General features: G+C 72.7%; 31 protein-coding genes. 10 read left to right on the forward strand and 21 right to left on the reverse strand.

The window, feature by feature from the left end; all coding sequences use genetic code 11:
• The 4 genes from BG452_RS31405 to BG452_RS31420 form a co-directional block, all read right to left on the reverse strand.
• Positions 1–879: serine/threonine-protein kinase (locus BG452_RS31405; protein WP_188307747.1), on the reverse strand; the 879-nt coding region annotated here is incomplete at its 3' end.
• A 12-nt stretch (positions 880–891) separates the two neighbouring features.
• Entirely contained in the window at positions 892–1,659 is a 768-nt protein-coding gene (locus tag BG452_RS31410) for a serine/threonine protein kinase (protein ID WP_188307748.1), read from the reverse strand.
• A 234-nt stretch (positions 1,660–1,893) separates the two neighbouring features.
• A complete protein-coding gene (locus BG452_RS31415; protein WP_223242995.1) occupies positions 1,894–3,279 on the reverse strand; it encodes a hypothetical protein in 1,386 nt (461 codons plus the stop codon).
• A gap of 95 nt (positions 3,280–3,374) precedes the next feature.
• Positions 3,375–4,904, reverse strand: a complete 1,530-nt coding sequence (locus BG452_RS31420) for a peptidoglycan DD-metalloendopeptidase family protein (RefSeq protein ID WP_188307749.1) — start codon at positions 4,902–4,904, stop codon at positions 3,375–3,377.
• A 647-nt stretch (positions 4,905–5,551) separates the two neighbouring features.
• Between BG452_RS31420 and BG452_RS31425 the strand changes: the two genes are divergently transcribed.
• From BG452_RS31425 to BG452_RS31435, 3 genes are read left to right on the forward strand one after another with little or no spacing between them, the layout of a single operon-like run.
• Positions 5,552–5,884 (forward strand): WXG100 family type VII secretion target, encoded by a 333-nt coding sequence (locus tag BG452_RS31425; RefSeq protein ID WP_188304594.1) that lies wholly within the window; start codon positions 5,552–5,554, stop codon positions 5,882–5,884.
• A 30-nt stretch (positions 5,885–5,914) separates the two neighbouring features.
• On the forward strand, positions 5,915–7,432 hold the full coding sequence (locus tag BG452_RS31430; protein WP_188307750.1) for an anthrax toxin lethal factor-related metalloendopeptidase: 1,518 nt from the start codon (positions 5,915–5,917) through the stop codon (positions 7,430–7,432).
• Positions 7,416–7,697, forward strand: a complete 282-nt coding sequence (locus BG452_RS31435; RefSeq protein ID WP_188307751.1) for a hypothetical protein — start codon at positions 7,416–7,418, stop codon at positions 7,695–7,697. Before BG452_RS31430 ends, BG452_RS31435 begins: the two co-directional genes overlap by 17 nt.
• A gap of 102 nt (positions 7,698–7,799) precedes the next feature.
• Here BG452_RS31435 and BG452_RS31440 read toward each other — a convergent pair whose 3' ends face one another.
• The 8 genes from BG452_RS31440 to BG452_RS31475 all read right to left on the reverse strand — a co-directional run bounded on the left by BG452_RS31440 (position 7,800) and on the right by BG452_RS31475 (position 15,109).
• Positions 7,800–8,537, reverse strand: a complete 738-nt coding sequence (locus tag BG452_RS31440; RefSeq protein ID WP_188307752.1) for a polyprenol monophosphomannose synthase — start codon at positions 8,535–8,537, stop codon at positions 7,800–7,802.
• 37 nt (positions 8,538–8,574) lie between these two features.
• Positions 8,575–9,444, reverse strand: a complete 870-nt coding sequence (locus BG452_RS31445) for an alpha/beta fold hydrolase (RefSeq protein WP_188307753.1) — start codon at positions 9,442–9,444, stop codon at positions 8,575–8,577.
• The gene (locus BG452_RS31450; RefSeq protein WP_317621313.1) at positions 9,444–9,668 is read right to left on the reverse strand and encodes an MbtH family protein; all 225 of its coding nucleotides are present in this window, start codon (positions 9,666–9,668) and stop codon (positions 9,444–9,446) included. Before BG452_RS31450 ends, BG452_RS31445 begins: the two co-directional genes overlap by 1 nt.
• A gap of 25 nt (positions 9,669–9,693) precedes the next feature.
• On the reverse strand, positions 9,694–10,491 hold the full coding sequence (gene mppR, locus BG452_RS31455; protein WP_188307755.1) for an enduracididine biosynthesis enzyme MppR: 798 nt from the start codon (positions 10,489–10,491) through the stop codon (positions 9,694–9,696).
• Positions 10,488–11,666, reverse strand: coding sequence for an aminotransferase class I/II-fold pyridoxal phosphate-dependent enzyme (locus BG452_RS31460; RefSeq protein WP_188307756.1), 1,179 nt, complete (start codon positions 11,664–11,666; stop codon positions 10,488–10,490). Before BG452_RS31460 ends, mppR begins: the two co-directional genes overlap by 4 nt.
• Positions 11,666–12,817 (reverse strand): enduracididine biosynthesis enzyme MppP, encoded by a 1,152-nt coding sequence (gene mppP / locus BG452_RS31465; RefSeq protein ID WP_317621314.1) that lies wholly within the window; start codon positions 12,815–12,817, stop codon positions 11,666–11,668. The genes BG452_RS31460 and mppP overlap by 1 nt, the downstream gene beginning before the upstream one ends.
• Positions 12,818–12,920: 103 nt before the next feature.
• The gene (locus BG452_RS47845) at positions 12,921–14,096 is read right to left on the reverse strand and encodes a tryptophan 2,3-dioxygenase family protein (RefSeq protein ID WP_188307757.1); all 1,176 of its coding nucleotides are present in this window, start codon (positions 14,094–14,096) and stop codon (positions 12,921–12,923) included.
• Positions 14,093–15,109 (reverse strand): methyltransferase, encoded by a 1,017-nt coding sequence (locus BG452_RS31475; protein WP_188307758.1) that lies wholly within the window; start codon positions 15,107–15,109, stop codon positions 14,093–14,095. Before BG452_RS31475 ends, BG452_RS47845 begins: the two co-directional genes overlap by 4 nt.
• A 591-nt stretch (positions 15,110–15,700) precedes the next feature.
• Between BG452_RS31475 and BG452_RS31480 the strand changes: the two genes are divergently transcribed.
• The 5 genes from BG452_RS31480 (at position 15,701) to BG452_RS31500 (ending at position 34,483) form a co-directional block, all read left to right on the forward strand.
• Positions 15,701–16,360, forward strand: a complete 660-nt coding sequence (locus BG452_RS31480; RefSeq protein WP_411293052.1) for an ABC transporter ATP-binding protein — start codon at positions 15,701–15,703, stop codon at positions 16,358–16,360.
• Entirely contained in the window at positions 16,354–18,945 is a 2,592-nt protein-coding gene (locus tag BG452_RS31485) for an ABC transporter permease (protein ID WP_317621315.1), read from the forward strand. Before BG452_RS31480 ends, BG452_RS31485 begins: the two co-directional genes overlap by 7 nt.
• A gap of 216 nt (positions 18,946–19,161) precedes the next feature.
• Complete coding sequence (locus BG452_RS31490) at positions 19,162–24,081, forward strand: non-ribosomal peptide synthetase (RefSeq protein WP_188307760.1); 4,920 nt, start codon at positions 19,162–19,164, stop codon at positions 24,079–24,081.
• A gap of 17 nt (positions 24,082–24,098) precedes the next feature.
• A complete protein-coding gene (locus BG452_RS31495) occupies positions 24,099–33,224 on the forward strand; it encodes a non-ribosomal peptide synthetase (protein ID WP_188307761.1) in 9,126 nt (3,041 codons plus the stop codon).
• Positions 33,221–34,483, forward strand: coding sequence for a serine hydrolase domain-containing protein (locus tag BG452_RS31500; RefSeq protein ID WP_188307762.1), 1,263 nt, complete (start codon positions 33,221–33,223; stop codon positions 34,481–34,483). The genes BG452_RS31495 and BG452_RS31500 overlap by 4 nt, the downstream gene beginning before the upstream one ends.
• A gap of 134 nt (positions 34,484–34,617) precedes the next feature.
• On the opposite strand, the gene BG452_RS31505 is transcribed toward BG452_RS31500, so the two are convergent.
• Positions 34,618–35,259, reverse strand: a complete 642-nt coding sequence (locus BG452_RS31505; RefSeq protein WP_188307763.1) for a response regulator — start codon at positions 35,257–35,259, stop codon at positions 34,618–34,620.
• Positions 35,250–36,404 (reverse strand): sensor histidine kinase, encoded by a 1,155-nt coding sequence (locus BG452_RS31510; RefSeq protein WP_188307764.1) that lies wholly within the window; start codon positions 36,402–36,404, stop codon positions 35,250–35,252. The genes BG452_RS31505 and BG452_RS31510 overlap by 10 nt, the downstream gene beginning before the upstream one ends.
• A gap of 189 nt (positions 36,405–36,593) precedes the next feature.
• On the opposite strand from BG452_RS31510, the gene BG452_RS31515 reads away from it, so the two are divergent.
• Positions 36,594–37,235, forward strand: coding sequence for an ATP-binding cassette domain-containing protein (locus BG452_RS31515; RefSeq protein ID WP_188307765.1), 642 nt, complete (start codon positions 36,594–36,596; stop codon positions 37,233–37,235).
• On the opposite strand, the gene BG452_RS31520 is transcribed toward BG452_RS31515, so the two are convergent.
• The 3 genes from BG452_RS31520 to BG452_RS31530 form a co-directional block, all read right to left on the reverse strand.
• Positions 37,225–38,067: an ArsR family transcriptional regulator gene (locus BG452_RS31520; protein ID WP_188307766.1), complete on the reverse strand. Its 843-nt coding sequence runs from the start codon at positions 38,065–38,067 to the stop codon at positions 37,225–37,227. The genes BG452_RS31515 and BG452_RS31520 overlap by 11 nt on opposite strands.
• Before the next feature lie 506 nt (positions 38,068–38,573).
• Positions 38,574–39,602 carry a guanitoxin biosynthesis L-enduracididine beta-hydroxylase GntD gene (gene gntD / locus BG452_RS31525; RefSeq protein ID WP_188307767.1) on the reverse strand — a complete coding sequence of 343 codons (1,029 nt, stop codon included), beginning with the start codon at positions 39,600–39,602 and terminating at the stop codon, positions 38,574–38,576.
• Between the two features lie 22 nt (positions 39,603–39,624).
• Entirely contained in the window at positions 39,625–40,878 is a 1,254-nt protein-coding gene (locus tag BG452_RS31530; protein WP_188307768.1) for an MFS transporter, read from the reverse strand.
• Positions 40,879–41,174: 296 nt separating this feature from the next.
• Between BG452_RS31530 and BG452_RS31535 the strand changes: the two genes are divergently transcribed.
• Positions 41,175–42,716 carry a glycosyltransferase family 39 protein gene (locus BG452_RS31535; protein WP_188307769.1) on the forward strand — a complete coding sequence of 514 codons (1,542 nt, stop codon included), beginning with the start codon at positions 41,175–41,177 and terminating at the stop codon, positions 42,714–42,716.
• Positions 42,717–42,729: 13 nt separating this feature from the next.
• On the opposite strand, the gene BG452_RS31540 is transcribed toward BG452_RS31535, so the two are convergent.
• The 4 genes from BG452_RS31540 to BG452_RS31555 form a co-directional block, all read right to left on the reverse strand.
• Positions 42,730–43,407, reverse strand: a complete 678-nt coding sequence (locus tag BG452_RS31540) for an FHA domain-containing protein (protein ID WP_188307770.1) — start codon at positions 43,405–43,407, stop codon at positions 42,730–42,732.
• The gene (locus tag BG452_RS31545) at positions 43,395–44,069 is read right to left on the reverse strand and encodes a 4Fe-4S single cluster domain-containing protein (protein WP_188307771.1); all 675 of its coding nucleotides are present in this window, start codon (positions 44,067–44,069) and stop codon (positions 43,395–43,397) included. The genes BG452_RS31540 and BG452_RS31545 overlap by 13 nt, the downstream gene beginning before the upstream one ends.
• Positions 44,066–45,859 carry an AAA family ATPase gene (locus BG452_RS31550; RefSeq protein WP_317621316.1) on the reverse strand — a complete coding sequence of 598 codons (1,794 nt, stop codon included), beginning with the start codon at positions 45,857–45,859 and terminating at the stop codon, positions 44,066–44,068. The genes BG452_RS31545 and BG452_RS31550 overlap by 4 nt, the downstream gene beginning before the upstream one ends.
• Positions 45,860–46,020: 161 nt before the next feature.
• Positions 46,021–47,217: hypothetical protein (locus tag BG452_RS31555; RefSeq protein WP_188307772.1), on the reverse strand; the 1,197-nt coding region annotated here is incomplete at its 5' end.

A 47,217-nucleotide genomic window follows, 5' to 3' on the forward strand; every position in this document is an offset into this window, starting at 1 on the left:
GTCGGCGGCGAGGGCGCGCCAGAACGGTGGGACGACCGGGGCCAGCCGCAGGGCCGCGCGGCCCTCGGCGTACTGCTGGGCGGCGGCGCTGCGGGCGGTGGGGGTCGCGCCGGGGAAGGGCGGGACGCCGGCAGCGAACACCTCGTGGATCACGATGCCGAGCGCCCAGATGTCGGCGGTGGTCCGGATCTTGACGCCGTCCGCGCCGAGCGGCGCGTTCCAGCGTTCCGGCGGGAGGTAATCGGGGGTGCCCATGGGGGCGGAGTGGCCGTGGGTGCCGGTGAGTTCGATGGCGAGGCCGAAGTCGGAGAGGCGGACCTCGCCGTTCCGGCCGATCAGGACGTTCTCGGGCTTGAGGTCGGTGTGGACCCAGCCGGAGCGGTGCAGATGGGCCAGTCCCTCGCAGATGCCGGCGATGATCCGGGCGCCCTGGGCCTCGTCGACGCCGGTGGCGAGCAGGTCGCGCAGGGTGCACCGGGCTCGTTCCATCACCAGGACGATGGCGCCGTCGAGCGCGGGGTGGTCGGGGGCGGCCAGGACGAGGGTGTCGAGCAGGCGGACCAGCCGGGGGTGCGGCGCGGTGCGGCCCAACTCGGCCTCACGGCGGGCGGCTTCGGTGACCTGACGGGCCTGGCGGGGGGCGAGTCCGGCGGTCGGCAGCACCTTGAGGGCGACCGTGCCGTCCTCGCCGTCCGGGCCGTCCGGGCCGTCCGGGCCGTCCGGGCCGTCCGTGCCGGTCGTCCCGTCGCCTCGGCGGGCGGCGTAGACCGTCGCCCAGCCGCCTTCGCCGATCGGCTCGGTGACGGTCCAGTCGCCGACCCGGTGGCCGGGTGGCAGCAGGTCCTCACCGTCCCCGTGGCAGGACGGGTCGTGCACCATCGAAGCCCCCTCCTACCGTCCGGGTTCGGCGGCTTCGGGGCGCGGCAGCAGCGCGAGGTGCTCCTCGCGGACGATGCCGAACTTCAGCGCGAGCCCGACGACGGCCTCGCGCTTGCCGTTGCGCCGGTCCGCGCGGCCCGCGCCGTCGGGCAGGTCGATGCGGAGCTTCTCGTCGGCGAGGTAGTCGAGGTGCGAGCTGACCGCGCGGGCGGTGAGCCGGGTGCAGGCGGGGTGGAGGCGCAGCCGCTCGACCACCTGGGGGGTGGTGGGCACGGCGGCGGGGGAGCGGTCGCGCAGCCACGGCTCGCAGAGCGCGACCAGGACCAGGAAGTAGGTGGCGGTCTCGTCCAGCGAGTAGGCCGTCATGGTGCGGCTCTCCCAGGAGCCGCGGCCGAGCGCGTGGGCGTCCAGGTAGACGTGGTCGGGCGCGAACACCTGGAAGGACAGCGGCGTTTCCCGTCGCGAGGGCAGCACCACCCGGGAGAACTCGAACGGGATCGGCGCCCCGATCCGCCGCGGCGGCACCCGCAGGTACTCGCCGGCGCCCTCCGGGTTCTCCACCAGGTAGGCGTGGGTGTCGCTGAGGTTGCTCAACTGCCAGTGGTCGTCGGTCGCGTGGATCTCGCCGGCGAGCCGGGAGACCGTCTCGTCGCCGAGCCGGAGCTCGACCGGCGTACGGGCGGAGCCGCGGCCGAAGCGCGCCCGCTCCCCCGGACCAAGCCGCAGGGTCACCGCGTCGTCGCCGTTCCCCGCCGGCAGGTGGACGAGAATCCCGCTCACCGTTCCTCCGTCCCGCGCACTGCTCCCCCGTTGCCGCGTTCCGTCTGCCGGTGGTGGCCAGACGGACCAACGTTACCTCCTTGAGCATGACAATAAACCGTATGGTGGTGCACGCCACGTGACGGGGGAGGTCGGAGAGTCGGGGGAGGGGCGGACGGGGTGAACGGCCGGCGGGCGGGAGCACTCGCGCTCCCGCCCGCCGGCCGCGGACCCGGTCGTGCTTCGGACGGACCGTCAGGGCACGGCGGGTCCGGCGGTGGTGTTGAGCCAGGCCCAGTCGGACCAGGTGGAGAATCCGGTCTGCCACTTGTGGTAGACGCCGGCGCTGCTGGTGCCGAACACCTCGATCCGGCCGTCGGCGTTGGTCGCCGCGACCACCTCGGTGCCGGCGCCGCCGAAGGTCTCCCACTGGCCGTACGGCGCGTTGACGCCGGTCTGCCAGAGGTGCTGCGCGGTGCCGGCGTTCATGGCGAACACCTCCACCCGGCCGTCCGGCGAACGCTCACTGGTCAGTTGGGAGTCGACGGGTCCGCCGGCGGCTTCCCAGTCGGACCAGGTGGTGGGGTTGGTCTGGTACTTGTGGTAGACGCCGGTGGGGCCGGAGGCGAAGACTTCGAGGCGGCCGTCCTGGTTGTGGTCGACGGTGAGGTCGTGGCCGCCGCCGCCGAAGGTCTCCCAGGTGGACCAGGCGCCGCTGACGGCGGTCTGCCACTGGTGCTGGAAGGTGGTGGAGTTGAGGGCGAAGACTTCGAGTCGGCCGTCGGGGGCCTTGCCGAGTCCGATCTCGCTGTTGGCGGGGCCGCCGCCGGTGGACTCCCAGTCCGACCAGCCGCTGTTCGGTGCGGACTGGTACTTGTGGAAGAGGCCGGCGGGGCCGGAGGCGAAGACTTCGAGTCGGCCGTCCTGGTTGGCGCCGACGGCGACGGCGTGGCCGCCACCGCCGAAGGTGTCCCAGCCCGACCAGGCGCCGGAGGGCTGGAGTTGGTAGCGGTGCTGGAGGGTGGTGCCGTTGAGGGCGAACATCTCCAGGCGGCCGTCCTGGTCGGCGCCGATCGCCAACTCCGCGCCACCCGGACCGCCGAGGCTCTCCCAGTCGGACCAGGCGCCGTTCACCGTGGTCTGCCAGGCGTGCGAGACACCGTTCGCCCCGGCCGCGAAGGCCTCCAGCCGGCCGTCCGCCGACCGAGCCGACACCACCTTCCCGGCCTGCGCCGGATACACCAACGGCGCCGGTCCCGGGTCGTGGTGGCCGAGCCGGTCGGCGGCGGCCTGCGCCGCGCCCAGGTAGCGCTGGTGGGCGCCCTGGTTGTAGGTCGACCAGGGCTGCCAGTTGGTGCCGCCGTTGGAGATGCGGAAGGCCGCGTTGGCGTTGCACTGGGCGTCGAAGGCACAGGCGTCGCTGACCTCGGGGTGCCAGTAGTCGTTGATCTCCCACAGGCCGCGGTCGCGGGACGGCGGGGTGTTGTTCTGGACGTTGGACGCCGACGGGTCGCAGCTGGACTCGGCCATGCCGACGGCGATCGCGGTCACCAGGGCGTCGCCCCGGAAACCCGCGGTGTAGCCGACCTCGGCGCACAGGTCGATGCCGGTGGCGGCCGGCGCGGGTGTGGCGCCGGCCATCAGGCCCGCCGCCACGCCCAGCGCGGCGAGGCCGGACAACAGGACGCGGTGGGGTGCCCGGCGGGCGCGGTGGGTGCTGGTCAAGTGATCGCTCCTCAACTGACGGCGGGTCCGGCGGTGGTGTTGAGCCAGGCCCAGTCGGACCAGGTGGAGAATCCGGTCTGCCACTTGTGGTAGACGCCGGCGCTGCTGGTGCCGAACACCTCGATCCGGCCGTCGGCGTTGGTGGTGGCGGTGATCTCGGTGCCGGCGCCGCCGAAGGTGTCCCACTGGCTGTAGGGGGCGTTCAGGTTGGTCTGCCAGGTGTGCTGCGCGGTGCTGCCGTTGATGGCGAACACCTCGACGCGGCCGTCCGCGGTCGGCTGGCTGGTCAGTTGGGAGTCGGCGGGTCCGCCGGCGGCTTCCCAGTCGGACCAGGTGGTGGGGTTGGTCTGGTACTTGTGGTAGACGCCGGTGGGGCCGGAGGCGAAGACTTCGAGGCGGCCGTCCTGGTTGTGGTCGACGGTGAGGTCGTGGCCGCCGCCGCCGAAGGTCTCCCAGGTGGACCAGGCGCCGCTGACGGCGGTCTGCCACTGGTGCTGGAAGGTGGTGGAGTTGAGGGCGAAGACTTCGAGTCGGCCGTCGGGGGCCTTGCCGAGTCCGATCTCGCTGTTGGCGGGGCCGCCGCCGGTGGACTCCCAGTCCGACCAGCCGCTGTTCGGTGCGGACTGGTACTTGTGGAACAGCCCGGCGGGGCCGGAGGCGAAGACTTCGAGCCGGCCGTCCTGGTTGGCGCCGACGGCGACGGCGTGGCCGCCACCGCCGAAGGTGTCCCAGCCCGACCAGGCGCCGGAGGGCTGGAGTTGGTAGCGGTGCTGGAGGGTGGTGCCGTTGAGGGCGAACATCTCCAGGCGGCCGTCCTGGTCGGCGCCGATCGCCAACTCCGCGCCACCCGGACCGCCGAGGCTCTCCCAGTCGGACCAGGCGCCGTTCACCGTGGTCTGCCAGGCGTGCGAGACACCGTTCGCCCCGGCCGCGAAGGCCTCCAGCCGGCCGTCCGCCGACCGCGCCGACACCACCTTCCCGGCCTGCGCCGGATACACCGGCGGCGCGGGGCGAGGACCGGTGCCCGGCGTGCAGGGCATGGTGATGCCGCGGTCCGCGAGGTACCCGATCGGATCGGTCCGCACGGTCGCGTTCGCGTCGGCCCAGACCCGCAGGTGCAGGTGCGGGCCGCTGGACTCGCCCTCGCTGCCCATCAGCGCGATCTGTTGACCGGCCGTCACATGGTCGCCGGTGGCGACGTCCCGCTCCTGCATGTGCCCGTACTCGGTGATGGTCCCGTCCGGGTGCAGGACGCGGATCCACTGGCCGTAGCCCTGCGCCGGGCCGGAGGCCAGTACCTGGCCGTCGCCGACCGCGTAGATCGGGGTGCCGTAGTTGTTGGCGATGTCGATGCCGTTGTGCTCCGGGGTGTAGCCCTGGGAGATGAACCCGGCGGCCGGACAGGACGCCGTGAACCCGGCGGCCACGGCGGGGGCGGCGGGTGCGGCCGAGGCGGAGGCAGCCGGCACGGTGACCGGCAGCAGCAGGGCGACCGCGGCCAGGGCCAGCCGCGAGCCGCGGCGGGAGAACGAGGAGAACACCCGAGCGCCCCTCACGCCGTGCGCAGCCGGTCGATGACGCCGTCGAGGTCGAGCCGCATCAGGTCGGGCCGGATGATGCCCCTGGGAGTGGGGTGGTGCGCGGTCAACGTGACCTCCTGAAGACGCGTGACGGCGGCCGCTCCCGACCGCCGGGTATCGAGCGGTTGGGACGGTAGCCACGCGCCGCGCGGCACAGAACCCGGAACCATACGGACTGACAGCAGCAGTGCGGCCGACCGAGACTGGTGCCTTTCGGGCCGCGTCGGATGCGTCGACGGATGCCGGCCACGGTGGCGCCGGCGGGACGCTCCGGCAGCGGCAGCGGCAGCGGCCGCGGTCGGCGCTCGCGAGGGCGGGCCTGGCGACCGAGGGGCCGTACCCGTGGGCGGGCGTCGAGCACTCCGAGGTGTTCCCGTCGCTGCTGCTGAACGACCCGAACACCCCACCCAAGCCCGACCCCGCCAACCGCCGCCCGAACGGCCCGGCCCCGCACCCCGCCCACCCGGCGGCCGGGCGTACGCAGGAACTGCCGTGCGATCCGTCACCGAGGTGACCGATGTCACGTGTCCAAACTGACGCACTGTCGGTTGGGTAATCGGTCCGACCGCAAGAATGGTCAGTTGACGGACAGTTCGGGAGATGACGCCATGGGAGATGACGCGGCGAAGGCCGGCGGCCCGGAGTTCAAGCTCAGGCCGGGGGACCTGAAGGACGCCGCGCCGACCTTCGAGAACCAGAGCAAGGCGCTCAAGGAGGCGCTCGACAAGCTCAGGAAGAGCCTCACCGAGGCCGGCAGTCCGTGGGGCGGCGACAAGCAGGGCAACGAGTTCGCGGCTGCCTACAACGGCCCGCACGACCACGTGCTCTCCGCTCTCGACGTCCTGGTCACCGGACTCGGCAGCATCGCCACCGGCCTGCAAGCCCACGCCGACAACCACACCGGCGCCGACGACCACGCCAAGCGGAACCTGCTGCCATGACCCGCCGCAGCCCTGACGCAGGGGCGGCCCGTGGGTGAGTCCGCGGTCGCGAAGGCCGTCCAGAAGGTCACCGGCATGTGGTGGCCCGACGCCGACCCCGACAAGCTCCGCAAGGCCGCGGACGCCTGGGACGCGATGGCCACCGCGATCGACAACGTCACCGTGCCCACCAACCAGGCCGCCGCCGCCGTCGTCGCCGGCAACCACGGCCCCGCCATCGACGCCTTCGGCACGTTCTGGGGCCGGTACTACGGGGGCAAGGACAGCGCGGGCAAGGGCAAGGGCTGGCTACCCGAGACCGCCGACGCCTGCCGCAGCCTGGCCAAGGCGCTGCGCGACTTCGCCCACGAAGTCGACAAGGCGATCAAGAAGCTGGAGGAGGAGGCCGCGATCGTCGGCGGCACCCTCGTCGTCGGTACCGCCCTGGCCTTCGTCACCTTCAGCATCTCGGCGGACATCGCCGCCGCCACCGCCGCGGGCATCGTCGCCACGGCGGCATCGGTCGGCGTCGCCGTCTCCGAGGCCATCGCCACCATCGCCGCCACCGTGCTGGTCGGCGCCGCCTTCGGTGCCGTCGAGGCGATCACCGTCGACCTCGCCGTCGCCCAGCCGATCCGGGTCGAGTTCTTCGACGACGGCGGCTACAGCCTCACCGAAGCCGTCGACTCCGCCAAGACCGGCGGCATCATGGGCGGCGCCGGCGGCGGCCTCGGTGCCGGCGCCCGGGTCGTCTCCACCGCCGCCGAGAGCGCCGAGAACGCCTCCGTCGCCCTCGCTGGCCTGGCCAAGGTCACGGGCGCCGCCGACACCGTCCCCGGCCGCATGATCACCGGAGCCGGCCTCAGCTACGGCTACGACGCCGAGTTCAAGACCGGCCCGGTCATGCCCCTCGACGTCGTCGTCGGTGGAGTCGGCGGTGCGGCGGGACCACGTGGACGTTCCGGCGACAACGTTCCACGCGGCCCGAAGCATGCCAAACCCGTTGAGCTACCGATGCCCGGCAAGTTGCCGCTTGAGTATGTCGAAGATCACCCGACGATCGCGAAGGTGAAAGCGGAGCTGGCGAGCGTGCCGTCCGAGATCTTCAACAAGGTCTGGGCCCATCTGAAGGAGGTGCCGGGTGGCGGGGTCAGTATCGGCCCCCGGCCCATCACGCAGCTCCCGGGCGGCTACCATCTCGCCGGCGTCAGCCCGGTGGGAGGAACTTCACCGGCGGATCACGTACCTGGTATGTACATACCTGGCCAGCGTAGGCTCCTGGTCAATTCGGCTGCCAAGACGCCGAGTAGTGTTGCTGTCCATGAGTTCGGGCATGCGGTCGATGAAGCTTATGGCAATCTGAGTCGTCAGCCAGAGTGGCTGCATGTGCAACAGCAGGTCATGGACCGGATCGGCAACAACCCACGGCTGACTCCGTACATTCGCCAGCCGCACGAGTACTTCGCCGAGGCGTTCAATCAGTGGACTGTCAAGAGGCTGGAAAGATTTACGTTCGGCGACCGCGAGGCCGCGCGGCTCCTGGAGGAATATTTTGAGCGAGCATTCTGAGCCCTATGAAGTCACCGACTACCCGATGCTCGACGCCAATGGCGTCACCATCTGGTTGAAGTACGGCGGAAGGACCGTGGAGGGGTACTTCTACGACGGGTGGTACAAGTTCGAGCCGGGGGATCCCCGCTACGACGAACTCCTCCCGCAAGCACGGCAGAATCCGCAGGATGTCGAAGAGAGCAACGCCCCGATCTACCCCGAGACCATGGCCATGCTGGACGAGATGCAGCGCAAGACGCGGGAGCGGAACGCCGGGCATTAGCAGAACGGGGTTTGCGCGGAGCCCGGGCGACGGTCCGGGCTCCGCGCGTGCGGAGCGGCGCCGCTCCTTGGAGGTCCATCCGTTCCGGTGGGTCATGAGGGATCAGCCGCGCTTGCCGCCGAAGCGCAGCTTCCACGGGGTGAGGGCGGATTCGAGCTGCACGGCCAGGCTCATCTTCGACACGCCCTGCCCGCGTTCCTCGAAGCGAATCGGCACTTCGAGGATGGTGAGTCCGCGCGTGACCGCGCGGTGGTTCATCTCGACCTGGAAGGAATAGCCGTTGCTGTGCACGGAGTTCGGGTCGATCGCGCGCAGTGTCTCGGCGCGCCATGCCTTGAATCCGGCGGTGGCGTCCTTCAGGCGCAGCCGCAGGATCGCGTTGACGTAGCCGTTGGCCCAGACCGACAGGGCTCTGCGGGACCAGGGCCAGTCGGCGGCGGTGGAGCCACCGGCCACGTAGCGCGAGCCGATCACGGCGGCGGCGCCCTTCGTCAGCAGGGCGTCGAGCATGACCGGGATCGCCGAGACGGGGTGGGAGAGGTCGGCGTCCATCTGGACCACGATGTCGGCGCCCTGTTCCAGCGCCCGGATCATGCCGGCGATGTAGGCGCGGCCGAGTCCGTCCTTGGTGTCGCGGTGGAGCACGCTGACGTTGTCCGGCGACTCGGCCGCGAGTTTGTCGGCGATCTCGCCGGTGCCGTCGGGTGAGTTGTCGTCGACCACGAGCAGGTGCAGGTTCGGTACCGGCAGGTCCGCGAGCAGACCGGCCAGGACCGGCAGGTTGTCCCGCTCGTTGTAGGTCGGCACGACGACGACGGTCTTCGGGGATGCGACGGTCATCGGCAGCTCCTCGGGTCGGAAACGGGTCAGGGGCTGGTCATCTGGCGCCCGCGGGGCGCCGCGCGTCCTGTTCGTGTGAGGGGGCGGGCCGGAGCCGCCGGAAGAAGTCGAGGATCTGTCGGTTCACCTCCTCCGGTTGCTCCAGGTACCCGTAGTGGCCCGCGTGGGGGATCAGCCGGTGGGCGGCGCCGGGGATGGCCCGGGCCACCTCGGCGACCAGGTGCGGGGGCGTGACCAGGTCGTCGGCGAAGCCGATGACCAGACACGGAGTGGTGATCGCGGCGTAGGCCGCGAGGCGACCGGGGTCCGGTGTGAGGGCGAGCTGGTGCCGCAGGCCGGGGCCGGTGGACAGCGACTGTTCGAACACCGACAGCCAGTCGGACACCGCGAGGTCGTCGTCGAGTGTCCGCGGGGACAGGTTCTGGATCGCCTGCTGGGCCGCGTGGTACCGGCGTGGCAGTGTGATGCCGGAGTCCAGCAGCTCGATCTCGGCGCGGGCGGCGGCCGCGCGCAGCCGGTCGTCGCGGCCTCGGGTGGCCATCAGTACGGCGGCGGTGGCCAGGTCGGGCCGGGTCAGCAGCAACTCCTGGACCACGTAAGCGCCGAGCGACGTCCCCACCAGGCGGCACGGTCCGGCGTGCAGGTGCTCGATCAGCCCGGCCAGATCGGCCGCGAGGTCGCCGACCGTGAAGCCGGCCTCGCCGGGGTCGCTGGGGGGCACGCCCCGGGAGTCGTACGTGATGACTCGGTAGCCGGCCTCGGTGAGCGCCGGTGCCTGGTGCAGGTGCCAGGCCCGGCCGCGACCGCCGGCGCCCATGACCAGGACGACCGGCTCTCCGGCTTCCCGGCCGTCGGGTGCGTGGTCGTCGTAGTGCAGCTGTGTCCCGCCGACGGTCGCGACGCTCATCAGCGGTCGGCCAGGCGATCGGCCATGCGGTCGGCCAGGCTCTTCGGGCGCATGTCGGTCCAGTGCTCCTCGACGTACGCGAGGCAGGTGCCGCGGTCCGTGTCGGCCAGCGCGACCGACCACCCCGGGGGAACGGCGGCGAACGCGGGCCAGAGCGAGTGCTGACCCTCGTCGTTGGTCAGCACCTTGAACGTCGCGTCCGGGTCGTCGAACGGATTCGTCATCATCTGCTCCTTCGGGGGAGGGGTTTCAGGCGAGTGCCTGGCCGGAGACGAGCGTCTCGGCGTATCCGAAGACGTGGCCGCGCCCGACCGAGACCGGCCGCAGCGAGGCGAAGTCCGCGTCGAGCACGTCGAACATCTCCAGCGTCGCGTCGCCCGACCACACCTCGGAGAACTCGACCCCCGTGACGGTCGAGGTCACCAGCCCGACGGGCGGCTGCTCGCCGGGGAGCCAGGCCGGCTGGACCCGGCTGTGCACCAGCGGCACGGTGTGCAGCAGCGGCGGTTCGGCGGCCGGGGCGGTCACGCTCACCGAGGCCTGGGCGATCCGGCGGCCGCCGGTCGCGGCGGTGCCGTGGTAGGTGCCCGCGGCGGAGCCCAGCGGCCCCGCCCTGCCGACCCGCATCGGCCGGGTCTGGTGCACCTCGCCGAACTGCTTCGGCATCCCCTGCACCCAGCCGCGCAGCAGCGGCACGGGCTGGTCGACCCAGGCGTACGGGCAGCGGGCCAGGCGGCGGCCGCGGTACTCGCAGCCGAGCAGGATCAGGAACTCGCTGAACTGGCTGGCACCCGGATCGGCCAGCTCGGTGCCCGGCTCCGAGCACCACTGCCAGTGCGCGAAGACCGCGGCGGCCTGCCCCGGATCGGCACCGGGGTCGAGCTCGGGCGGGAGGAACCGCGCTGCCGCTACCGGGTCCACCCGGTAGTCGACCATGACGACCTCGCCGGAGAAGTGCCACGGCGGAGGGGTCAACGTGGCCGAGGTGCCGGACGGGGAGAGCGGCAGGCTGTAGCCGAGCAGGCCGCTGACGACGGAACTGGTCATCGGAGGGTTTCCTGGTTTCTCCAGGCGGTGGCGAGCCGTGCGGCCGCCTCCGCCAGTCGGTCGGGGGAGTTGAAGCTGTACGCGAGTCGCAGATGGGTGCCGGTCGCGCTGCCGAAGCGGGAGCCCGGGGCCACCGCGACGCCCGCCCGGTCGGCGGCGGCGAGCAGGGACGCCTCGCCGCGCCGCGGGTCGAAGGTCAGCCAGACGAAGAAGCCGCCGGCCGGACGGTCGATGGTCACCGACTCGCCCAGGTGGGCCCGCAGGGCGGCCACCAGCGTCTCGCGCCGCAGCCGGAGTTGCGCACGCAGCCACGACAGGCGCCGGTCGTAGCGGCCGTCCCCCATCAGCATGGCCACGGCCAGTGAGGTCAGGTGGTTGAGCGCTCCGCCGCTGACCAGCTGGCCGCGGCCGGTCAGTGTCTCGACCAGGTCCGGCCCGGCTTCCAGCCAGCCGAGCCGCAGGCCCGGTCCGAGCGTCTTGGCGAACGAGCCGAGCCGGATCACCCCCTGCCGTCCGGCCAGCGCGGCGAGCGAGGGCGGTGGTGCGGTGCGGTCCAGGCTCAGTTCGGCGTACGCGTCGTCCTCCACGATCGGTACCCCGTGCCGGGCGGCGACCGCGAGCAGCTCCCGGCGGCGCGGTTCGCCGGCGACCGTGCCGGTCGGGTTGTGGAAGGTGGGCGTCAGGTAGCCGAAGGCCACGTCGTCGCCCTGGGACAGGGCCCGGTCCAGGTCCTGCGCCCGCATGCCCTCACCGTCGGCGTCCACCTCGCGCAGTCGCAGGCCGTGGTCGGTCATGATCCTGCGGCCCAGGTCGTAGCACGTGCGCTCGACGACGACGGTCCGGCCGGGCCGGCCCAGGACGGTGCACAGCAGGGCCAGCGCCTGTGAGGTGCCGGCGGTGACCATGATCTCCTCGGCCGCGCAGCCGTGGCGGGCGGCCAGCAGGGCGCGCAGCGGCTCGGCTCCGGCGTTGGCGCCGTAACTGAGCGCCGCGGGGCCGAACTCGGTGAGGGCCTCCGCGTAGAGCGGCAGCACCTCGTCGACCGGCAGCAGGTTCGGTTCGAGGTAGCCGGGTCCGAGGTCGATGACGCCGGGTGGGGAGACGGCCTGCACCACTCCCGCACGCCACCAGCGGGTGTGCGGGAGCGGGGCGGCCGTGGTGTCCGGTGGAACCATCAGCTCTGCAGCCCCGGAGCGGCCAGCAGGGCCGAGCGCAGCACCTGCGCGCCCGTGACCAGGGTGGAGGGGTTGCGGGACAGGGCCAGGCGCAGCATCCGCTCGCCCTCGTCCGGCCTCGCCCAGTGGAACTTCTGGCAGGGCAGCACGTAGAGGTTGTGGGAGCGGACCGCGGACCAGACGTCCAGCGCCAGCCGGGAGCCGACGTGCAGGCGCTCCACGCTGGTCCGGGCGTGTTCGTCGACGAAGGCGATGTCGGGTACGCCCGCGAGCTCGGCGCGCACCAGGGCCCGGTTCTCGGCGATCGTGCGCTGCAGCTCGGTCAGGCCGCCGTCCGCCCCGTCGTCCGCGAACCGCTTCACCATGAGCAGGATCAGCGGCGAGGTGCCGAGCAGGATGTCCGAGTGGATCTTCTCGATCGGCAGGTCCACGTTGGCCGAGCGGACCAGCCAGCCGATCTTGAGCTCCAGCGTGGGCCACAGCTTTCCGGTGTCCTCGATGACCACCCAGCGGCAGCCGCTCCCGTCGAGGACGGTGTAGTGGTCGAACTGGGCGTCGGGGTCGAACCCGCGGAACGACGTGTCCAGGGCCAGCACCACGTCGTGCTCGGCGCACTGCTCGGCGAGCCTGGTCAGGCGGGCCTCCGTCATCACCCGGCCGGTGGGGTTGTTCGGCGTGGTGACGAAGACGCAGCCCACCTGCCGGAGCAGCTCGGCCGGCAGGTCGTCGTCGTGGGCCTGCTCCTCCTCGACCGGGATCAGCCGCAGGCCGACCCCGCGCAGGATGTCGGGGATGTTGTCGAACGTGGGGTGGATCAGCGCCACCGCGTCGGACGAGGTGACCAGCGAGCGGGCGAGGATCTCCATGGCCAGCGAGGAGGAGTAGCAGCTCAGCGTCCGCCCGGCGGCGAACGGGTGGCTGTGCTGGCCGAGCATGCCGAAGAACGAGTCGGCGGCCTCCTGCTCGATCTCCGCCACCGGACGGAGGACGGCCTCGGCCCACATGTCCGGCAGCTCGGCGACGATCTTGGCCTGCGCGGCCGTGAGTTGCTGGCGGGCGTGCCCGTCGGCGAGGTTCATCGAGCTGTTCAGGGCGAGGGTCTCGAATTGGGTCAGGTTCTCCGCGGAGACCGTCGGCAGAATTCTGTTCACAAGCACCTCTCAGGAGAGTGTCGGGCGAAGTGTGCTTGGAGCCACGGCGGTTGCCGGGACTCACCGGCTCGGGCGCCGGGATAGGAATCGCATTGACCTGCTGTCAGCAGTAGGCGAACCGGGTGAGCAATCGTTCGGCGTCGTCGATGCGTTCACCGGACGGCAGCCCGGCTTTTCCGACGAAGCGTTTGAGGTACCCGGCCCCCTCGGTGCCGCCGGAGCCGGTCATGTCCGGCAGGTAGCGGCGGCCGAATCCGTAGTGCCGGCCGCGCCAGACGTGCAGTGGCGCTTCGCTCGCGGCGAATGCCTCGCGAACGTCGGCGTCGCGGGCGCCGGCCGCGGCGTCCCGCAGGGACGTGAACTCGCGGAGCACCGGGTCGTTGACCGGGGCCAGGTGTGCGAACCCCTTGTAGATCTCGATCTTCCGCTCGTCGTAGCCGTACACCACCAGTTCCATCAGGTGGTAGTTGAGCGACTGGACGGCGCTGGCGCTCCCGGTCGCGTCCCGGAAGCCCTTGAAGAGCTCCGGGGTCAGCGTCCGCAGCGCGTGGAAGACCACGTTCAGCAGCTCGGCCGCCCAGGTCAGCTGGCTCATCCGCAGGACGTACTCGGCGCGGTCGTGGTCGATGGCCTCGGTCGCGCGGCGCGCGGTCCAGCGGACGAGGAAGAAGCCGATCTCGCAGGCCTGCACGGCGCGCATGAAGATGTGCTCGTCGTGCTTGTCCGACCGGCGGAATCCCGAACAGCGGTTGACCACCATCAGGTCGTGGATCAGCACGCCGTCGTGGCCGGCGAGCCGGACCAGCCCGGCGCTCGCCATGGTGCGGTCCGGGCCGATCGGGGACCGGCCCAGGTGGGCGAGCACGGCCTCCAGGCGGAGCACGCGTTCCGCGCCCTCCTCGACCGTGGTCTCGTGCAGTCCGGCCTCGCGCTCCTCCAGCCCGATCAGGTCGGTGACCAGTGCGTGCACCAGCAGCAGGCCGGCCTGGTACGGGTCCTCCCGCCGGGCGAAGTACCAGCCGGCCACGTGCAGTCCGGTGTAGCGGTAGTACTCGGGTATGTCGAGCCGCCGGCTGAACGGCCGGGTCAGCAGCCGCAGGATCTCGTTCTCGTCGGTGTCCGGCCCGGCCACGGCCGCGTCGTAGCGCCCGGACAGCCGCAGGACCTCGTGCTCGGGCAGCTCGGCGAGCGGCGTCGCGTGCAGCCGGGCGGCCAACTCGGCGCAGGCGGCGGGCAGTTCCCGCGAGCGGGGCGGGGTGACGGCTCGTGCGGTGCTCACCGCTCGGACCCGCTCGTCGCGCGCCGGCCGATGATCAGGTGCTTGTCGCCGCTGGAGCGCCGGACCGTGCCGTCCGCGAATCCGGCCTGTCGCAGCAGGTCCAGGTACTCGGCCGCGGTGCGGTGCCGGCCCTGGGTCTCGATGTGCATGGAGAGGTTCATGACGGCCGTGGCGAGCGGGCCGCCGCGGTCGTCGTCGAAGAGCCGCTCCATGATCAGGACCCGGCCGCCGGGCAGGCACGCCTCGTACGCCTTGCGCAGCAGCGTCGCGCAGGTCTGGTCGTCCCAGTCGGACAGGATGTAGCCGAAGGCGAAGCAGTCGCCGGCCGGCAGCGGGTCGTGGAAGAAGTCGCCGGCCGTGAAGGCCAGCCGGTCGTCGAGCCCGTGCTCGGCGGACCGCGCGGCCAGGTGCGGACCCACCTGGGGAAGGTCGAACACGGTCGAGCGCAGCTGGGGAAAGGCCTGCAGGGCGGCCACGGAGAAGGGCCCGCTCGCTCCGCCCACGTCGATCAGCTGACGCGCGCCGCTCAGGTCGGCCAGGGCGGCGAGTTCGTGCGAGACGTGGTGGCTGAGGCCCCACATCGCGCCCAGGAAGCGGCCCACCGACTCGTCGTCGCGGTAGATGGCCTCGAACGGAGCCGGCTCGTCCCGGTCGGTCTCGACCTTGCCCACGTGCAGGTAGCCGCTCAGTTGTCCGAACTGCCCGGCGGTGTCGTCGATCAGGTGGTCGACGAATCCCATCAGGTAGCGGGGGTCCGCGCGGTCGACGTAGGGCCTCACGTCCGCCGCGAGTGCGTAGCACCCGCCTTCGGCGTCGAGGACGCCGAAGGCGGACAGCACCAGCAGGAGTCGCTCCAGGGTGTCCTCGTCGACGGTCAGGGCGGCCGCGATCTTTCCGGCGCTTTCGCCGCTGTGTCGGGTCAGGTACTCGAAGACGCCGTGCCGGTCCGCGATGCGCAGAGCGTGGGTGGCGTACATTCCGTAGACGGCGCGTTCCAGATCCGCAGGAATCATTGTTTTCGCTGCCCATCGGTGCAAGGGAATGGTCGGGCATGGTCGGGCGGCAGGTTTTCCAGGAGGCCGCCGGGATTCCGGGCGTGGGATTGCCCGGTGCCCGGGAGTGAGGATTCGCCCGGGGTCGCTGAGAAGTATTTCGGCGCACGCGACGGATCGGCCATCTTCTTGACCGCAGAGTGAAACCCCCAGTTCAGGGGTGTTTCCGGAAAGCCGGACGAGCGGTTTCACGCCTGACCGGCAGGGCGGCGGGGCCGGCGGTGACCGTGGCTCGGGACTCGCACCGCCCGGGCCGACATGGAGGGGAGGATTCCGCTCCGGTCGGCCGCACCCCGGGCGTCGAGTTTCGGACGGGCGGTCGGCGCGGGAGCCTGGTTCGAATGGGAAAGCGCTGGTGGGAACCGTTATTCGAGGGCCGTCGGGGCGGGCTCTAAGATCATTTTTCCGCTGGGCTCGGGTTGATCGTGGAGGGCGTCAGACGGTACGGTTCCAGCAAAAAGGGGGAAAGGGTCTCCAGTGAGTAGTGGATATGCTCTCCTGTTGGAATCTGTGACAAAAACCTACGGTTCCGGCCGCAATGTGGTCACAGCCTTGAATGACGTGACGATCGGCGTGCGGCGGGGAACATTCGTCGCGATCATGGGCCCCTCCGGCTCGGGCAAGAGCACGTTCCTGCACTGCTCGGCCGGTCTCGACCAACCCACGGCGGGCGGCGTGACCCTGGGCGACACCCGCCTGGCCGGGCTGAACGAGGAGCAGCTCACCGAGATGCGACGGGAACGGGTCGGGTTCGTCTTCCAGGCGTACAACCTGCTCGACTCGCTCACCATCGCCGACAACGTGGGCCTGCCCTTCCGGCTGGCCGGCGAGCCCGTCCCCACCGACCGGGTGCGTGCCGCGCTGGCGAACGTCGGGCTCGACGACATGGGCGACCGCTACCCCGGGCAACTGTCGGGCGGTCAGCGGCAGCGGGTGGCCATCGCCCGGGCCCTCATCACGGGACCTGACGTGATCTTCGCCGACGAGCCCACGGGTGCGCTCGACACACGTACCGGCAGGCAGGTCCTGCAACTGCTGCGGGGGGTCGTGGACCGGACCGGCCAGACCGTGGTGATGGTGACCCATGACCCGGTCGCCGCCTCGCACGCGGACTCGGTGACCTTCCTGGCCGACGGCCGGCTGGCCGGCGAACTCGTCGGGCCGACGCCGGAACTGGTGGCCGACCGGATGACCAGGCTGGGTGAGTGGTGAGCCGCAGAAAGAAGGCCGAGCCGGCGGATCCGCCGGCGGCCCAGAAGGCCAAGAAGAAGATCCGCACCCTCTCGCGGCAGAACCTCTCGCTGGCCTGGAGCACGATTCGCGGCCGCAAGGGCGGCTTCGCGGCGGTGCTGGTCGCCGTCGCGGTCGGCTCCGCCGTGATCACCGCCTGCGGGGTGCTGCTGGAGACCGGGATCAGCTCGGGAGTCCCGGCCGAGCGCTACCACCAGGCAGCCGTGGTCGCCGGCGGCTACCAGGCCATGCCCGTCGACGGCGACACCGACCCGAGGCTCTCCGAACGGGTCAGGCTGCCCGCCGACACGGTCGCGAAGGTCGCCGCGGTCCAGGGCGTCCAGTCCGCGGTCGGGGACGTCAGCGTCAGTCTGACCGTCCTCAGGAAGGGCTCCGTCCTGGACGGTCCGCCCGTGTACGGGCACGGCTGGTCCGCCTCGGTGCTGGCGCCGTTCACGCTGCGCTCGGGCGCCCGGCCGCAGGCGACCGACGATGTCGTGCTCGACAGCGACCTCGCCCAGCGGGCCGGGGTCGCCCCCGGAGACACCGTCACGCTGGTGACCGGGTCGACACCGCAGTCGTACCGGGTCAGCGGCGTCGCCGCGCCCGCGGCCTCGCTCGACCGGCAGTCCGCGGTCTTCTTCACCGACGACCGGGCGGCGCAGCTCTACGGCACGTCGGACACGATCGACGCGGTCGGTGTGCTGGCCGCGAACGGAACCGACGCGGACACCCTCGCCGACCGGATCAAGAAGGCCGTGCCCGGCGTGGTCACCTCCACCGGCGACGACCGCAGCGACGTCGAGACGCTCGACGTCGGGCAGATGCGGTCGTTCGTCATCGAGGTGGCCAGTGCGTTCGGCGCCACCATGATCCTGCTGGTGATCATCGTGGTCTCCGGCACGCTGGCCCTGTCGGTGCAGCAGCGCCGCCGTGAGCTGGCCCTGCTGCGGGCCGTCGGCGCCACCCCCCGGCAGGTGCTGCGCATGATCGGCGGCGAGGCCGTGCTCGTCGGCGGGATCGGCGCCGTGCTCGGTGCCCTCCCCGGCATCCTGCTCGCCATGCTGCTGCACACCCTGTTCACGGCGGCCGGCGCGCTGCCGTCCGGGTTCTCGCTGGTGATCACGCCGTTGCCGGTGCTGTTCTCCCTGCTGATCTGCGTCCTCGCGGCCCGGATCGGCGGCTGGCTCGCCGCCCGGCGCGCCGCGAAGGTCAGCGCCGTCGAGGCACTCGGCGACGTGGCCGTGGAACCGAAGAAGCTCGGCTGGGTCCGGCTCACGATCGGCGTGCTGCTCGTGCCCGGCGGGCTGGCCGTCGCGATCGTGCTGCCGATCGCGCTGCCCGGTGAGTCGGCCATCGACGGCGCCGCCAGCTCGGCGCTGGTCCTGGTGATCGCCATCGGCCTGCTGGGACCGAAGCTGTTCGGCGGCATCGCGGCCCTGCTCGGCCGCCGCCCGGGCGGCGTCACCCGGTTCCTCGCCATCGCCAACTCCCGGGCCCGGGCCCGTCGGCTCAGCGCCGCCACGACTCCGCTGATCATGGGCGTGACCATGGCGTCCGCACAGCTCTTCAGCGGCACGACGCTCGCCGCCACCGCGCACGACCAGGTCGTCGGCGGCGTGATCGCCGACCACGTGGTGACCTCCGACAGCGCGGGCATCTCACCCGATCTGGCGGACGTGCTCCGGAGGGTCCCCGGCGTCCACACGGTCGGGCCGGTCGCCCGGACCTCGACGATCCTCACCTGGCCGGACGGCGACAGCATCCAGTACCGGGTCTCCACGGCGCAGGGCGTCGACCCCGCGGCCGTCCCGGACACCATGAACCTGGACGTGCTGCGCGGCGACCTCGGCGGCCTCACCGGGGCCACGGTCGCACTCAGCCGCCTCGTCGCCGGCACGGTCGGCGCCGACGTGGGCGGCCACGTCGACGTGCACCTCGGCGACGGCACCGTCGAGAAGGCCACGGTGGTCGCGGTCTACGAGAACGGCCTCGGCTTCGGCGACGTCACGCTGCCCCACGACGTGGTCCTCGCCCACACCACCGACCACCTCGACCAGTGGCTGATGGTGAGGTCCGACCGGGCGGCCGACCTGGGCGCGGCGCTGAAGGCGTACCCGACGACGAGCGTGCGCGACGCCGAGGCGGTCACCGTCGCACCGACCGATTCCGCCAACGACGGGATCAGCCTCGTGCTCAACGCCGTACTGCTCGGCTATCTCGCGATCGCCGTCGTCAACACGCTGGTCATGGCGACGATCTCACGGCGGCGTGAGTTCGCCCTGCTGCGCCTGGTCGGCACCCGCACCGACCAGGTCCGGTCGATGATGCGGCAGGAGGCGGCCATCATCGTGCTCTGCGCGATCGTGGTCGGCACGATCGCCGCGCTGCCGTCGCTGATCGGGATGAGCTACGCGATCCGCCACTCGGTGTTCCCGTCCATCCCGCCCCTGATCTACCTCGGCATCGTGGTCGCGGCCGCGGCGATCGCCTGGCCCGCCGTGATGCTGCCGGCCCGGCTCGCCCTGAGGCCGGCGGCCGTGGAGGCGATCGCGCGGCCCGAGTGACGTACGAGCGCCGGCGCGGGTGAGGCGTGGCTTCGGCCACGCCTCACCCGTTTTCGCGCGTCCCCCGCCGGGCCTCCACCAGGAGGGCACTTTCCGCACCGTTCAAGCGGGCAGTTTCCTCACCGCTCAAGAACGTGGAGCCGGTGCGCCTGCGCAGGCCAAGCTCGACCGTCGGAAGATCCGCGCGCCACGCGTGTCTCTAGCGGAAGGCCGAGCATGTCCCACGGTTTTGACAACGCACCCGCCGCCCCGGGGAACCGGGCCGTCCACCACGTCGTAGCCGCGCACGCCCGGCGGGACCCGGGCGCGCCCGCGGTCGTCGATGCCGAGAGGACGCTCACCTACGGCGAGTTGGACGAGCGCGCCAACCACCTGGCCCACCTCCTCGTCGCCGCCGGGGCGAGCGCCGAGTCACGGGTCGGCATGCTCATGGGCCGCTCGGGCCACTCGCCGGAGACCGTCGTCGCCATGCTCGCCGTGCTCAAGGCGGGCGCCGTCTACGTGCCGCTGCACGAGAGCCACCCCGACGACCGGATCCGCTGGACGCTCGCCGAGACCGACGCGGTCGTGCTGATCGCCGACGGGTCGACCGCCGGCCGGGCGGCGACCGCCGGGCCGCCCGTGCTCGTCGTGGACGGGGCGGACACCGGCCGACGCCCCGACGCCCCGCGGGTGGGAGTCGACGAGGAGCAACTCGCCTACCTCATCCACACCTCGGGCTCGACCGGCAGCCCCAAGGGCGTGGCCATCACCCACCGCAACATCACGGCGCTGGCCCGGGACCGCCGCATGCGCGCCGCCTTCGGCCGCAGCGCGCTGTTCAACGCGCCGCTCGCGTTCGACGCCTCCACGTACGAGGTCTGGCTGCCGCTGCTCAACGGGGGCCGGGTCGTCATCGGGCCCGCGGAGCTGACCGCGCCGGGGCTGGCCGGGCTCATCGCCGAGCACCGCCTCGACGCGGTCTTCCTGACCTCCTCGCTGTTCCGGCTCTTCGCGGAGGAGCGACCCGGCTGCTTCGCGGGGCTGCGCGAGGTGTGGGCCGGCGGCGAGGCGCCGTCGGCGGCCGCCATCGAGGGGATGCGACGTGCTTGCCCCGACACCGACTTCGTCAACGGCTACGGCCCGACCGAGTGCACGGTGTTCGCCACCACGCACCGGATCACGTCGGACGACGTGCGCGTCCGGGCCACCGTGATCGGCACCGCCCTGGACGACACCGAGGCGTACGTGCTCGACGAGCGGCTGCGGGCCGTCGCGCCGGGCGGTGCCGGCGAACTGTACCTGGCGGGCGAAGGCACCGGCCGCGGCTACTTCGGGCGCCCCGCGCTGACCGCCGAGCGCTTCGTCGCCGACCCGTTCACCCCCGGCAGCCGCCTCTACCGCACCGGCGACCGGGTGCGCCTGACCGAGGACGGGCTCATCGAGTTCCTCGGCCGTGCCGACCACCAGGTCAAGATCCGCGGGTTCCGGATCGAACCGGGCGAGATCGAGGCGGCGTTGCGGGACTGCCCCGGCGTCACCGAGGCCGTCGTGGTGGTGCGGGAGAGCGGTCCGACGCGCAGCATCGTCGGGTACCCGACGGGGCCGAGTCCGCTCGCCGAGCGCGCGCTGCTCGACCGGCTGGCCGAACGCCTGCCGGGCTACATGGTGCCCGCGCGCATCGTCTGGATGGACCGGCTGCCGGTCAACGCCAACGGCAAGGTGGACCGGCCCGCGCTCCCCGAGCCCCCGGCCGACGGCGCCGGGGCGTACCGCGCACCGCGGACGGACACCGAGCGCGAACTCGCCACGATCTGGGCCGAGGCGCTCGGCGTCGAACGGGTCGGTGTGACGGACGACTTCTTCGCCCTCGGCGGAGACTCCGTGCTCACCATGAAGATCGTCGCCCGGGCGCGGGCCAGGGGGCTCGTGCTGAGCACCGCCGACGTCTTCGCCCACCCGACGGTCGAGGCGCTGGCCGGCACGGCGGCGCCGCTCGACGAAGGCCCGGCAGCGCCGACCGGGTCACAGCCGAACGGGTCGCCGCGGGCGGGCAGTTACCCGCTGACCTCGATGCAGAGCGGCATGCTCTTCGACAGCCTGATGCTCGACGACCCGGCGCTGCACCTGGTGCGGTTCGTCGTCCGGCTCGGCGACGTCACCGACCCCGCCCGGCTCGGCCGGGCCTGGCAGGACGCCACCGAACGACACGCGGTGCTCCGGACCGAGCTGCGCTGGGCCGACGTCGAGGAGCCCGTGCAGGTCGTCCGGGACGAGGTCACCCTGCCGGTGACCCAACTCGACTGGAGCGCCCTGCCGGAGGCGGAGCACCCCCGGCGGCTGCGGGAACTGCTCGACGCCGACCGCGCCGCCGGCGTCGACCTCACCCGGGCGCCGCTGAGCCGGGTCACGATCGTGCGGCTCGGCCCGGACTCCGTCGAACTCGTCTGGACGATGCACCACGTGCTCACCGACGGCTGGAGCGCCGCGGAGCTGCTGCAGGACGTGCTCGACGGGTACCGCGGCGAGCCGGTGCGCTCGCGCCCGCCGTTCCGGGACTTCGTCCACTGGCTCGCGGGCCAGGACCTGGCCGCCGCCGACGACTACTGGCGTGGCCGGATGGCCGGCTTCACGAGTCCGGTCGCCGTGCCCGGCGACCACCTGCCGCCCGACGGCCACCGGCCCACGGCCAGGCGGTTCGTGCAGGTCACGGTGCCGGCGGAGACGGCCGCCCGGGTCTGCGCTTACGCGCGGCGCACCGGGCTGACCACCAACACGCTGGTCCAGGGGGCGTGGGCGATCCTGCTGGCGCGGCTGAGCGGCGAGCGTGACGTCTGCTTCGGCACCAGCATGTCGGTGCGGCCGGCGGACCTGCCCGGCGTCGAGTCGATGGTCGGCATGATGATCAACACCCAGCCCGTCCGGGTCCGGGTGGCCGACGACGAGGAGCCCCGGACCTGGCTGACGGAGCTCCAGCACGAGCAGGTCGCGGCACGGGAGTTCGGGTACGCCCCGCTGAACCGGGTGCAGTCCTTCGCCGACGTGGCGCCCGGCGCCGCGCTGTTCCACACGGCCGTGGTCTTCCAGAACTATCCGTTCGACCGGACCGCGGTCCGCGCGTTCGACGTCGAGTTCGCCACCAACTACCCCCTGGCACTGAGCGTGTTCCCCGACGAGTCGCTGGTGATGCGACTGCTCTACGACGAGACGATCTTCGAGTCGGCCACCGTCGAGCGGGTCGCCGCGCGGCTGATCACGGTGCTGGACGGGTTGGCCGGCGGGTCCGCGCCCAGCGTCGGCGACGTGACCGTGCTGACCGACGCCGAGCGGGAACTCGTCCTCGGCGGATGGAGCGTGGCCGCTCCCTCCGAGTACTCCATCGAGCGGCGGATGCACCGGCTCATCAGCGAGCGCGCCGCCCGCCGGCCGGACACCGTCGCGATCGAACGCGGCGAGGAGCGGCTCACCTACGCGGAGGTCGAGGAGCGCGCCAACCGGCTCGCCCACCACCTGGTCGGCCTCGGCATCGGCCCGGACGTGCTGGTCGGTGTGTCCGTCGAGCGCGGCCCGGACCTGGTCGTCGGCGTCCTCGGCACGCTCAAGGCCGGCGGCGCCTACGTGCCGATCGACCCCGACCACCCGGCCGAGCGCGCCGCCGCGATCCTGGCGGAGGCGCGCCCGGCGGTGGTGCTCACCCACGCCCGCCACCGCGACCTCTTCGCCGGCACGAGCACCCCGCTCGTCCTGCTCGACCAGGACTGGCCGGCCGTCGCCACCCGGCCGGCGACGGCGCCGCCCGACCGCGGCGGCCCGCGCGATCTGGTGTACACCGTCTACACCTCGGGCTCGACCGGAAAGCCCAAGGGCACCATGGTCGAGCACCGGTCCATGGTCAACACCGTCGAGGCGGTCATCCCGCTGCACGTGCGCCCCGGCAGCCGGATCTACCAGCTCTCCCCGATGAGCTTCGACGCCGCCTCGCTCGTCCTGCTGAGCACGCTCGCGGGCGGCGCCACCCTGGTCGCCCCGGTGACCGCCGGGACGTACAGCGGCGCCGAACTGATCGAGCGACTGCGGGAGTCCGACGTCACCGCGGTCACCGGGCCGCCGACCGTCCTGCCGGTGCTCGACCCGGCGGAGCTGCCGAACCTCGAATCCATCCTGTGCGGCGGCGAGGTCCTCACCCCGGACCTCGCCGAGGCGTGGTCACCCGGCCGCCGGCTGCTCAACGGATACGGCCCCAGCGAATGCGCGGTCGCCGCGACGCTGTTCGCCGCGGAGCCCGGCGTCCGGTACGACAACGTCCCGATCGGCAGGCCGATCCCCAACACCAGCGCCTACCTGCTCGACGACCGGCTGCGCCCCGTGCCGCCCGGCGTCACGGGGGAGCTCTACCTCGGCGGCGCCGGCGTCGGCCGCGGTTACGTCGGCCGGCCGGACCTGACCGCCGAGCGCTTCGTGGCCGATCCGTTCGGTGCGCCGGGGGCCCGGCTGTACCGCACCGGCGACCTGGCCCGCTGGAACCCGGACGGCACGCTGGAGTTCGCCGGCCGGGCGGACGACCAGGTCAAGATCCGCGGCTTCCGGGTGGAGCCGCGCGAGGTCGAGAACGTGCTGCTGCGGCACGAGGCGGTGGCCGAGGCCGCGGTCGTCGTCCAGGCCGACGGGGCCGGCAAGCGGCTCGTCGCGTACGTGGTGCCGTGCGCCGAGGTGCCCGCCGCGGACGAGCTGCGCGCACACGTCGCCCGGTACGTGCCCGCCTACATGGTTCCGGCCGCCGTGGTGTCGATGACGGCGCTGCCGATCAACCGCAACGGCAAGCTCGACCGGACGGCGCTGCCCGTGCCGAGACCCCGTTCGGACGAGGAGTCGTACGTGGCGCCGGCCAACCCGACCGAGGAGGCCGTCTGCCGGATCTGGGGCGAGGTGCTGGACCAGCCCCGGGTGGGCGCGCGCGACAGCTTCTTCGACCTCGGGGGCGACTCGATCAACGCGATCCGGCTGGCCGTCCGGATGCGCACCGCGTTCGGTGTGCCGGTCTCCCCGAGGGACCTGTTCGAGCACCGCCAGGTGAGCGACCTCGCCGGGGTCGTCCAGCAGCGGATCCTCACGAGCCTGGCCGCCCTCTCCAGCGCCGAAGCGCCCGGCCGGATCTGACCCAGGAAGGAACGCAGATGACCCAGTCCGACGAGATGCTCGCCTCCGTACCGGCCCACCTGCGGGCGGAGCTGCTGCGCCGCCTCGCCGGCGAGTCCGCGCCCGTGGACCGGCCGATCCCCGCCGCCCCCCGCGACGGCCTGCCGCCGATGTCGTCGGCACAGGAACGGCTTTGGTTCCTGGCCGAGTTGGAACCGGACAGCCCGGAGTACAACGCGCTGCGCGCGCTGCGGCTGCGCGGCGAGCTCGACGCCGCGGCGCTCGGTGCCGCGCTCGACCAGGTCGTGCGCCGGCACGAGACGCTGCGCACCACGTTCGACGCGCTCGACGGCCGCGGCGTCCAGGTCGTGCACGAGCACACCGTCCGGTCGCTGCCCACCGTCGACGTGTCAGGGCCCGACGCCGCGCTCGCGGTCGAGCGCTTCCTCACGGCGGAGATGAACACCCCGTTCGACCTGCGCCGCGGACCGCTGCTGCGGGCCACCCTGCTGCGCGTGGACGCCCACGAGCACGTGCTCGTGCTGGCCATGCACCACATCGTCTGCGACGGCTGGTCGACCGGGCGGCTGCTCGCCGAGCTGGCCGCCGGCTACGCCGCGGGCACCGGCGGCGGCGCCGCGTCCCTGCCCGCACTGCCCGTGCAGTTCGCCGACTTCGCCGTCTGGGAGCGCGAACGGTCCGGCGCGCTCGACGAACAGCTGGGGTACTGGCGCGACCGGCTCGCCGGGATGCGCACGACCGACCTGCCCACCGACCGGCCGCGGCCGCCGGTGCGGACGTCCGCCGGCGCGATGCTGGCGGTGCAGATCCCCGCCGATGTGCTGGGCCGGCTGCGGGAGTTGAGCCGTGGGCGGGACGCGACGCTGTTCATGGCCCTGGTCACGGTCACCAAGGTGCTGCTGGCCCGGTACTGCGGCGAACCCGACGCCGCGGTCGGCACGGTCACCCTGGGCCGGGCGCGGCCCGAGCTGGAGAACCTGATCGGCTTCTTCATCAACACGGTGGTGCTGCGCACCCGGGTGGAGGAGTCGCTGTCGTTCACGGAACTGCTCGGCCGGGTGCGCACCGGCCTGCTGGAGGCGTTCGCCAACGACGAGGTCCCGTTCCAGCGCCTCGTCGACGTGCTGCGGCCGGACCGGGACGCGTCCCGGCCGCCGCTGGTGCAGGTGATGGTCAATCTGCAGAACATGGCCGACACGCTGCCGGCCTTCCACGGGCTGGACGTCACCGAGATCCAGCCGCCGGTCGACGTCGCCAAGCTGGACCTCACGTTCGACTTCTACGAGGACGCTTCCTCGCTCGTCTGCTACCTGGAGTACAGCACCGACCTGTTCGACCGGGCGACCGTCGAGCGGCTCGGCGGGCACCTCGTCACCCTGCTGCGCGCGGTGACCGACGAGCCCGAGGCGCCGCTCGCCGGCCTGTCCATGGTGCCGGCCGACGAACTGCGCACGCTCACCGCGGACTGGCAGGCACCGGCCGACCCGGCGCCGGACCCGCGGACCCTGCACCAGGTCTTCGACGAGCAGGCGGCCCGGACGCCCGCCGCCGTCGCGGTGAGTGACGGCAGCCGCCGGCTCACCTTCGCCGAGCTGGCCGCCCGGGCCAACCGCCTCGCGCACCACCTGGTCGAGGCCGGCGTCCGCCCGGGCGTGCTGACCGGCGTCCGCCTCGAGCGCGGGGTGGACGCGATGGTCGCGCTGCTGGCCGTGCTCAAGGCCGGTGGCGCGTTCGTGCCGCTCGACCCCGAGCACCCCGCCGGGCGGCTGGCCATGATGCTCGACGACGCCGCCGCCCCGGTGCTGATCACCGACTCGGCGACGGCGGGCGACGGCGCCCGGACCACGATCCGCCTCGACACCGACCAGGACGCGATCGCCCGCCACCCCGCCACGGCGCCCGTCACGGCCGTCGGGCCGGACGACCTCGCGTACGTCGTCTACACCTCCGGCTCGACCGGCCGCCCCAAGGGCGTGATGGTCAGCCACCGCAACGTCGGCCACATGATGCGCGCCTGGGACGCCCGATACGACCTGACCGCACTGCGCGGCCGCTCCCTGTCGGTGTCCAGCCTCGCCGTGGACCTGTTCCTCGGCGACTTCCTGATGTCGGCGATGTACGGCGGCGAGATGGTCATCTGCCCGGCGGAGGTGATCACCGACCCGCCCGCACTGGCCGCGCTGATCGCCGAGGTCCGCCCGCAGCTGCTGGTGACCACCCCTTCGCTGGCCAAGGCCGTCACCCAGGAGCTGTCCTGGAGCGGCCGCCGGGCGGACTCGCTGCGCGTCCTCGCGGTCGGTTCGGAAGCCTGGCTGGCCGCCGACGCGGCCGCCGTCCTGGCGTCGCTCGCCCCCGACGCCGTCGTCACCAACAACTACGGCGCCACCGAGACCACCGTGGACTCCACCACGTACCGGCTGCGGGCCGGCGCGCTCGGCGACACGGCGGTCGTGCCGATCGGCCGGCCGCTGAGCGGCACCCGCACGTACGTGCTCGACTCCCGGCTGCGTCCCGTTCCCGTCGGCGTGCCCGGCGAGATCTGCATCGGCGGCGGCGGGGTGGCACAGGGGTACTGGAACCGGCCCGAGCTCACCGCGGAGCGCTTCCTCGACGATCCGTTCACCGACGGGCGGCTCTACCGCACCGGCGACATCGGACGCTGGCGGCCCGACGGCGACCTGGAGTACCTCGGCCGCGCGGACGACCAGGTCAAGGTCCGCGGCTTCCGGGTGGAGCTCGGCGAGGTCGAGGCCGCGCTGCTGCGCCACCCCGGCGTCGCGGCGGCCGCCGCCGCGGTGCGACCCGACCCGGCCGGCCGCGACCGGCTCGTCGGCTACCTGGTCGCGGACGCCGTCGCGCCCACCCTCACCGAGCTGCGCGCGTTCCTCGCCGGGATCGTGCCCGACCCGGCCGTACCCTCCGCACTCGTCGTCCTCGACGAGCTCCCGATGACACCGAGCGGCACGCTCGACCGCAAGGCGCTGCCGACGCCGGCCACCACCGACCACGCCGCCGGGAACCACGTACCGCCGCGCGACCGCACCGAGTCCGAACTCGCCGCGATCTGGGCCGAGGTGCTGGGCCTCCCGCCCGGCACGGTCGGCGTCGGCGACAACTTCTTCGAGCTCGGCGGCGACTCGATCGTCGGGCTGCAGGTCGTGTCGAAGGCGCGGCGGGCCGGCCTGCGGCTGACCGCCAAGCAGATCTTCCTGCACCAGACCGTCGCCGACCTGGCCGCGGTCGTCCGGACCGCGGACCAGCCGGCGCCGCAGGCGGCCGTCGGCGCGGTCGGGGACGTGCCGCTCACCCCGGTGCAGCGCTGGTACTTCGAGCAGTACCCCGAGGGCGCCGCCCACTTCAACCAGTCGATGTTCGTCGAGCTCGCACCCGGCACCGATCCGGCCGCCCTGCGCGCGGCGGTCACGGCGCTGCTCGACCACCACGACGCGCTGCGGCTGCGCGCCGTCCACGCGGACGGCGCCTGGCGGCAGCACTGCGCGATCGCCGAGACGGGCGAGCCGTTCCGTACGGTCGACCTGTCCGGCCTGGACGGTCCGGCCCGCGAGCGGGTGGTCCGCGAGGCGGTCACGGCGGCCCAGACCGGCTTCCGGCTCGACGCCGGGCCGCTGCTCGGCGCGGTGCTGCTCTCCGGTGCCCCCGAGCCCGACCGGCTGTTCGTCACGCTGCACCACCTCGTCGTCGACGGGGTCACCTGGCGGGTGCTGCTCTCCGACCTGGAACTCGCCTACGGGCAGGCGGTGCGGGGCCTGCCGGTCGACCTGCCGGAGAAGTCCACCGGATTCCGGGAATGGTCGACCCGGCTGACCGAGGCGGCCGGGTCCGGCCGCTTCGACGCCGAGCGACCGTACTGGCGGGCCGTCGAGGCCGCGTCCGCCGCGTGCCGGCCCCTGCCGCTCGACCGCACGGCGCCGGACACGCTCGCGGACGCCCGGACGGTCGAGGCCGGCCTCGATGCCGAGCTGACCCGCGCGCTGCTGCGGGACGTACCGGCGGCGTACCGCACCCAGGTCAACGACGTGCTGCTGACCGCGCTCGCGGCGGTGCTGGCCGGCTGGACCGGCGGCGACGCCGTCGCGGTCGAACTGGAGGGCCACGGCCGGGAGAACCTCTTCGACGACGTCGACCTGTCCCGTACGGCGGGCTGGTTCACCACGCTCTTCCCGGTCGTGCTGCCCGTCCCGGGAGCGGACTGGGGCAGTCGGCTCAAGGCCGTCAAGGAGACCCTGCGCGCGATCCCCGAGGCCGGCCTCGGCTACGGCGCCCTGCGCTACCTGACCGAGGACGCCGGGCTCGGCGGCGGCCGCTGCCAGGTCGGCTTCAACTACCACGGTCACTTCGACGTGGCCACCGGAGCGGGACTGCTGCGCGGCTGGCGGCCCAGCCCGGTCCCGGACCGCGGCGCCGACCTGACCCGCCCGAACCCGCTGGAGATCACCGGGATGGTCCGCGACGGCCGGCTGGAGTTCTCCTGGGAGTACTCGGCCGCGCTGCACGACGAGGCGACGATCGCCGGCCTCGCGGCGCGGTTCACCGCCGCGCTCGCCGACATCGTGACGCACTGCGCCGGGGCCGGCGGCTGCACCCCGTCCGACTTCCCGCTCGCCGGGCTCGACCAGGCCGGCGTCGACCGGATCGCCGGGGACGGCCGCACCGTCGAGGACGTCTACCCGCTCACGCCGATGCAGAGCGGCCTGCTGTTCCACTCGCTCGACGCGCACGAGGACGACATCTACTTCACCCACCTCGGGCTGGTCCTCGACGGCGTCACCGACCCCGCCCTGCTCGCCGAGGCGTGGCAACGGGTGGTCGACCGCACGCCCGTGCTGCGTACCGCGATCGCCGACGCCGAGGGCGGACGCCCCCTGCAGGTGGTCCACCGGGACGTCCGCGTGCCCGTCGTCGTCGAGGACTGGTCGGAGCTGACCGAGGCGCAGCAGCGGGAGCGCGTGCGCCTGCTGGCCGAGGCTCCGGTGGAACCGCTCGACCTGTCGCGGCCGCCGCTGCTGCGCCTGCACCTGGCCCGGCTCTCCGCGTCCAGCGTCCATCTGCGCTGCTCCTCGCACCACCTGCTGCTGGACGGCTGGAGCTTCGCCGACGTGCTCGGCGAGGTCTTCGCGGAGCACGCCGCGCTCAGCGGACGCGAGGTCGCGCCGCCGCGTCCGCGCCGACCGTTCCGCGAGTACGTGCGCTGGCTCGGCGAGCAGGACACCGCCGCGGCGCAGGCGTACTGGACCGGCCTGCTCGCCGGGTTCGCCGCGCCCACCGCGCTGCCGTACGACCGGGCGCCGCTGCGCTCGCACCAGTCCCGCGACACCGGCCACATCGACCTCGAACTCACGACGGCGGAGACGGGGCGGCTGGAGCGCTTCGCCCGGGAGGCCCGGGTCACCGTCAACACCCTGATCCAGGGCGCCTGGGCCCTGCTGCTGTCCCGCTACAGCGGCGAGCGGCAGGTCTGCTTCGGCACCACGGTGGGCGGCCGGCCCGCCGACCTGCCGGGCTCGGACGAGATGGTCGGCCTGTTCATCAACACCCTGCCCGCCCGGCTGACCGTCTCGCCCGACAGCGACCTGCGCGCCTGGCTGCGCGGGATCCAGGAGCAGCAGGTCGAGGGCCGCCAGTACGAGTACGTCTCGCTCGCCCAGGTGCGGCACTGGGCCGCGATCCCGGCGGGCACCGACCTGTTCGACAGCTGCGTGGTCTTCGAGAACTTCCCGTACGACGAGCACGCCGCCGAGCGCCACGGGCTGGGAGTGCGGTCGTTGGCGGGCCTCGAGACGTCGAACTTCCCGCTCACCTGCGTGGCGCACCTGGTGGACGGACTCCACCTGCGGCTCGGCTACGACCCGCGCCTGTTCGACGACGCCACCGCGGGCCGCTTCGCCGATCACCTGATCGGCATGCTCGACCGGATGGTGGCGGCGCCCGGCACCCGGCTGCGGGACCTGCCGACGGTCCGCGGCGCCGAACACGACCGGCTGATCCAGGAGTTCAACGGCACCCCGTCCGGCTACCCCGACCGGTGCCTGCACGAGCTGTTCACGGAGGTCGCGCGCGAACACCCCGACCGGCCCGCGGTCGTCGCCGGCGACACCCGCCTCACCTACGCCGAACTGGACGCCCGCTCCGACCGGCTCGCCCATGAGCTCGTCGGCCGGGGCGTCGGTCCGGAGGTGCAGGTGGGCATCTGCCTGCCGGGCGGCGCCGAGATGATCACCGCCATGCTCGGGGTGCTCAAGGCGGGCGGCGGGTACGTGCCGCTCGACCCGGGCTACCCGGTCGAGCGCCTCGCCTACCTCTTCCGCGACTCGGGTGTCCCGGTGATGCTGACCAGCGCCGAGCTCGCGCCCGGCCTGCCGCCGACCGGCGCCGAGGTCCTGCTGATCGACGACCTGCGGACCGGGCCCGCCGCCGGACCGGTGCCCTCGCGCACCGTCCCGGACAACCTCGCCGTGCTCGTCTACACCTCGGGCTCGACGGGCACGCCCAAGGCCGGCATGGTCACCCACCGCGGCCTCGTCCGCCTGGTGCGTGCCGCGGGCGAGCACACCTTCGGCGACGCCGCCACGATCGCCCAGCACCACTCGATCTCGTTCGACGCCGCGCAGAACGAGCTGTGGCAGGCGCTGCTCAGCGGCGCGTGCCTGGCCGTGCGGCCCGGCGACTTCCACTCCGTCGACGAACTCGACACCTTCCTGCGCGCCAACGAGGTGGAGGCGATGTCGTTCTCGGCGGGCTTCTTCCACGCCGTCGCCGACACCGACCCGGGAATCCTCGCCGGGCTGCGAAAGGTCGTCGTCGGCGGTGAGGCGCTGTCCGCACCGCACTGCGCCCGCGTCCTCGACCGGCTGCCGGAGCTGCGGATCGTCAACGCGTACGGGCCCACCGAGTGCTCGGTGACCGCGACCTGCTTCCCGGTCGGGCGCGGCGGGCGCCCCGGACGGACCGTTCCGGTCGGTCGGCCCAGCGCGGACGCCCGGGTCTACCTGCTCGACCGGGACCTGCAGGTGGTGCCGGTGGGCGTGGCGGGGGAGGCGTACCTCGCCGGGGACGGCGTGTGCCGCGGCTACCGGGACCGGCCCGGGATGACCGCCGAACGCTTCCTGCCGGACCCGTTCGGGCCGCCCGGCTCCCGGATGTACCGCACCGGCGACCTGATGCGCTGGCTTCCCGACGGCACGCTCGAGTTCGTCGGCCGTACCGACGACCAGGTGAAGCTGCGCGGCTACCGCATCGAGCTCGGCGAGATCGAGCAGGCGCTCGCCCGGCACCCGGACGTGGCGAGGGCGGCCGTCATCGTCCGCGAGGACCAGCCGGGCCGCCGGCGGATCGTCGGGTACGTGGTCTCCGAGCAGGAGCCGGCCGTGCTGACCTCGTACCTCGCCGACCGGCTGCCCGAGTACATGGTCCCGGCCGTGCTCGTCCGGCTGGACCGGATCCCGCTCACCGCGCACGGCAAGGTCGACCGCCGCGCCCTGCCGGAGCCGGTGACGGCCGCGGCCGGCCGGGCCTCGGCGGAACCCCGCACCGCCGACGAGCGCACGATGGCCGGGATCTGGGCGGAGGTGCTCGGCGTGGAACGGGTCGGTGTCACCGATGACTTCTTCGACCTCGGGGGCGACTCGATCCTCAGCATCCAGGTCGTGTTCAAGAGCCGCCGGGCCGGACTGCAGGTCTCCTCCAGCGACCTGTTCCGCCATCCGACCGTCGAGCGGCTCGTCGCCGCGGCCGGCCGGGACCGCCGGGTCGCCGCCACCCAGGAGGCCGAGGCCGGCCAGGTGCCGCTCACCCCGATCCAGCACGAGTTCTTCGCGCGCAACACCGTCGCCCCGCAGCACCTCGTCCAGTCGATCCACGTGGAACTCGCGGCGGACACCGACGAGGCGGCGCTGCGGGCCGCGCTCGCGGCGGTCGTCGCGCACCACGACGCGCTGCGGATGCGGTACCCGCACGACGAGCGGGACGGCTGGTCGCAGTGGAACGCCGCGGCCGAGACCGGCGAGCTGTTCGAGCGCCACGACCTCTCGGGGCTGCCTGACGAGGAGCTGCCCCCGGTCATGGACCGGCTCGCCGCGGCCGCCGACACCGGCCTCGACCTGGCGGCCGGACCACTGCTGCGGGCGGTCCTGTTCGACCTCGGCCCGGGCCGGCGGGCGCACCTGCACCTGACCGTGCACCACCTCGTGATCGACGCGGTGTCATGGCGGATCCTCAACCACGACCTGGACCTCGCCTACCGGCAGGCGCTCGACGGCGAGGAGATCGACCTCGGAGCCAAGACCTCCTCGTTCCGGCAGTGGGCCACCCGGCTCGCGGCGCACACGGCCGCCGGCGGCTTCGCCGATCAGAGCGCGCACTGGGACGCGGTGCCCGAGGCGGCGCCGCTGCCCACCGACGGCCCCGGACCGAACGTGGTGTCGTCGCGCCGGATCCTGCCGGTGCGGCTGGAGCGGGACGAGACCGCGGCGCTGCTGCACGTGGCGCCGGGCAGGTTCCGGGCCCGGGCCAGCGACGTGCTGCTCTCCGCGCTGGCCTGGACGATGTGCCGTTGGTCCGGCGACGACCGGCTGGTGATCGAGATGGAGGGCCACGGACGTGAGGAGATCTTCGACGACGTCGACCTGTCCCGTACCGTCGGGTGGTTCACCAGCTCGTACCCCGTCGCGCTGGAGGTGCCCGGACGGACGGACGGCGAGGCCGACTGGCCGGCCGTCGTGCGGTCGGTGCGCCGCTGCCTGCGCGCCGTTCCCGGCAACGGGCTCGGGTACGGCGCGCTGCGCCACCTCGCCGGGCCCGGCGAGGTGGCCGCGGAGCACACGCCTCCCGCGGTGTTGTTCAACTACCACAGCCAGACCGAGGAGATCACCCGGACGGCCGACCGCTCGCTGTTCCACGCCTTCCACGACCCGATCGGCCGGGAACAGGACGACCGCGAGCGGGTCGTGCAGGCGCTGGAGGTGGTCGGCGCGGTCGAGGGCGGCCGACTCGGCTTCGACCTCTACTACTCGGTCAATCTGCACGAGCCCGAGACGATCGCACGGGTCGGCTCCGAACTCGTGGCGGCGCTGCGGTCGATCGCCCGCCTGTGCGAGCCGGCCCTCGCGGCGGAGGACGCCCGGTGAAGGACCTGCTGACGGAGCTGGCCCTCCGACACGGCGTGCCCGGCGCCCAGGTGGCGCTCTGGAGCGACGGCCGCCTCGTCACCGCGGAGACCGGTGAGGAGGCGGCCGGATCGGGCAGGCCGGTGACGGTCGCGACGGCGTTCCCGCTCGGATCGCTCACCAAGCCGTTCACCGCGACGCTCGCGGCCCTGCTGGTCGCCGACGGCGAAGCGGACCTGGACGAGCCCCTGGCGGAACAGCTGGGCGAGCTGCGTGCGGGCCCGGAGTTCACGTTGCGGCAGGTGCTCGGCCACACCGCGGGCCTGGCGGCCAACACCGCCGAGCTGCCACCGGGAACCACCCGCGCCCGGTGGCTCGCCCGGCACGCGGCCGAACTCGCCGTGCACGACCCGGGGACGGTCTTCTCCTACTCCAACCCCGGCTACCTGATCGTCGGCCGCTTGGTCGAGGAGATCACCGGGCTGGACTGGGCGGAGGCCGTGCACTCGATGCTGTTGCGCCCGCTGGGGCACGACGCCGCGGCGCCGGCCGCCCTGGGCCATCTGGTCCGCCCGGCCGGCCGGCCCCGGCCCATCGAGGAGCAGTCCGTACCGCCGTTGGAGGACCCGGCGGCCGGCCTGCGCGTCTGCGCCCGCGACCTCGCGGTGTTCGGGGCCGCACACCTGGGCCTCGGCCCGGGCGCGGCCCTGCTCGACGCCGCGACGGCGCGGTCGATGCGCGAGGACGTCACGTCGGGGCTCGCCGTGGGCGCCTACGGCCTGGCGGACGGCTGGGGCGCCGGATGGTCGCGGTACGGCGCCTGGTTCGGCCACGACGGCACCGGCGACGGCGCGTGGAGCCACCTGCGCGCGAACCCGTCGACGGGGACGGTGGTGGCGCTGACCGCCAACGGCAGCACCGGCGCGCGCCTGTGGGAGTCGCTGCTCGGGCGGCTGGGCGAAACCGGACTGGAGGTCGGCGACCATCCTCGGGAGGACATCGACGCCGCGCCCGGGTCGGCGCCGCCGCAGTGTGCGGGGCGCTACGCCAACGGCGGCTGGGAGTGCCGGGTCGAGGCCGAGGACGGCGACCTGCGGCTCTCGGTGGCCGGTGCGGCTCCGGTGCGGCTCCTGGTCGCCGAGGACCTCTCCTTCCGCACGCCCACGGACGGCGGCCCGCGCGCGGCGATGCCGTACCTCGGACGGTTCCTGCGCGACCCGGCGACCGGGGACGTCGATCGGGTGCAGATCACCGGGAGGCTCTGCGTCCGGCGGTCCTAGCGTGTCCCGAAATCGGTGGGCCCCGTTCGTCGAACGGGGCCCACCGATTTGTCGTATCCGGGGTTATTCGTGTTCGAGTTCGTCGGGTTCGATTGTGTTCGGGCTCGGCATTGTCGGGTTCGACGGCAAAGCCGTCAGGACGATTCCAGATAGGTCAGGACGGCTCGGACCCGGCGATGGCCGGCGTCGGGCTCGGTGAGTTCGAACTTCGCGAAGATGTTGCCGATGTGCTTGTGCACGGCGTTGTCGGTGACGGACAGCTTCCTGGCCAACGTCGCGTTGTCGTGCCCCTCCGCCATGAGCGCCAGGACCTCCTGCTCCCGTCGGGTGAGGGTGGACAAGGGCTGGGTCCGCCTGGCGAGCAACTGGGCCACCACGTCGGGGTCGAGCGCCGTGCCGCCGGCGGCCACCCGGTCGAGCGCCGCCAGGAACTCGTCGATCCGGCTGATGCGGTCCTTGAGCAGATAGCCGACGCCGCGCCCGCCGGCGGAGAGCAGCTCGGACGCGTAGGTCTGCTCCACGTACTGGGACAGCACCAGGACCGGCAGGCCGGGGTGGACCCGCCGGGCCTCGATCGCGGCCCGGATCCCCTCGTCGCGAAACCGGGGCGGCAGCCGCACATCGACGATGGTGACGGCCGGGCGGTGCCGGTCCACGGCGGCCAGGAATCCCTCGGCGTCGGCGGCGACCTCGGCCACCTCGTGGCCGGAACTGGTGAGCAGCAGCTCCAGGCCGGTGGCGAGCAGGACGTTGTCCTCCGCGATGACTATCCGCACGGCAGCTCCACGGTGATCGTGGTGGGGCCCCCGGTGGGGCTGACGACCGTGACGCAGCCGTCGAGGGCCTGCGCCCGGCCCCGGAGACCGGCCAGCCCGCTGCCGCCGGTCTCCCGGGCGCCACCGACGCCGTTGTCGGTGACGACGACCGTCAGCCTGTCCTCGGCGCGCCACACCCTCAGCCCCGCCTCGGTGGCCCGGCTGTGCTTGGCCACGTTCGTCAGCGCCTCGGTGACCGCGAAGTAGGCGACCGTCTCGATGGCCGCCGGGATCCGGTGCAGCTCGCCGATGTCGAGCGAGACCGGCACGCCGCCCCGGGCGGCGACGGTGCGCAGAGCTCCCGGCAGCCCGCGGTCGGCGAGGATGGGTGGGTAGATTCCGCGGAGCACCTCGCGAAGGTCGACCATCGCTTCCTCGTTGATGTCGGTCGCCTCGCGCAGCATCCGGGCGACGGTGGCTGGGTCATGGTCGAGGCACCGCCGGGCCATCGCGAGCCGCATGGCCATGGCCACCAGCCGGGCCTGGGTGCCGTCGTGCAGGTCGCGCTCGATCCGCCGCAGCTCGGCGCCGTGCGCTTCGAGTGCGTCACTGCGGGTGCGGGTGAGCGTGGCCACGCGATCGGCGAGTCGCTGGGTGCGCGACGGTGCGAGCAGGGCGAGGGTCAGCCGGGCGTAGCCCGTGGCGAGCGTCGGCAGGGCCAGGCAGCCGACGGCGAACAGGACGGTCCCCACGGACGGACCGGCGATCGTTCCGGTCCAGCCGACCCGGATGTCCAGCACCGTCGTCGGCCTGTCCTCCACCGGAAACGTCCACGAGAGCGGCAGCGCCACCAGCAGCAGGGCGTTGCCGGCGCAGAGGACCGCGGCGAGCCCGCAGGCGAGGCCGAACGTGACGTGCAGGGGGAGCCAGTACAGATGACGGGGCAGGGCGATGCTCTGCGCGCGAACCGGGCGGCCGAGCAGACGACCGGCCCGCTGCCGATGTCGTTCGGCCCATGCCTGTCGCATGCCCGGGTGGCAGAGCAGCAGGAACGACAGCAGGCTCATGGCCGCGGTGCCGAATTCCCCGAGCAGATAGACCGTGGCCCGCGGCAGCAGCGACACCCAGCCGCGGACGGCCGGAGCACACCGGGATGCGGCGCGCATTACAGCTGACTGTAGTTCTTTCCCTGCGGAGGAGGGTATGGGCTCATCAGTGCTGGAGGCCATAACATTCCGCTCAAGCTGATTGTCCGGAACCGGAGATGGATAATATCGGCCCACCTCCGCCGGAGTGGAAACGGGTACGGCGGACCGGTCGCACAACCTACCTCCCGAGCGTTGAAAGAGATCGACATGACAGACCATCGTCCGGCCCTGCACGTGCGCCATGTCAGCGCGATCGGAGCCGGGGGCATCGAGTCCGGATATGTGATCGAGAACGTGAGTCTCGGGTGCGAGGCCGGCACCTGGACGGCGTTGGCCGGGCCGGCCGCCGCGGACCGGACAGGCGTCCTGCGGTGCGCCGCGGGGCTGGATCCGGTGACGGCGGGCGAGGTTCGTCGCGCCGAGGGTCTGCGGCTGGCACACATCGGGCTCCTGCCGGTGACGGAACAGTTGGCGACGGTCGGCACGCTCGCCTCGGTGCTCGACCGACTGCCCTCCGGGGGAGGCGAGTTGCTGGGTGAGGCGGTGCACCGGCTGGGCCTGTGGGAGGAGCGGGACACCCCCGTGCGCGAGCTGACGGAGGGTCGGCAACGCGCGGCCGCGGTCGCGGTCGCGCTCGCCGACGCCCCCGGCGTGCTGCTCGCCGACGGCCTCACCGGCGGACTGCCGCCCGCCGGCGCGGCGGCGATCCTGGACCTGCTGCGCGACTTGGTGGACCGGCGGGGACTCTGCGTGCTGGCGTCGGCCGTGGGCCTGGCCGAGCTGGAACGGGCCGACACGGTGGTGCTGTTGGCCGGGGGTCGCGTGGTCGAGACGCGGGTCATGCGCTAGCGCCGCGGGACCGCGGATTGCCGCGCAGCTCACCTGCCTGCGGATGGCCCGGGGTGCCCGGGGGACTGGTGAGCTCGGTCGGCAAGTCCCCTTGCAGGAGCGCCAAGCCGAGCGGGGTGAGGGTGTGGGTGGCGGTGGTGCGGTTGCGAATCGTCGCGATCAGACCCGCTTCGCGCAGGACGGTGGCCTGCTTGCTGGCGCCGGAGAGGGAGATGCCGAGCCGGTCGGACAGATCGCCGGTGGTGCCGCTCTCGGACAGCGCGCGCAGGGCGGCCGCCCGGGTGGCCCCGACGAGGGCGGCCAGCGCCCGGTCGCCCTCGACCCCTGACTCCTCGGGGGCCGGCTCCAGGTCGTTGAGGTGCAGCGGCACGGAGAAGACGAGCGCGGGCAGGCTGGACTGCCGCTCGGAGCGGATGAGCACGCAGGTCTTGGCGGGAAGGAAGAGCGAGGGGCTCAGGATCAGGCCGCGCCCGTCGAGTTTGATGTCGAGGTCGAGGTCGGATGCGATGTGCATCTCCGACGACTCCCAGGTCACCTTGGGGTGCAGGCCGGCGAGCAGGAACTCGATGCCGTTGGTGATCGCCATCCGCCCGCGCACGTCACGCTCGATCTCCAGTCGGGCCTGCATCCGCGACCAGAACGGCAGGACGCCCGCGCAGCAGAACAGGACGGCCACCTGGGCGAGGCTGCGAGCCCGGGCGCGCACGGCCGACGGCACCGAGTCCGCGTCGGCTCCGTCCCGTTCGAGCAGCCACAGGAGATCGGGGACCACCTGATACTCGGACACGACCTTGTCCACGGCGGGCAGATCGTCGCCGAGGCGCTCACGCACGAACCGGTGCCAACCGACACTGGCGCGGGCCCGGTCACGCCCGAAACGGTGAAGTGCGAAGACTGCTTCGGACATCGGCCCTAAGGTATGAACCATTCTTAACCGTTGAATGTCTTCGCTTGTTACGTGAATGCGCAACACTGACGCCCCCGTGTCACACCTGAATACGCCATTTGTGCGGAGAGCCTAATGGCGTGTCGTGGACAATGGCAAGATCGGGTCCTTTCGATCTTGCCCGGGCTGTGAGATGGAGATGTGGTGAAGCTCGTTGATCACTTGTCGAAGGGCGCGTGACCCGCTCGATAGCATTTGTTTGCCGAGTTGAGGAACGTGTCGGGGAATCGAAATGTTACCCGCCGGTTCCGGCCGGCCGCCGGGCCGACAGGTGACGGTGTATCACATCGGCTCAGTCCGGCGCGAGTTGGTGGTGACAGCCGCATATGCCGCACGCCCTGCGCCGCATGCCGCACGCCGCCGGCCGGCTGGCCGGCGGCGCCGTCCGCTGCTCAGTGGATTACCCGCGACTCCGCCGACAACCGCGTGTGCCGGGACTTTCGCAGATCGCGGGTGATATTCAGCCGACGCAGCCAGCGGTCGGTTCCGTCGAAACGCGCCTGGAAAGGCTTGCGGCCGTGGACCACGCGATAGTTGTCAATGTAAACGATATCGCCGGGAGCCAGGGCCACTCCGCTCATCGCGCTGTCCAGGGCCGCTCCGATCACCTCCAGTGCCCGCTGCTCGGATTCGCCCTGCACGCCCCGCATGTAATAGGGATCCAGTCGGACGTACGGATCCTTCGGAGAACCGAAGAGCACCGCGACCGGCTCGGGGGACCGCAGGGCGCTCTCCACCCGCTCGGCGCTGCGCCGCTTCAGCTCGACCACCTCGGGATCCTCCCGGCCGCCCGCGGCCTGGTTCTGCGGACGGTGCGAGTCGTCCGGCAGGATCCGGAACCGCTCCTCCGCCAGGGCGGCGCGCGTCGCGTCGTCGAGCCGGACGTCGGCGATGTCGGCGAAGGTCGTCTCCACCCCGTCGGGGTTGCGCAGGCACATGAGGCCCAGGTAGTCGGTGCGCAGGGGGTGGAAGGCGTCCTCGGTGTGCCAGGCGAGCGTCTCCGCGCTTCCCCAGCCGATCTGACCGTGCTCGTGGGCACGGATCGGGAAGATGTCGTGCATGACCCGGCCGTCCTGCTGGGTGGCCCAGCCGATCGGCTCGCCGAGCAGGCAACTGATCAGCAGGAACGGGATGTCGAGGCGCAGCGTCGCGTCCGGCGCCTCCTTGTCGCGCCAGTCCGGCGGGGTGGGGCCGAGGTCGGCGTCGTCGACCGGCAGTCCGGACACGACCAGCACGCCCGACGGCTCGGTCAGCTTGAAGTCGACCAGCGCCGTCCGCAGTCCGCGGGGCAGCTCGTGCGCGTAGACCTGGGCGGCCCGGTGCAGGGCGGGATCCTCGATGGACGAGAAGCGCCCGGTGACCTCCGCGGTGATCTTGCCGATCGTTACGAGGTCCTCGTCGCTCAACCGTAGTTTCAGCATCTTCTTCCTCCGTTGTCGGTGGTCAGGAGTGCGCCGGCTGTCGTGCGGCCGACGGACGGGGCAGCGTCAGCCGGCGCAGGGTCGGGCTCAGGGTCGCGCCGGCGGCGACGACGACCAGCAGCGCGGCCGCGCCGAGGATGCTCACGGTGCCGTCCCGGGTGCCGGTGGACAGCACACCGGCGGTGACCGGGCCTACCGTGGCGGCCAGTTCGGAGCCGAGAGCGACCAGGCCGGACAGGCGTCCGCGCAGCCCGTCGGGCACGGCCGACAGCTGGCAGGTGATCACGGTCGTGTTCGCGACCGGCATGGCCATCGCGGCCACGCCCAGCAGGATGCCGAGCGGCACGCCGCGCGGCGCGTACGCCATGGCGCCGGCGACCGCGGCGAAGACCCAGGTCGAGCCGATGACCAGCACGGCCGGCGACAGCGCCGCCGCGTGCAGCCGGTCGGCGACCAGGGCGCCGATCAGGCCGCCCGCGCCGAAGCACGTCATCATCAGGCCCATCTGCCCGGGCGCGACGTGGTCCTGGCCCGACACGATGAGCACCAGCACGACCAGGGTGTGGAACGCGAGGTTCACGCCGACGATCCAGGCCATCGTCGCCCGGATGGTCCGCATCCGCAGCAGCGGCCCGAACCCGCCGGCCCGCGGTGCGGCGGCGGGCGCGGTGCCTTCGCCCGCCGGGTGGGGCGCGGCGGCACGCCGCGGCAGGTGCAGCGCCGCCAGCGCCACGAACGACAGCGTGAGCGCCGAGGTGTTCAGCGTGAACGGCAGTACCTGGTGCAGCCCGAACGTGAAGCCCGCCAGTGCCGGACCGATCAGCAGCGCGGCGAACGGCCGGGCCGCGTTGCGCGCCAGCGCCTGCGGCAGCTGGTCCTCGGGCACGACCTGGGGCAGCGCCGCGTTCTCGGCCGGGACGAAGACGCCGGCGGCCGCGCCCTCGACGACCGCCACCAGGAGCACCTGCCACAGCGGGCAGCTGCCCAGCAGGACGGCGACGGCGACGCTGAGCATCGCCACCGTACGGACCCCCTGGGCGGCCAGCATCACCCGCTTGCGGTCCACGCGGTCGGCCAGCGCCCCGGCGGGCAGGCTGACCAGCGTACGGGCGCCGGCGAGCACCGCGGCGACGCCGGAGACGTCGGCCGCCGATCCTCCCCGGGTGAGCAGCAGCAGCGGGAACGCGACGTACGCGATCTCGCCGGCCAGTTCGGACAGGAACATCCCCGACCAGAGGATGCGGTAGTTCCGGTTGTGCGGCAGGGGTGTGGTCATGCCGTGGCTTCCCTGTGTGACGGCGGCTGACTCCACCGAGTCTTGCGGCGTCGGGGCGAGCCTCGCCACGAAGTTGACCCGTGGACGAAACTCCGAGGCCAGCCACCTCCCCGTCTCCGGCGCGGGACGCGACCTGTGCAATGTCGGCACGGTTCAAGTTCGTTGAGGACGGAGGCGGGTGCCTCGATATTTGAGGGCTGAGTCGTGTCCGGCCTCCGGCACGGCAGCAGCGAGCCACGACGGAAGGTTGTCCCCCCATGACTTTCGCGCCAGCAACCGCGTCCTCGGAACAAGAGGTGCCCGCACCGCCGGAGGGGCTGACTCCCGTTCCGTGGCGGCCGGTTGCGCTGATCGCCGCCGCGATGACGGTGGGCCTGCTGCTGCTGGCCACCCGGCACGGCTACCACATCGACGAGCTCTACACCCGGGTGGCGAGCCGCCATCTCGCGTGGGGCTACGTCGACCAGCCGCCGCTCGTCGCGCTCGTCGGCAAGGTCGAGACGGCGCTGTTCGGGGACAGCCTCCTCGCCTTCCGGCTGGTGCCGGCGCTGCTGGCCGCGATCGCCGTGGTGCTCGCCCCGGTGATCGCCCGCGAGTTGGGCGCCGGCCGCCGGGCGCAGATACTCGCGGCGTTCATGGCGTTCGCCTCCGGCCTGGTCATGTACACCGGCCACATCATGGGCACCAACAACTGGGACGAGCTGTCCTGGATCACGTCGTCCTGGCTGCTGATCCGACTGGTGCGCACCCGCGACACCCGTCTGTGGTGGGCGATCGGCGTCGTGGTCGGCGTCGGCCTGACCGCCAAGTACCTGCTCGTCCTGCTGCTCCTGTGCCTCGGGGCCGGGCTGCTGGTGTTCGGACCGCGGACGGTGTTCCGGACCTGGCGCTTCCCGGCCGCGATCGGTGTGGCCACGGTCATCGCCTCACCGGTGCTGATCTGGCAGATGACGCACGGCATGCCCCAGCTGGAGATGGAGGCCGCGCTGTCCACGGCGCTGGCGTCGCTGTCCCGCAGCAGCTTCCTGCCGATGCAGCTCCTGCTCATCGGACTCTTCCTGAACCCGGTGTGGATCGCCGGGCTGGTCGCGCTGCTGCGCCGTCCCGAGTGGCGCGCCTACCGGTTCGTCGGCTGGGCGTACCTGCTGATGGTGGTCGTGCTGCTGGTCATCGGCGGGCAGGGCGCCTACACGACCGCGCTGCAGTACGTCCTCCTCGTCGCGGGGGCCGTGGTCGTCGACCGGTGGGCGCGCACCGTCCGGCGACTCTGGGTGATCGGCGGGCTGACCGGGCTCAACGCGGTGCTCTGCGCGGTGCTGCTGCTGCCGACGCTGCCGATCAACACGTACGCGGACAACCCCGTCCTCAGCAAACTGGCCATCGTTCAGTTCGACCAGGCCGGCTGGCCCGAACTGACCCGTCAGGTGAGCGCCGTCTACCGGTCGCTGCCGTCGGACGAGCAGGCGCACACCGTCATCTACGGCAACCACTACGGCCAGGCCGGCGCGATCGACAAGTGGGGGCCGAAGTACGGGCTGCCGCAGTCGTACAGCGGCCACAACTCGTACGCCGACTACGGCCGGCCCGGCGACGACAAGACGACCGTGATCACCATCGGCGTCGACAAGGAGCAGTTCGGCAAGCTCTTCCAGTCGTGCGAGGACCGCGGCGAGTACAGGAACGACCTGCCGGTGTCCGACAACGGCCAGAAGTTCATGGTGTGCCGCGGCCCGCTGAAGCCCTGGTCGCAACTGTGGGAGCAGCTGCGCTGGATCGGCTTCCAGTGCCCCTACACGGCCGAGGCGATCACGGCGACCAGCACCAAGGAGTGCGACTGAGCCGGCGGCCCGGTCATCGCCGGTCCCCCTCACCCGGCCGGTCGACGGAGATCCAGAGCGTGCAGTCCGCGGCCAGCCGCAGCACGTCGCCGTCCCTGAGGGGGGTCCGCGCACCGGCGCAGGCCGGGCTGCCGTTCACGAAGGTGCCGTTGGTGGAGTGTTCGTCCCGCACCCACGCGGTGCCGTCCGGTTCCAGGCCGACGGTCGCGTGGTGGCGGGAGACGTTGTCGTAGCGCTCCAGCAGGCCCTGGGTGGTGTGGGCGGCCGGCGCGCGGCCGAGGAGCAGCGTGCTGCCCGGCGTCACGGTGCGCTCCACCGCACCGAACCGGATCCGCAGGACGGCGGTGGGGAGGTCACGGCGGGTCGTGTGCGCGTCCACGGCCCGCCCGCCGGAGCCGGCGGTACGGGACGGGGGCGCCTCGTCCAGCATCCGCTGGCAGGCCACGCACACCTGATTGGTCGGCACCGGAACCGGGGCTCCGCAGTGCGGGCAGGCCCGCGGCCGCGCCTCCTCCGACGGATCCCCCTCGTCCACCGTCCCCGGGGCCCCCGCCCCGGTCGTGGGCGCGGGCGGTCCGGGCAGCGGGTACCGGGCGACGGCCGGGCGGCTGAGATTGCCGGAGCAGCCCCGGCAGACGAGATCGTCGTCCTCCGCCGCCAGGCCGCAGGACGAACAGATCAGCTGCGCCACGACACCTCTTCCAGGGTGATGCCGGCCGACCGGAGCCGGGCGCTCAGGCGGTCCATGTCGCCCCTGCCGGGAACACCGATGAACCAGATGCGGCCGTCGGCCATCGCGACCTGCATGGGGGGAGGGCCGACCGGTCCGGTTCCCTCGTACCGCTCGCGGCCGAGGTCGGTCAGCGCGGTCAGCCGCTGGTTGCTCGAACCCCTCCAGCGCAGTCCGGGGCTGTTGAGGCGCTCGACGTACGGACCGGTGAGCACCGCGTCACACCGGCTGAGGAGCGCGGAGTGCTGCCGCCTCAGCCGGGAGAGGGAGTACCCGCTGTAGACGAGTACGTCCACGGGGGCGGGCCGCTCGCGGCGCCAGGCGTGGACCCGGTCCAGGAGCGCGGCGAGCGCTTCCGGCTGCTGGAACGGTTCTCCCCCCGAGACCGTGATCCCGTCGAGCGGATCGGGCAGGCCGGAAAGCCAGGCCTGGATCGCCGCGACATCCACCAACGTGCCGGGATCGGCCGTCCAGGTGTCCTGGGAGACGCACCCGGCGCAGCCGATCGTGCAGCCCTGCGTCCAGATGCCCGCCCGGGTCCCGGGGCCCAGCGAGGTCACCGGGTAGTGCGCCTTGTTCAGCATCAGCCGGACGGGGCGAGGGGCGGCGGGGGAGTCCGTCATGCCAGCTCCACGGAGACGATGTCGCCCTCGCGTCGCAGGCCGGTCACCCGGACGTGCGCGCCCGCCGCCGGGTCCCGGTCGAACAGGGTCCGGGCCAGGGGATTGACGAACCGCGACTCCAGGGCCATGCCGATGCCCCGGCCACCCATGTGCGGGTTGCCGGTGCACCACGTCCGCAGCGCGGCCTGGACCTCGGGGTCCACCTCCAGGACGATGCCCTGCTCCTCGTGGACCCTGGCGACGATGTTGTCGAGCTGGAGGCCGAAGATGCGGGCGGCCGCCGCACGGTCGATGAAGTCGAACACCACGATGTTGTCCCCGAAGCGGTTGAGCAGCTCCGGCCGGCCGAGGACCCTGGTGAAGTGGTCGCTGATCGCCGCCTTCACCCGCTCCTCGATCTCCTCGTACGGCATGTCGGGGTGGACATGGGGCACGAGCCGCCCGCTGCCGTCCGCCACGTTCATGCCGAGGTTGGAGGTGAACACGAGGACGGTCTCGGAGAAGTGCACCGTCGAGCCGCGCCCGTCCGTCAGCCGGCCGTCCTCCAGGATCTGCAGGAACTTGTCCAGGATCCGTGGATGGGCCTTCTCGATCTCGTCGAAGAGGACCACCCGGAAGGGCTGTTGGCGTACCGCGTTGGTCAGTTCGCCGCCCGCCTCGAAGCCGACGTATCCCGGTGGCGCCCCGATCAGCCGGTCCCCGGCGTGCTCCGAGGAGAACTCGCTCATGTCGAACCGCAGGTAGGCGGACTCGTCCGCGAAGATCAACGACGAGACGGCCTTGGCCAGTTCGGTCTTGCCGACGCCCGTGGGGCCGGCGAAGAACAGGACGCCGCGCGGCCGGGCGGAGGAGGTGGACTGCTGCGCGCCGGACAGCCCGAGAGCGGCCCGCTTCAGGATGTCCAGGGTCTTGGTGACGGCCTGCGGCTGTCCGACGACGCGCTGGGGGATCGAGTGCTGGCCGTCCGTGATCCGCTTGCGGAGGTACTCCCGCTTCCACGGGTTGTCCATGACGCCGAGTTTGTAGATGCGGATCGCGTCCGGAAGCTCCGTCATCGTCAGGCCGCGGTCCCTGGCCAGCCGGGTGACCTCGATCATCGCCTGCAGGGTGAGTCCGTCCGTCTGCGCCGCGAACGCCTCGCACGCCGCGGTCGCCGGCGGGTCCGAGTCCAGGTCCGTGACGCCGAAGAGCTTCATCAGCAGGCGCGCGGTGGCCTGCCGGTCGCCCAGGTCCGGAGCCGGGAGTCCGATCGACCGGACCTGGTCGTTGGCCGAGGTGAGCCAGGCCGGCAGATCGCCCTCACGGTCCGCCAGCCAGATCACCGGGTTGTACAGCGGGGTCGTACGGCCGCTCCGCGCACCCACCGGAACGGCGGTCCGGGAGAGCCTGGCGCAGAACCTGAAGAAGTCCCGCTCGTTCGGCTCCAGTTCCGTCGCACCGCGCGCGATGCGGGAGGCGTCGTCGATCGCGAGCGCCGCCCGGATCTGCTGCGCGGGACGGGCCAGTTCGGCCATCAGCGTGCGCAGGGCCTCCAACGAGGGAAGCGTTCCCGGCCGGGGACGCCGGGGGAGCAGCCGGGACGCGGCGGCCTCGCCCTGATCGGCCGCCTCGGCCGTGGCACCGGCCGGCAGGTGCACCCGGAGACCGTCCACGGGGTCGTGGACGAGCAGGAACGCGTACCCGTTGGCGCGGAGCGTCTCCCAGAGCAGGTCCAGCAGGGACGACAGACGGGGGCGTTCGCTGCCGGCCTCCCGGACCAGGAAGCTGTCATGACGGTTCCCCCACAGCACGAACTGTGAGTGGACGGGCAGCGTCGCCTCGAATTCCCGGAGGAACGGCGGGCCCGTCGTCGGCGGGACGCCATCAGGTGCGCGCGTGTCCTCGGCGGACAAGGATTCCCCTCCACAAGGTGCCGGCTTCCGGTCCTGAACCTGTCGGTCCTTCGGGCGGATCACCGATCGCGCTCCCGGTACCCGGGCCGGGACCGCGTGCTCGGGGCGACCGGGGAGACGGCCAGGGGCACCGGCACCTGGCCGGGCGGGACCGCCACCTGGACATCCGTGCTCAGCCCCGCCCGTGCGAGGCGACCACGCAGTTCATGGAAGTCCTGACACCACTGTTCCTCGCGTTCGACGTCGACGCTGGAGGCGTCGTCGCCGACTCCGGCGGCGGTGCGCACGACCGCGGTACGCATCTGAGCGCCCTGCTGGTCGACGGTCAGGTTGACCGCGTGCTCGGGCCATTCGCTCCGGGACAGGCGCAGGGTGCCGCCGGTGACGGTGAGCGTCTCGAATCCATGGCTGACGTGGTAGCCGAGGTCGGCGAGGGCGTCCGTCACCGTGTCGACCACGTACTGCCGTTCGGCTTCCGCCTCGGCCGCGGCCTGGCAGCCGGCCGCCCGTCGGCGCAGTGGCTCGTCCAGGGGACGGTGGCCGGCCACCACCTCGGCGAGCAGAGCCCGCACCGGGTCCACGTCCGCCCCCCGGGCGGTCTCGAGGTCATGGAGGAGTCCGACGGCTTCGTCGGCGTCGCGCCGTCCGGCCTGCGCGGCCGAGTTGGCACGCTGGACCCGGAGCCTCGTCTCGGTCAGCCAGGTGCGAGCTTCGTCGAGCGAGGTCGCCTCGGCCACCCGCGCCGCGGCCAGCCGCGCGTCCGCCCGGTGGCCCTCGCCACAGTCCGGCAGCAGGCGCGACAGCACCCGGGCCAGGGTCCGTTCCAGGTCCTCGCGCGCGGCGCCGTCCCCGGGCTCGGGCTCGGAGCCGACGGCGTCGGAGGGCGCCGAGCGGTCGGCGAACACCTCGGCGGCATCGACCAGGCGGCGCTCGGCGGCGGGCCCGGCCACGTCGGCGAAGAGGTCCGCCGCGAAGGCCCGAGCGGCCTGCTCCCGCAGCTCCCGCTCCGCGCCGGCCAGCGCGCGGTCGGCCTCGGCGCACCAGGCCTCCAGCTCGGACGTGGCCTGGGTGACGATCCGTAGCGGCTCGGGAGGTCGCACGCCGACGGCGGCACCGTACTGCTGCCGGAAGCCCGCGAGGGACTCGGACAGGGCCGCGATCCGCGCGTTGCGCGTCTTCACCCGGCGCACGGCGGCGTCCCGGGCGGCTGCGGCCAGGAGGGCCGCCTCGCGGGCGGCCTCCTCACGGCGTCGCAC

Source organism: Streptomyces sp. CBMA123 (assembly GCF_014596465.1).
In the GTDB taxonomy this organism is placed as follows: domain Bacteria; phylum Actinomycetota; class Actinomycetes; order Streptomycetales; family Streptomycetaceae; genus Kitasatospora.

Excerpts from the sequence above, each read along its gene's own strand:
- BG452_RS31415 (WP_223242995.1), bottom strand. The coding sequence starts at position 3,279 with ATGGCCGGCGCCACACCCGCGCCGGCCGCCACCGGCATCGACCTGTGC.
- BG452_RS31425 (WP_188304594.1), top strand. The coding sequence starts at position 5,552 with ATGGGAGATGACGCGGCGAAGGCCGGCGGCCCGGAGTTCAAGCTCAGG.
- BG452_RS31440 (WP_188307752.1), bottom strand. The coding sequence starts at position 8,537 with ATGACCGTCGCATCCCCGAAGACCGTCGTCGTCGTGCCGACCTACAAC.
- BG452_RS31445 (WP_188307753.1), bottom strand. The coding sequence starts at position 9,444 with ATGAGCGTCGCGACCGTCGGCGGGACACAGCTGCACTACGACGACCAC.
- BG452_RS31450 (WP_317621313.1), bottom strand. The coding sequence starts at position 9,668 with ATGACGAATCCGTTCGACGACCCGGACGCGACGTTCAAGGTGCTGACC.
- mppR (WP_188307755.1), bottom strand. The coding sequence starts at position 10,491 with ATGACCAGTTCCGTCGTCAGCGGCCTGCTCGGCTACAGCCTGCCGCTC.
- BG452_RS31460 (WP_188307756.1), bottom strand. The coding sequence starts at position 11,666 with ATGGTTCCACCGGACACCACGGCCGCCCCGCTCCCGCACACCCGCTGG.
- BG452_RS31475 (WP_188307758.1), bottom strand. The coding sequence starts at position 15,109 with ATGATTCCTGCGGATCTGGAACGCGCCGTCTACGGAATGTACGCCACC.
- BG452_RS31490 (WP_188307760.1), top strand. The coding sequence starts at position 19,162 with ATGTCCCACGGTTTTGACAACGCACCCGCCGCCCCGGGGAACCGGGCC.
- BG452_RS31495 (WP_188307761.1), top strand. The coding sequence starts at position 24,099 with ATGACCCAGTCCGACGAGATGCTCGCCTCCGTACCGGCCCACCTGCGG.
- BG452_RS31510 (WP_188307764.1), bottom strand. The coding sequence starts at position 36,404 with ATGCGCGCCGCATCCCGGTGTGCTCCGGCCGTCCGCGGCTGGGTGTCG.
- BG452_RS31515 (WP_188307765.1), top strand. The coding sequence starts at position 36,594 with ATGACAGACCATCGTCCGGCCCTGCACGTGCGCCATGTCAGCGCGATC.
- gntD (WP_188307767.1), bottom strand. The coding sequence starts at position 39,602 with ATGCTGAAACTACGGTTGAGCGACGAGGACCTCGTAACGATCGGCAAG.
- BG452_RS31530 (WP_188307768.1), bottom strand. The coding sequence starts at position 40,878 with ATGACCACACCCCTGCCGCACAACCGGAACTACCGCATCCTCTGGTCG.
- BG452_RS31545 (WP_188307771.1), bottom strand. The coding sequence starts at position 44,069 with ATGACGGACTCCCCCGCCGCCCCTCGCCCCGTCCGGCTGATGCTGAAC.